The 57,274-nt window shown below is 71.7% G+C and carries 49 protein-coding genes and 2 pseudogenes (2 of these 51 only partly in view); 23 read left to right on the top strand and 28 right to left on the bottom strand.

Translation table 11 applies throughout. The annotated features are described in order from the left end of the window. The 4 genes in view from AB0D32_RS11035 to AB0D32_RS11020 are tightly spaced (at most 4 nt apart) and all read right to left on the bottom strand, a layout consistent with a single transcriptional unit that may run on beyond the window. Positions 1-351 carry the 5' portion of an ABC transporter permease subunit gene (locus AB0D32_RS11035; protein ID WP_357087711.1) on the bottom strand. Its footprint begins 360 nt before the window's first position, so 351 of the gene's 711 nt are visible here — the first part of the coding sequence; its start codon is at positions 349-351; the stop codon falls past the left edge of the window. A gap of 4 nt (positions 352-355) precedes the next feature. Continuing rightward, a complete protein-coding gene (locus tag AB0D32_RS11030) occupies positions 356-1,315 on the bottom strand; it encodes an ABC transporter ATP-binding protein (RefSeq protein ID WP_357087709.1) in 960 nt (319 codons plus the stop codon). Beyond that, the gene (locus tag AB0D32_RS11025) at positions 1,312-2,193 is read right to left on the bottom strand and encodes an ABC transporter permease (protein ID WP_357087706.1); all 882 of its coding nucleotides are present in this window, start codon (positions 2,191-2,193) and stop codon (positions 1,312-1,314) included. Before AB0D32_RS11025 ends, AB0D32_RS11030 begins: the two co-directional genes overlap by 4 nt. Then, complete coding sequence (locus AB0D32_RS11020; RefSeq protein ID WP_357087703.1) at positions 2,186-3,100, bottom strand: ABC transporter ATP-binding protein; 915 nt, start codon at positions 3,098-3,100, stop codon at positions 2,186-2,188. The genes AB0D32_RS11025 and AB0D32_RS11020 overlap by 8 nt, the downstream gene beginning before the upstream one ends. A gap of 195 nt (positions 3,101-3,295) precedes the next feature. On the opposite strand from AB0D32_RS11020, the gene cysC reads away from it, so the two are divergent. From cysC to galT, 3 genes are read left to right on the top strand one after another with little or no spacing between them, the layout of a single operon-like run. Then, complete coding sequence (gene cysC / locus AB0D32_RS11015; RefSeq protein ID WP_357087699.1) at positions 3,296-4,825, top strand: adenylyl-sulfate kinase; 1,530 nt, start codon at positions 3,296-3,298, stop codon at positions 4,823-4,825. Further along, complete coding sequence (locus tag AB0D32_RS11010) at positions 4,795-4,959, top strand: hypothetical protein (RefSeq protein ID WP_357087696.1); 165 nt, start codon at positions 4,795-4,797, stop codon at positions 4,957-4,959. The genes cysC and AB0D32_RS11010 overlap by 31 nt, the downstream gene beginning before the upstream one ends. Continuing rightward, the gene (galT, locus tag AB0D32_RS11005; RefSeq protein WP_357087694.1) at positions 4,956-6,032 is read left to right on the top strand and encodes a galactose-1-phosphate uridylyltransferase; all 1,077 of its coding nucleotides are present in this window, start codon (positions 4,956-4,958) and stop codon (positions 6,030-6,032) included. The genes AB0D32_RS11010 and galT overlap by 4 nt, the downstream gene beginning before the upstream one ends. A gap of 716 nt (positions 6,033-6,748) precedes the next feature. On the opposite strand, the gene AB0D32_RS11000 is transcribed toward galT, so the two are convergent. Beyond that, positions 6,749-7,966, bottom strand: coding sequence for an NADP-dependent isocitrate dehydrogenase (locus AB0D32_RS11000; RefSeq protein WP_357087691.1), 1,218 nt, complete (start codon positions 7,964-7,966; stop codon positions 6,749-6,751). A 140-nt stretch (positions 7,967-8,106) separates the two neighbouring features. Between AB0D32_RS11000 and AB0D32_RS10995 the strand changes: the two genes are divergently transcribed. After that, positions 8,107-8,913, top strand: a complete 807-nt coding sequence (locus AB0D32_RS10995) for an MBL fold metallo-hydrolase (protein ID WP_357087689.1) — start codon at positions 8,107-8,109, stop codon at positions 8,911-8,913. A 60-nt stretch (positions 8,914-8,973) separates the two neighbouring features. Here AB0D32_RS10995 and AB0D32_RS10990 read toward each other — a convergent pair whose 3' ends face one another. Together AB0D32_RS10990 and AB0D32_RS10985 are read right to left on the bottom strand one after the other, a co-directional pair. After that, positions 8,974-9,924: a malate dehydrogenase gene (locus AB0D32_RS10990; protein WP_357087686.1), complete on the bottom strand. Its 951-nt coding sequence runs from the start codon at positions 9,922-9,924 to the stop codon at positions 8,974-8,976. Positions 9,925-10,045: 121 nt separating this feature from the next. Next, entirely contained in the window at positions 10,046-10,906 is an 861-nt protein-coding gene (locus AB0D32_RS10985) for a bifunctional methylenetetrahydrofolate dehydrogenase/methenyltetrahydrofolate cyclohydrolase (RefSeq protein WP_357087684.1), read from the bottom strand. Between the two features lie 429 nt (positions 10,907-11,335). Here AB0D32_RS10985 and AB0D32_RS10980 point away from each other — a divergent pair, with 429 nt between their 5' ends. From AB0D32_RS10980 to AB0D32_RS10960, 5 genes are all read left to right on the top strand, one after another. Further along, on the top strand, positions 11,336-12,940 hold the full coding sequence (locus AB0D32_RS10980; RefSeq protein ID WP_357087681.1) for an ABC transporter substrate-binding protein: 1,605 nt from the start codon (positions 11,336-11,338) through the stop codon (positions 12,938-12,940). An 85-nt stretch (positions 12,941-13,025) separates the two neighbouring features. Next, entirely contained in the window at positions 13,026-13,964 is a 939-nt protein-coding gene (locus tag AB0D32_RS10975; RefSeq protein WP_357087679.1) for an ABC transporter permease, read from the top strand. A 63-nt stretch (positions 13,965-14,027) separates the two neighbouring features. Then, a complete protein-coding gene (locus AB0D32_RS10970) occupies positions 14,028-14,984 on the top strand; it encodes an ABC transporter permease (protein WP_357087676.1) in 957 nt (318 codons plus the stop codon). Between the two features lie 113 nt (positions 14,985-15,097). Continuing rightward, the gene (locus AB0D32_RS10965) at positions 15,098-16,135 is read left to right on the top strand and encodes an ABC transporter ATP-binding protein (RefSeq protein WP_357087674.1); all 1,038 of its coding nucleotides are present in this window, start codon (positions 15,098-15,100) and stop codon (positions 16,133-16,135) included. After that, positions 16,119-17,147: a dipeptide ABC transporter ATP-binding protein gene (locus tag AB0D32_RS10960; RefSeq protein WP_357087672.1), complete on the top strand. Its 1,029-nt coding sequence runs from the start codon at positions 16,119-16,121 to the stop codon at positions 17,145-17,147. The genes AB0D32_RS10965 and AB0D32_RS10960 overlap by 17 nt, the downstream gene beginning before the upstream one ends. Positions 17,148-17,326: 179 nt before the next feature. Here AB0D32_RS10960 and purH read toward each other — a convergent pair whose 3' ends face one another. After that, positions 17,327-18,898 (bottom strand): bifunctional phosphoribosylaminoimidazolecarboxamide formyltransferase/IMP cyclohydrolase, encoded by a 1,572-nt coding sequence (purH, locus tag AB0D32_RS10955; protein ID WP_357087671.1) that lies wholly within the window; start codon positions 18,896-18,898, stop codon positions 17,327-17,329. Beyond that, a complete protein-coding gene (gene purN, locus AB0D32_RS10950; protein ID WP_357087668.1) occupies positions 18,895-19,515 on the bottom strand; it encodes a phosphoribosylglycinamide formyltransferase in 621 nt (206 codons plus the stop codon). The genes purH and purN overlap by 4 nt, the downstream gene beginning before the upstream one ends. A gap of 132 nt (positions 19,516-19,647) precedes the next feature. On the opposite strand from purN, the gene AB0D32_RS10945 reads away from it, so the two are divergent. Together AB0D32_RS10945 and AB0D32_RS10940 are read left to right on the top strand one after the other, a co-directional pair. Next, positions 19,648-19,995 carry a CD225/dispanin family protein gene (locus tag AB0D32_RS10945; RefSeq protein WP_357087666.1) on the top strand — a complete coding sequence of 116 codons (348 nt, stop codon included), beginning with the start codon at positions 19,648-19,650 and terminating at the stop codon, positions 19,993-19,995. Between the two features lie 20 nt (positions 19,996-20,015). After that, positions 20,016-20,624: a DUF4190 domain-containing protein gene (locus AB0D32_RS10940; RefSeq protein ID WP_357087663.1), complete on the top strand. Its 609-nt coding sequence runs from the start codon at positions 20,016-20,018 to the stop codon at positions 20,622-20,624. A 60-nt stretch (positions 20,625-20,684) separates the two neighbouring features. Here the strand turns inward: AB0D32_RS10940 and AB0D32_RS10935 are convergent, their stop codons facing one another. Beyond that, positions 20,685-21,959 (bottom strand): DUF6350 family protein, encoded by a 1,275-nt coding sequence (locus AB0D32_RS10935; protein ID WP_357087660.1) that lies wholly within the window; start codon positions 21,957-21,959, stop codon positions 20,685-20,687. A 158-nt stretch (positions 21,960-22,117) separates the two neighbouring features. Between AB0D32_RS10935 and AB0D32_RS10930 the strand changes: the two genes are divergently transcribed. Next, positions 22,118-22,384: a hypothetical protein gene (locus AB0D32_RS10930; protein WP_357087657.1), complete on the top strand. Its 267-nt coding sequence runs from the start codon at positions 22,118-22,120 to the stop codon at positions 22,382-22,384. A gap of 68 nt (positions 22,385-22,452) precedes the next feature. On the opposite strand, the gene sucD is transcribed toward AB0D32_RS10930, so the two are convergent. The 3 genes from sucD to AB0D32_RS10915 form a co-directional block, all read right to left on the bottom strand. Next, positions 22,453-23,340 (bottom strand): succinate--CoA ligase subunit alpha, encoded by an 888-nt coding sequence (gene sucD / locus AB0D32_RS10925; protein WP_357087653.1) that lies wholly within the window; start codon positions 23,338-23,340, stop codon positions 22,453-22,455. A gap of 2 nt (positions 23,341-23,342) precedes the next feature. Further along, entirely contained in the window at positions 23,343-24,521 is a 1,179-nt protein-coding gene (sucC, locus tag AB0D32_RS10920; RefSeq protein ID WP_357087650.1) for an ADP-forming succinate--CoA ligase subunit beta, read from the bottom strand. A gap of 474 nt (positions 24,522-24,995) precedes the next feature. Next, entirely contained in the window at positions 24,996-25,400 is a 405-nt protein-coding gene (locus AB0D32_RS10915) for a cobalamin B12-binding domain-containing protein (protein WP_357087647.1), read from the bottom strand. Between the two features lie 430 nt (positions 25,401-25,830). Between AB0D32_RS10915 and AB0D32_RS10910 the strand changes: the two genes are divergently transcribed. Then, on the top strand, positions 25,831-26,547 hold the full coding sequence (locus AB0D32_RS10910; protein ID WP_357087644.1) for a M23 family metallopeptidase: 717 nt from the start codon (positions 25,831-25,833) through the stop codon (positions 26,545-26,547). 285 nt (positions 26,548-26,832) lie between these two features. Beyond that, on the top strand, positions 26,833-27,579 hold the full coding sequence (locus AB0D32_RS10905; RefSeq protein ID WP_357088076.1) for a M23 family metallopeptidase: 747 nt from the start codon (positions 26,833-26,835) through the stop codon (positions 27,577-27,579). Positions 27,580-27,637: 58 nt separating this feature from the next. Here AB0D32_RS10905 and pcrA read toward each other — a convergent pair whose 3' ends face one another. Continuing rightward, the gene (pcrA, locus tag AB0D32_RS10900; RefSeq protein WP_357087640.1) at positions 27,638-30,043 is read right to left on the bottom strand and encodes a DNA helicase PcrA; all 2,406 of its coding nucleotides are present in this window, start codon (positions 30,041-30,043) and stop codon (positions 27,638-27,640) included. Between the two features lie 275 nt (positions 30,044-30,318). Here pcrA and AB0D32_RS10895 point away from each other — a divergent pair, with 275 nt between their 5' ends. Together AB0D32_RS10895 and AB0D32_RS10890 are read left to right on the top strand one after the other, a co-directional pair. Further along, positions 30,319-32,169 carry a bifunctional metallophosphatase/5'-nucleotidase gene (locus tag AB0D32_RS10895; protein ID WP_357087636.1) on the top strand — a complete coding sequence of 617 codons (1,851 nt, stop codon included), beginning with the start codon at positions 30,319-30,321 and terminating at the stop codon, positions 32,167-32,169. Positions 32,170-32,458: 289 nt separating this feature from the next. Continuing rightward, on the top strand, positions 32,459-32,833 hold the full coding sequence (locus AB0D32_RS10890; RefSeq protein ID WP_357087633.1) for a chorismate mutase: 375 nt from the start codon (positions 32,459-32,461) through the stop codon (positions 32,831-32,833). A 131-nt stretch (positions 32,834-32,964) separates the two neighbouring features. Here the strand turns inward: AB0D32_RS10890 and AB0D32_RS10885 are convergent, their stop codons facing one another. The 5 genes from AB0D32_RS10885 to AB0D32_RS10865 all read right to left on the bottom strand — a co-directional run bounded on the left by AB0D32_RS10885 (position 32,965) and on the right by AB0D32_RS10865 (position 38,789). After that, positions 32,965-33,978 carry a dipeptide ABC transporter ATP-binding protein gene (locus AB0D32_RS10885; RefSeq protein ID WP_357087631.1) on the bottom strand — a complete coding sequence of 338 codons (1,014 nt, stop codon included), beginning with the start codon at positions 33,976-33,978 and terminating at the stop codon, positions 32,965-32,967. Continuing rightward, on the bottom strand, positions 33,971-34,993 hold the full coding sequence (locus AB0D32_RS10880) for an ABC transporter ATP-binding protein (RefSeq protein WP_357088073.1): 1,023 nt from the start codon (positions 34,991-34,993) through the stop codon (positions 33,971-33,973). Before AB0D32_RS10880 ends, AB0D32_RS10885 begins: the two co-directional genes overlap by 8 nt. Positions 34,994-35,019: 26 nt before the next feature. Beyond that, on the bottom strand, positions 35,020-35,997 hold the full coding sequence (locus AB0D32_RS10875) for an ABC transporter permease (protein WP_357087628.1): 978 nt from the start codon (positions 35,995-35,997) through the stop codon (positions 35,020-35,022). A 72-nt stretch (positions 35,998-36,069) separates the two neighbouring features. Next, positions 36,070-36,996 carry an ABC transporter permease gene (locus tag AB0D32_RS10870; protein WP_357087626.1) on the bottom strand — a complete coding sequence of 309 codons (927 nt, stop codon included), beginning with the start codon at positions 36,994-36,996 and terminating at the stop codon, positions 36,070-36,072. Positions 36,997-37,145: 149 nt separating this feature from the next. Continuing rightward, the gene (locus tag AB0D32_RS10865; RefSeq protein ID WP_357087624.1) at positions 37,146-38,789 is read right to left on the bottom strand and encodes an ABC transporter substrate-binding protein; all 1,644 of its coding nucleotides are present in this window, start codon (positions 38,787-38,789) and stop codon (positions 37,146-37,148) included. Positions 38,790-39,204: 415 nt separating this feature from the next. Here AB0D32_RS10865 and AB0D32_RS10860 point away from each other — a divergent pair. Then, positions 39,205-39,453: pseudogene (locus AB0D32_RS10860) on the top strand (PIG-L family deacetylase); the annotation flags it as partial. A gap of 144 nt (positions 39,454-39,597) precedes the next feature. Here the strand turns inward: AB0D32_RS10860 and AB0D32_RS10855 are convergent. From AB0D32_RS10855 to AB0D32_RS10845, 3 genes are all read right to left on the bottom strand, one after another. Continuing rightward, the gene (locus tag AB0D32_RS10855) at positions 39,598-40,755 is read right to left on the bottom strand and encodes a Cys-Gln thioester bond-forming surface protein (RefSeq protein ID WP_357087622.1); all 1,158 of its coding nucleotides are present in this window, start codon (positions 40,753-40,755) and stop codon (positions 39,598-39,600) included. Between the two features lie 190 nt (positions 40,756-40,945). After that, positions 40,946-41,632: a response regulator transcription factor gene (locus AB0D32_RS10850; protein ID WP_357087620.1), complete on the bottom strand. Its 687-nt coding sequence runs from the start codon at positions 41,630-41,632 to the stop codon at positions 40,946-40,948. Next, on the bottom strand, positions 41,632-42,870 hold the full coding sequence (locus AB0D32_RS10845) for a PspC domain-containing protein (RefSeq protein WP_357087617.1): 1,239 nt from the start codon (positions 42,868-42,870) through the stop codon (positions 41,632-41,634). The genes AB0D32_RS10850 and AB0D32_RS10845 overlap by 1 nt, the downstream gene beginning before the upstream one ends. A gap of 194 nt (positions 42,871-43,064) precedes the next feature. Here AB0D32_RS10845 and AB0D32_RS10840 point away from each other — a divergent pair, with 194 nt between their 5' ends. The 3 genes and pseudogenes from AB0D32_RS10840 to AB0D32_RS10830 all read left to right on the top strand — a co-directional run bounded on the left by AB0D32_RS10840 (position 43,065) and on the right by AB0D32_RS10830 (position 46,592). Next, on the top strand, positions 43,065-44,723 hold the full coding sequence (locus AB0D32_RS10840; RefSeq protein WP_357087614.1) for a PspC domain-containing protein: 1,659 nt from the start codon (positions 43,065-43,067) through the stop codon (positions 44,721-44,723). Then, positions 44,720-44,911, top strand: a pseudogene (locus AB0D32_RS10835) (hypothetical protein); the annotation flags it as partial. The gene AB0D32_RS10840 and the pseudogene AB0D32_RS10835, both read left to right, overlap by 4 nt. Positions 44,912-45,338: 427 nt before the next feature. Continuing rightward, positions 45,339-46,592: a phosphatidylserine decarboxylase gene (locus AB0D32_RS10830; protein ID WP_357087611.1), complete on the top strand. Its 1,254-nt coding sequence runs from the start codon at positions 45,339-45,341 to the stop codon at positions 46,590-46,592. Positions 46,593-46,657: 65 nt separating this feature from the next. Here the strand turns inward: AB0D32_RS10830 and AB0D32_RS10825 are convergent, their stop codons facing one another. From AB0D32_RS10825 to AB0D32_RS10815, 3 genes are all read right to left on the bottom strand, one after another. Continuing rightward, positions 46,658-47,578 carry a CDP-alcohol phosphatidyltransferase family protein gene (locus AB0D32_RS10825; RefSeq protein WP_357087608.1) on the bottom strand — a complete coding sequence of 307 codons (921 nt, stop codon included), beginning with the start codon at positions 47,576-47,578 and terminating at the stop codon, positions 46,658-46,660. Between the two features lie 363 nt (positions 47,579-47,941). Next, complete coding sequence (locus AB0D32_RS10820) at positions 47,942-48,868, bottom strand: NUDIX domain-containing protein (protein ID WP_357087606.1); 927 nt, start codon at positions 48,866-48,868, stop codon at positions 47,942-47,944. A 127-nt stretch (positions 48,869-48,995) separates the two neighbouring features. Further along, a complete protein-coding gene (locus AB0D32_RS10815; protein ID WP_357087603.1) occupies positions 48,996-49,943 on the bottom strand; it encodes an NUDIX hydrolase in 948 nt (315 codons plus the stop codon). Positions 49,944-50,087: 144 nt separating this feature from the next. On the opposite strand from AB0D32_RS10815, the gene AB0D32_RS10810 reads away from it, so the two are divergent. Then, positions 50,088-50,405, top strand: a complete 318-nt coding sequence (locus AB0D32_RS10810) for a PspC domain-containing protein (RefSeq protein ID WP_357087601.1) — start codon at positions 50,088-50,090, stop codon at positions 50,403-50,405. Between the two features lie 7 nt (positions 50,406-50,412). Here AB0D32_RS10810 and guaA read toward each other — a convergent pair whose 3' ends face one another. After that, positions 50,413-51,966 carry a glutamine-hydrolyzing GMP synthase gene (guaA, locus tag AB0D32_RS10805; protein ID WP_357087598.1) on the bottom strand — a complete coding sequence of 518 codons (1,554 nt, stop codon included), beginning with the start codon at positions 51,964-51,966 and terminating at the stop codon, positions 50,413-50,415. A 143-nt stretch (positions 51,967-52,109) separates the two neighbouring features. Continuing rightward, complete coding sequence (locus AB0D32_RS10800) at positions 52,110-53,807, bottom strand: GMC family oxidoreductase (RefSeq protein ID WP_357087595.1); 1,698 nt, start codon at positions 53,805-53,807, stop codon at positions 52,110-52,112. Between the two features lie 367 nt (positions 53,808-54,174). Here AB0D32_RS10800 and tnpB point away from each other — a divergent pair, with 367 nt between their 5' ends. Beyond that, positions 54,175-55,554, top strand: coding sequence for an IS607 family element RNA-guided endonuclease TnpB (gene tnpB, locus AB0D32_RS10795; RefSeq protein ID WP_357087591.1), 1,380 nt, complete (start codon positions 54,175-54,177; stop codon positions 55,552-55,554). Between the two features lie 16 nt (positions 55,555-55,570). Beyond that, positions 55,571-56,686, top strand: a complete 1,116-nt coding sequence (locus AB0D32_RS10790) for an LCP family protein (protein WP_357087588.1) — start codon at positions 55,571-55,573, stop codon at positions 56,684-56,686. A 6-nt stretch (positions 56,687-56,692) separates the two neighbouring features. On the opposite strand, the gene AB0D32_RS10785 is transcribed toward AB0D32_RS10790, so the two are convergent. Continuing rightward, on the bottom strand, positions 56,693-57,274 hold the end of the coding sequence (locus AB0D32_RS10785; protein WP_357087585.1) for a M1 family metallopeptidase. 882 nt of this gene lie beyond the right edge of the window; 582 of the gene's 1,464 nt are visible here — the last part of the coding sequence; its start codon lies beyond the right edge, outside the window; its stop codon occupies positions 56,693-56,695.

Genomic DNA, 57,274 nt, shown 5'->3' with positions numbered 1-57,274 from the left:
GCCCGCGACGTAGATCGGCACGGCGACGGTGACCGCGGTGACTCCGGCAGCCACAGCCAGCTTGGGCAGCACGATCTGCCAGCGCGGCAGCGGCTTGGTCAGGATGTGCACGATCGTGCCGTCGTCGATCTCGGCCCCCAGCACGCCGGTGCCGACGATCAGGGCGACCACCGGGAGCACCACGGCCAGGCCGAGGCCGATCAGCACCGGCGGACCCCACTCGCCCGGGTCGACCCCGAGCGCGCGGGAGAGCACGGCGAGCAGCACCAGCACCACGGGCAGCGGCAGCAGCAGGAGGAAGCGGCGACGCCCGAACAGCCCCCGCACGGTGATCCAGGAAACGGTAGACATGGGTTCAGGCCTCCACCAGGTAGGAGAAGACGCTCTCCAGGGACTCGTCCTCGGGCACCAACTGGCGCACCCGGATGCCCTCCGCGAGGGCGATCTTCGGCAGGACGCGGGTGAACGCGCCGTAGTCGCCGGCCCGCACGGTCAACCCGGCGCGGCCCAACTCGACCCCGGTCACCGACTCCTCCGCCATCAGCGCCACGGCGAGCGCCCGGTCGTCGGTGGAGTGCACGGCGAAGACGTGCGGCCGGTTGGTCATCAGCCGGCGGATGGTGCGGAAGTCGCCGGAGGCGGCCAGCCGGCCGGCGACCATCACCTGGACGGTGCCGGAGACCTGCTCGACCTCCTCCAGGATGTGCGAGCTGAACAGGATGGTGCGGCCGGCGTCACCGAGGCGGTGCAGCAGCTCCATCATGTGCAGACGCTGGCGCGGGTCCATCCCGTTGAACGGCTCGTCGAGCAGCAGCACCTGCGGCTCGTGCACCAGCGCGGCGGCCACCCGGGCGCGCTGCCGCATGCCCTTGGAGTACGTGCCGATCCGGCGGTTCTGCGCGCCCTCCATCTCCACCAGGGCGATGGCCTCGCGGGCCGCCGCCGCCGGGTCCGGCAGCCGGTGCAGCTTCGCGCTGGCCAGCACGAACTCGTACGCGGTGAGGAAGGTGTGCACCGCCTCCCGCTCGCTGACCAGGCCGAGCCGGCGGTAGACCTCGGGGTTGCGCCAGGTGGGCCGGCCGTCCAGGCTCACCGCCCCGCGCGACGGGGCCAGGAATCCCGCCATCATGTGCAGCAGGGTGGTCTTGCCCGCGCCGTTCGGGCCGAGCAGCCCGGTGACCCCGGGGCCGAGGCTCATGCTGACGTCGTTGACCGCCACCACGTTGCCGTACCAGCGGGAGACGCCCGCGAGGTCGAGCGTGCTGACGGCGGCGGTCGGCGTCCCCACCGCCTGGTTGGTGCTGATCGTGGTCATCGGGCGGCCACCTTCCGGTATCGCAGCAGCAGCAGGGCGACGCAGCCGGCCACGAGCAGCACGGCGGCGACCCCGTAGACGGGGCCGAAGTCGCCGATCGGCACTCCGCTGCGGCCCTCGGGCACCAGCAGGTCACCGAGCGCCCAGGTGCCCACGCCGCCCACCAGCGTCGACGGCGAGGCGAGGAAGGCCAACTCGTTGACCGCCTGGGACGGCATGATCGACAGGGTGCCGACGATCGGCGTGGTCATCAGGAACACGGCCACGATCCCGCCGGCGGCGAACGCCCGCTTGCCGGTGAGGGAGGCGACCAACAGCCCGACGGAGGCGAAGACCACCGCCCAGAGCCCGGCGTAGAGCAGGCCCGGCAGCAGGTCGAGCAGCTCGTTCCAGACGCCGCGCATGCCGTCGCCGGTGGTGAAGGCGGCGCCCAGGAACATCACCAGTTGCGGCCCGCCGAGCAGCAGCCAGAGCGCGGTCGCCAGCGCCAGCAGCTTGGCCAGCGGGTAGTCCGACCGGGGCAGCGGCCGGGAGAAGTAGAGCGGCAGCACCCCGCTGCGCAGGTCGCGGGAGACCAGCTCGGGGGCGACCACCGCGACGAAGAAGATGACCAGCCAGCTCATGTTGTCGGCGAACTGGGCGTACGTCAGCACCACCTCGCCGATCTGGCTGCGTACCGCGGTGACGCCGGCGGCCACCACGGTGACGATGCTGACCACCAGCCAGGGGAAGATCTTGGCCTTCGCGCTGCGGCCCAGCCCGAACGCCGTCCGCAGGCCGTGCAGGTAGAGCGCCCCGAAGACGTGCCGGCGGCCCAGCCGGGGGCCGGTGTAGCGCTGGTAGCCGATGTCGTGGATGACGCCGGTCGGCTCAGGCATGGCTGGGCTCCCTCGTGGCGAAGAGTTCGGCCACCCGGTGCCGGCGCTGGTCCAGCCGGTGCAGGGGCAGGTCCAGTTCGGCTACCGCGCCGAGGATCAGGTCGTAGGTGGCGTCGTCGGCCAGCTCGACGAGCAGCAGCCGGCCGTCCCGACGGACCGGCAGGTCGAGCGCGGCCAGCCGCGCCGCCAGCTCCTCCGTGCCCTCGCTGACCTCGACGGCGAGCACGTCGGTGGCCGAGGTCATGGCGGAGATGTTGTCGGCACGCAGCAGCCGCCCGCCGTCGATGGCGACGAGGGTGTCGCAGATCCGCTCCACCTCGCCGAGCAGGTGCGAGCAGACCAGCACGGAGATGCCGAACTCGGTGCCGATGCGGTGCACCAGCGCCAGCATGGCGTCCCGGCCGGCCGGGTCCAGGCCGTTGGTCGGCTCGTCGAGCAGCAGCAGGTCGGGGTCGTGCACCAGGGCCTGGGCGAGCTTGACCCGCTGCTTCATGCCCGTCGAGTAGCCGCCGACCGGGCGGTAGCGCTCCTCGTAGAGCCCGACGTGCCGCAGCGCCTCGGAGGCCCGCTCCCGGGCGACCGTACGCGGCAGGCCGCTGACCTGGGCGAGGTGGGTGACCAGCTCGGCTGCGGAGAGATCCGGCGGCAGGGCGTCGTGCTCGGGCATGTAGCCGACCCGGGCGCGGACCCGGGCGGAGTCGGTGGTCGGGTCGAGGCCGAGCACCCGGACCCGGCCGCTGGTCGGGGGGAGGAGGCCGAGCAGGATCTTGATCAGAGTCGACTTGCCGGCGCCGTTCGCGCCCACCAACCCGATGATCCCCGGCTCGACCGCGACGGTCAGGTCGGCCAGCGCGGTGACCCCACCCCCGTACGTCTTGGTCAGCGACTCGGTCGCGATCAGTGTCACGTCGTACAGCGTAGGGAGCCGACGCCCCCTCTGGGCAGCGGCTCGCCCCCGGTGCTCCCCTGATCCTGGCGGCCCGCGTCCCCTAGGGTCCGGGGCCTCGCGGGCCCCCGGAGCGCGGCCGGGTGGAGTGGCGCTCTCGACCGATCGCCGACCGGCTGAGAAACTGTGTGCCGGTCAGCGTGGTTTGGGGGATGGATGAGCAACAGCTGGGTGCTGCCCGACGAGGTGCTCCGGGACGCGCCGGCGTACACGCCGCGCCCCGGCGAGCTGGCCGACCTGGAGTTGCTGCTGACCGGGGCGTACGCCCCGCTGGCCGGCTTCATGACCCGCGCCGACCTGGTCTCGGTGAGCCGCCGGAGTCGGCTCGCCGACGGTTCGCCGTGGCCGGTGCCGGTGACCCTCCAGGTGCCCACCGCGCTCGCCCAAGGCCTCGACCCGCGAGACGGGGCACGCCGCACCCTGGTGCTCACCGACGGGGAGGGCGCGCCGGTCGCGGCGCTGGAGATCGCCGACGCGTGGCAGGTCCGCGACGGGGTGGCCGGCGTCGGCGGCACCGTCCGCCGGCTCGGTGACGGCGGCCACGGGCCCTTCCAGCGGCTGCGCCGCACCCCCGAGGAGATACGCCCGCTGCTGCCGTCCGGTCGGGTGCTCGGGGTGGTCGCCGACCGTCCGCTGCACCGGCCGCAGCTCGCCCAGATCGCCCACGCGGTCCGCACGCTCGGCGCCCACCTGCTGGTGATGATCCCGGTCGGCGAGGACGGCCTCGGCGGGCTACCCCCGGAGGCGCTCGTACGCAGCGTCTTCGCGGCCCGCGACCGGATGCCGCCGGCCACGCTCGTCGCCGTGCCGCTGTCCCGCCGGCGCGACGAGATCAGCGACGCGCTGCTGCGGGCCCGGGTGTCGGCGGCGTACGGCGTCACGCACCTGCTCTCCACCGGCGAGATGCTCTCCGGCGCCGGCCTGCGGGTGCTGGTGCCGCGCGAACTGGCCTACGACAACCGCGACGGGCAGTGGCGCTGGCGGGAGGACATCCCCCCGCGCAACCGGCGCCTGGCGCTGACCCAGCCGGAGATCGACGACCTGCTGGACCGGGGCTTCCCGCTGCCCGAGTGGCACACCCCGCCGGCGGTGGCGAAGGAGCTGGCCCGGGCCCGGCCGCCGCGGCGGCACCGGGGCCTGGTGATCTTCCTTACCGGGCTCTCCGGCTCCGGCAAGTCGACGATCGCCCGGGGTCTGGCCGACGTGCTGCGCGAGCAGGGCGACCGGACGATCACGCTGCTCGACGGGGACGTGGTGCGCCGCGAACTCTCCGCCGGCCTGGGCTTCAGCAAGGCCGACCGGGACCTCAACGTCCGGCGGATCGGCTGGGTGGCGGCCGAGATCGCCCGGCACCACGGTGTCGGCATCTGCTGCCCGATCGCCCCGTACGCCCAGGCCCGCGCGACCGCCCGGGACATGGCGCTGGCCGCCGGCGCGGGCTTCCTCCTGGTGCACGTGGCGACCCCGCTGGAGGTCTGCGAGCAGCGCGACCGCAAGGGCCTCTACGCGCGGGCCCGCGCCGGCCTGCTCACCGGGATGACCGGCATCGACGACCCCTACGAGGTGCCCACCGACGCCGACCTGGTCGTCGACACCAGCGCCCTGACGATCGACGAGGCGGTCGAGTCCGTCCTGCACCATCTGACCGAGACGGGATGGGTCGAACCCAAGCTCCAGTCCATCTGATCGCACCCGTCGCCGCCGCCCTGGTGTTCACCGACCAGTCGGTGGTGCTTGCCGACCAGTTGGGCGAGCTGGTGGTCGTGCCGGTGACGGGTGCGGGACGGCCGGCCACGACAGGTGAGGGGACGGCGAGGTGAAGCGCACCGCGACGAAACTGGCCGACGGCCGGGAACTGATCTACTTCGACGAGCGGGACGACGCCGTCCGGGACCAGCCGGACCGGCGTGAACTGCCCCCGCCGCCGCCCGCGTCGCAGCTGCGCCTCGATCCGCTGACCGACGAGTGGGTGGCCGTCGCCGTGCACCGGCAGACCCGCACCTTCCTTCCGCCGGCCGACCGCTGCCCCCTCTGCCCCAGCACGGACGGTCGGCAGAGCGAGATCCCGGCGCCCGGCTACGACGTCGCCGTCTTCGAGAACCGGTTCCCCTCACTGAGCGGCCGGGTGGCCGACGAGCCGGCCGAGATCACCCCGTTCACCCCGGCCCGGCCCGGTCTGGGCCGCTGCGAGGTGGTCTGCTTCACCGACGACCACCACGCCTCCTTCGCCTCCCTCCCGCCGCGCCGGGTACGCACCGTCCTCGACGCGCTCGCCGACCGCACGACGGTGCTCGGCGGACTGCCCGGGGTGGAGCAGGTGTTCTGCTTCGAGAACCGGGGCGTGGAGATCGGCGTGACCCTGCACCACCCGCACGGTCAGATCTACGCGTACCCCTTCGTGACCCCGCGGACCCGGGCGCTGCTGGCCGCCGCGCGCCGGCACGCGGAACGCACCGGTGGGCGCAACCTCTACGCCGACGTGCTCGCCGCCGAGCGGGCCACCGGCGACCGGGTGGTCGCCACCAACGAACACTGGACGGCGTACGTCCCGGCGGCGGCCCGCTGGCCGTTCGAGGTGCACGTGGCCCCGCACCGGCCGGTGCCGGACATCCCCGCGCTCGACGATGCCGAACGGGATGCCTTCGGGCCGCTCTACCTGGACCTGCTGCACCGCTTCGACGGGCTGTTCGACGTGCCGATGCCCTACATCGCCGCCTGGCACCAGGCACCGGTACGCGTCGACCGCGAACTGGGCCACCTGCACCTGCAGCTGTTCAGCATCCGGCGCGCGGAGGACAAACTGAAGTACCTGGCGGGCTCGGAGTCCGCGATGGGTGTCTTCATCAACGACATCGCCCCCGAACGCGCCGCCGAACTCCTCCGCACCGCGTGAAAGGAAGGGCCCCTTCCTGACGCCTGCGGTAGAGCAAGGGCCCCTTCCTGACGCCCGGCGAGCGGTGGCGGATGGCCGGCGGGCGGTGGCGGATGGCCGGCGGGCGGTGGCGGATGGCCGGCGGGCGGTGGCGGTGCGGTGGCGGGCCCGCGTTCGGCGGCGCCAATCGTAGTGGAGACAGGGCGCGGGGGGCCCGGGACAGGGCCCCCCGCAGGGAAGGGACGGCTGGCTGTGCGCGACAGCCGGGAAGGCTGGCTGATCGGCACGCATGCCGCGAGGCGACCGCGGTCAACCTTCCTGGACGCGACTGGCATCTCGTCCACCCAGGTCAACGAGGCGCGCCGAGGTAGGTGACGCAGTCGGCGTGTCATCCCACGACACGCCGCCCACCCACGCCCGGCACATCCCCCGCACCGGCCCGTCCACGCCCACCGCCTTCGCCAACCGGCTTCGCCCACCGCCTTCGCCAACCGGCTTCCCAACATCGTGCGCACACCCGCCACCCGTTGCTGCCCACTGCTGCCCACCGCCAACGGCCAGACGAGTAGATCTTGGTAGGAATCCGCCCCCAGAAGGGCCGTTCTCTACCAAGATCTACAACCGCCCGCTGGCGGCGAGAACGGCGAGAACGCGCAGGAGCCCGCCGGCGGTGCCGGCGGGCTCCTGTGTGAACGGCGGCAGCACGAATCAGGTGCCGCCAGTAGGCGCGTGGAGGATCAGGCGGAGAGCCTGCGCGCCAGGTTCTCGTCCAGCGCGTTCATGAACTCGTCGGTGGTCAGCCACGGGGCGTCCCGCGAGATGAGCAGCGAGAGGTCCTTGGTCATCTGGCCGCCCTCGACGGTGTCGACGATGACCTGCTCCAGGGTGTTGGCGAACTCGGTGACCGCCGGGGTGCCGTCCAGCTTGCCCCGGTGGGCGAGGCCCCGGGTCCAGGCGTAGATCGACGCGATCGGGTTGGTCGAGGTCTTCTCGCCCTTCTGCCACTGCCGGTAGTGCCGGGTGACCGTGCCGTGCGCGGCCTCGGCCTCGACGGTACGGCCGTCCGGGGAGAGCAGCACCGAGGTCATCAGGCCGAGCGAGCCGAAGCCCTGCGCGACGGTGTCGGACTGCACGTCACCGTCGTAGTTCTTGCAGGCCCAGACGTAGCCGCCCTCCCACTTGAGCGCGGCGGCGACCATGTCGTCGATCAGCCGGTGCTCGTAGGTGATGCCGGCGGCGTCGAACTCGGCCTTGAACTCGTTCTCGAACACCTCGGCGAAGATGTCCTTGAACCGGCCGTCGTACGCCTTGAGGATGGTGTTCTTGGTGGACAGGTAGACCGGGTAGTTGCGGTCCAGGCCGTACCGGAACGAGGCGCGGGCGAAGTCCCGGATCGACTCGTCGTAGTTGTACATGCCCATGGCGATGCCGCTACCGGGGAAGTTGGCGACCTCCATCTCCATCGGGGCGCCGCCGTCGGCCGGGGTGTAGGTGACGGTCACCTTGCCCGGGCCGGGCACCACGAAGTCGGTGGCCTTGTACTGGTCACCGTGGGCGTGCCGGCCGATGATGATCGGTTTGGTCCAGCCGGGGACCAGCCGCGGCACGTTGGACATGATGATCGGCTCACGGAAGACGACGCCGCCGAGGATGTTGCGGATGGTGCCGTTCGGCGACCGCCACATCTTCTTCAGGCCGAACTCCTCCACCCGGGCCTCGTCCGGGGTGATGGTCGCGCACTTGACGCCGACGCCGTGCTCCTTGATGGCGTTGGCGGCGTCGACGGTGACCTGGTCGTCGGTCTCGTCGCGGTGCTGGATCGAAAGGTCGTAGTAGTGCAGGTCGACGTCGAGGTAGGGCAGGATCAGCTGCTCCCGGATCTGCTTCCAGATGATCCGGGTCATCTCGTCGCCGTCGAGCTCAACGACCGGGTTGTTTACCTTGATCTTCGCCATCGGCCGGCGCTCCTCTCGGGGGACACGTGCTCAAGCAGTACGAGCGTACTGGAAACTGGTCGGCAGCCCCCAGCCGGCCTCGGTCGGGCCGGAACGAAACGAAAGTGCACGGCGCAGAAGGGCACTGGCATGATCGCCGGATGCCGCTGAGCCGCATCCTCGGGTCTATCACGGTCACCGCGATCACCGACGGCGAGGGGCCGTTCTTCCAACCCCGCGCGGAGGCGTTCCCCGACGCCACGCCGGAGCACTGGCACGCCGCCGACCTGCGCGACCCGGCCACGGTGACCGCCGACGGACGATGGTGGCTGCCGTTCCGCAGCTTCGCCATCCGCACCGGGGACGGGCCGGTGACCCTGGTCGACGCCGGGATCGGCCCGGCCGGCTCCCCCGCCTCCGGCTGGGCGCCGGTGCCCGGCCGGCTGCCGGCCGAACTCGCCGCCGCCGGCATCGACCCGGCCGACGTGCGCACGGTCGTGCTCACCCACCTGCACACCGACCACGTGGGCTGGGCGGTCACCGGCACACCGGGCACGCCGTACTTCCCCAACGCCGACTACCTGCTCCAGCGGGCCGAACTGGCCGCCGTGGGGCACCTCAACCCGGGGCTGGCGGCCGGCCTCATCGCGCCGTTGCGCACCGCCGGCCAGCTCCGGGTGGTAGACGGCCCGGAAAGGCTCGATCCGAGCGTACGGCTGCTGCCGACGCCGGGACACACGCCCGGACACCAGTCGGTGCTGCTGGAGGTCGGAGACGAGCGGCTACTGGTCACCGGCGACCTGCTGGTGCACACCGTGCAACTGGTCGACCCCGAGCTGGCGTACGCCCACGAGGAGGACGCCGCCGCGGCGCGTGCCTCGCGGGTGGCGCTGCTGCGCGACCTGGCCGCGCGGGGCACCGCGGTGCTGGCCACCCCGCACCTGGGCGAGGCGTTCGTGACGCTGTAGGGGGGCACGCAACGTCGAGGGGGCACGCCGGAGGACCGGCGTGCCCCCTCGACGGACGGATCACATGGAGGCGACGTCGCCCTGCTTGGCGCGGACGGCCTCGGCGGCCTCCTTGAGGCTGGCCAGCTCGTCGGCGTCCAGGCTGGTCTCGACGACCCGCTTGACGCCCTCGGCGCCGATCGCGGCCTCGACACCCAGGTAGACGCCGGAGATGCCGTACTCGCCGTCGACCCAGGCGCAGACCGGCATGACCTCGCCGGAGTCCTCCGCGACGGCCTTCGCCATCCGGGCGGCGGCGGCGGACGGCGCGTAGTACGCCGAACCGGTCTTCAGCAGCGCGACCACCTCGGCGCCACCGTTGCGGGTCTTGACGACCAACTCCTCGATCTGCTCGGCCGGCATCGCCTCACGCAGCGGCTTGCCGTCGACGGTGCTCTGCGACGGCACCGGCACCATCGTGTCGCCGTGCGAGCCGAGGGTCAGGGTCTTCACCGACTTCACCGGGACGCTCAGCGCCTCGGCCACGAAGTTGGTGAACCGGGCCGTGTCCAGCATGCCGGCCTGGCCGAGCACCCGGTTCTTCGGGAACTGCGTGGCGAGCTGGGCCAGCGCGGTCATCTCGTCCAGCGGGTTGGACACGACGATGACGACGGCGTTCGGGGCGTACTTGGCGACGTTCTCGGAGACCTGACGGACGATCTTGGCGTTCGTCGCCAGCAGGTCCATCCGGCTCATGCCCGGCTTGCGCGGCAGGCCGGCGGTGATCACCACGACGTCCGAGCCCTCGATCGCCTCGTAGCCCTCGCCGTTCGGGCCGGTGGTCACGCCGACCACCTTGGTCTCGAAGCCCTCGATGGCACGCGACTGGTTGAGGTCCAGAGCGAGACCCGCGGGCTTGCCCTCCACGATGTCGGTGATCACAACGGTGTCGAAGACGTCGTACTCGGCCAGGCGCTGTGCGGTGGTGGAGCCGTAGAAGCCGGCCCCGACGACAGTGACCTTCTTACCCATGGTCGTCCCACTCCCTGCTACCAGTCGGTTTTCCGGACCGTATCAGTCATCCTGGCACCGATCCGGGCAGGGGCGGACAGTTATGACCTCGCTCGGCTGCGCAACCGACCCCCACCACGGCTCAGCCGCGTTCGGCCCGCTCCACGACGTTGGTCAGCAGCATCGCGCGGGTCATCGGGCCGACGCCGCCCGGCATGGGCACCAGCTTGCCGGCCACCTCGGCCGCGTCCGGGGCGACGTCTCCGGTGTAGCGGCCCTTGCCGTCCGGGCCGATCACGCGGGTGATGCCGACGTCGACCACCACCGCCCCCGGGGTGACCATGTCGGCGGTGAGCAGGCCCGGCACGCCGGCCGCCACGATGACGATGTCGGCGGCCCGGGTGTGCGCGGCCAGGTCGAGGGTGCCGGTGTGGCAGAGGGTCACGGTGGCGTTCTCGCTGCGTCGGGTGAGCAGCAGGCCGAGCGGACGGCCGACGGTGTTGCCGCGGCCGACCACGGCGACCTTGGCCCCGCGCAGCGCCACCTCGTGCCGCCGGAGCAGCTCGACGATGCCGCGCGGGGTGCAGGGCAACGGACCGTCGTAGCCGAGGACCAGCCGGCCGAGGTTGACCGGGTGCAGGCCGTCGGCGTCCTTGTCGGGGTCGATCAGCTCCAGCACCCGCTGGGTGTCGAGGTGCCCCGGCAGCGGCAGCTGGACGATGTAGCCGTGGCACGCGGGGTCGGCGTTCAGCTCGGCGAGCACGCCGTCGACCTGCGCCTGGGTCGCGTCGGCCGGCAGCTCCCGACGGATCGAGGCGATCCCCACCTCGGCGCAGTCGCGGTGCTTGCCGTTGACGTACGCCTGGGAGCCGGGGTCCACGCCGACCAGGACGGTGCCCAGCCCGGGGGTGATGCCGCGTTCCGCCAGTGCCTTGACCCGTGTCCGCAGCTCGTCCTTGATCTCGGCCGCGGTCGCCTTGCCGTCCAGAAGCGTCGCCGTCACGCCCAGATCGTCTCACGGTGGACGCCCGGCGATCCGACGACCTGCGGCAGCCCACCCTGCGATCACGAAGAGTTACGTGCGGTTAATCACTGTGAGTTACCTGCCGGCGGTACCAACCCCTGCCGGATCCGGACACGGGGGCAGGTCCGGCGACGAGCAGCCCCGGACGGCACGAGACGGCGCAGAGGGTACGTCACGCGCGGGGACCATCGGCAAAGCCGAGAGTTCCCGCAGTTAGGCATGGTTCCCACGCTCCAGGGGCCATAGCAGAGCCGGCCCGAAACGACAAGGTCGCCAGGCCCGCTCCGTTACCAGTTCGCAACCCGCACGTTGTCGATCCCCGACCCGCGACCTACCGTTGCCCATCGTTGCGCAGCGTAAACCCAGCGCCGGGCCTGACTGCGCATCGTGAGGAGATGAGGAGGCTACATGCGTGTTCGTAGGCTCGCTGCCTGGACCGCCCTCCCGCTCGCGGTGACCCTGGGCCTGGTGGCCTGCGGCTCGGGCGGCGATGGTGGATCCGGCGAGAGCAACCCCGACGCGGCCGTGCGGATCGAGATCGCCGAGCCGCAGCACCTGGTGCCGACCAACACCAACGAGACGAGCGGGTCACAGGTGCTCTCCGCCCTGTTCAGCCCGCTGGTCGACTACGACGAGGCCAACAAGCCGTACGAGGTGGCGGCCGAGTCCGTGACGTCCGAGGACAACAAGACCTGGACGGTCAAGCTGAAGGACGGCTACACGTTCCACAACGGCGAGAAGGTCGTCGCCGACAACTACATCGACGCCTGGAACTACGGTTCCTACGCCCCGAACGGCCAGAACTCCAGCTACTTCTTCGAGAAGATCGCCGGCTACGAGGACCTCCAGGGCGAGGCCCCGAAGGCCAAGACGCTGACCGGGCTCAAGAAGGTCGACGACCTGACCTTCACCGTCACGCTGTCCCAGCCGTACAGCGAGTTCAGGACCATGCTCGGCTACACCGCCTTCTACCCGATGCCGAAGGCCGCGTTCTCCGCGCCCGGCGTGCTGACCGAGTCCTACGAGCAGGCGCCGGTCGGTCAGGGCCCGTTCAAGATGAAGGGCACCTGGCAGCACGACGCCAAGGTCGAGGTCGAGAAGTACGACGCCTTCCCCGGCGAGAAGCCGAAGGTGGCCGGCGTCGAGTTCCGGATCTACCAGCAGCCGACCGCCGCGTACGCGGACGTGCTCTCGGACAACCTGGACGTCATCAAGACCATCCCGACCGAGAACCTGTCGACGGCCGGCACCGACCTCGGCGACCGGTTCAAGCAGAGCCCTGCCTCGTCGTTCCAGTTCCTGGCCTTCCCGACCTTCGAGAAGGAGTTCAGCAACCCGGACGTGCGCAAGGCGATCTCGATGGCGATCGACCGGGACGAGATCACCAGGTCGATCTTCAAGGACTCGCAGCAGCCGGCCCGCTCGTTCGTCTCGCCGGTCGTCGCGGGCTACCGCGACAACACCATCGGCGAGGCCGGCGAGTTCGACGCGGCCAAGGCCAAGGCCCTGTACCAGGCCGCAGGCGGCCCGGCGAAGATCGAACTGTCCTACAACGGCGACGGTGGCCACAAGGACTGGATCGACGCGACCTGCAACCAGCTCAAGGCCAACCTGGGCGTGGACTGCGTGGGCACCGCCGAGCCGAAGTTCGCGGACCTGCTGACCAAGGTCAAGGACAAGCAGCCGGTCGGCATGTTCCGGCTGGGCTGGGTCATGGACTACCCGTCCATGGAGAACTACCTGGGCCCGCTGTACAGCACCAACGGCTCGACGAACTACTACGGCTACAGCAACCCGGAGTTCGACAAGCTGCTCGCCGAGGGCACCAGCGCCGCGACCGAGGAAGAGGCGATCAAGAAGTACCAGGCGGCGGAGGACCTGCTGGCGCAGGACCTGCCGGTGATCCCGCTGCGGTACGGCCAGAACAACTTCGGCCACTCGACCAAGGTCAAGAACGTGGAGATGGATCTCTTCGACCGGATCGACCTGCTGAAGATCGAGGCCGTCAAGTAACACCACGGCATGACGGGTCGGGCCATCGGCGGACGGTGGCCCGACCCGCCATCTTCTTTGCCCTTTTTCAGAGAGACTGCCAAGTATGTTCCGCTTCATCCTGCGGCGCCTGCTCCAGATGGTCCTCGCGTTCTTCGGGACCACGCTGATCGTCTACGCGCTGATGTTCGCCGGCCAGGGCGACCCGATCCAGGCGCTCGCCGGCGAACGCCCGGTCACGGCGGCGCAGCGGGCATACCTGACGGAGAAGTTCCACCTCGACCGGACCGGCGTCGACGGCTTCTTCTACCGCTACTTCGACTACCTCAAGAACCTGCTCCAGGGTGATCTCGGGCAGTCCCTCACCGGACGTTCGATCGGGGACATCCTGGCCGCCGCCTGGCCGGTCACGGTCAAGCTGGCACTGATCGCCATGGCGGTCACCATCGTCTTCGGGGTCACCGCGGGCGTGATCGCCGGCATCCGGCGGGCCAGCATCTTCGACAACTCGACGCTGCTACTGACCCTGCTGGTGCTCGGCATCCCGACGATCGTGCTCGCGCCGCTGGCCCAGTACCTCCTCGGCGTCAAGTGGCAGCTCTTCCCAGCCACCGCCGGCGCCGACCCCGACCTGTACGCGCTCCTGCTGCCGGGCATCGTGCTCGGCTCGCTCTCGCTGGCCACCGCGCTGCGGCTGACCCGGACGTCCGTGGCCGAGAACCTGCGCGCCGACTACGTGCGCACCGCCCGGTCGAAGGGGCTGGTGAAGCGGCGGATCGTCAGCGTCCACGTGCTGCGCAACTCGCTCATCCCGGTGGTCACCTTCCTCGGCGTCGAGCTGGGCAACCTGATGAGCGGCGCGATCATCACCGAGGGTGTGTTCAACATCCCCGGTGTCGGCTTCAACCTCTACCGCGGCATCCGCACCGAGGACGGCCCACTGGTGGTGGGCATCGTCAGCGTGCTCGTCGTGGTCTACCTCGTCTCCAACCTGGTGGTGGACGTCCTGTACGCCGTACTCGACCCGAGGATCCGCTATGAGTGAGCGCAGCGAACGAATCATCGATGCAGTGCTTCGTGCCGGCGCCGAGCGCAGCGAGGTGCGGGCATGAGTGACTTCGAGACGGTCGCCGCCAGCGAGAACCAGGCCGCGCGGCGGGGGCCGTCGGGTGAGCCCGGCGCACCGGGCCAGGTGGGCGTACCGCAGAAGCCCCGCAGTCTGGCCGGCGACGCCTGGCGCGACCTGCGCCGCAAACCGATCTTCTGGATCAGCCTCACCCTGGTCGTGCTGGTCGCCGCCATGGCCGCCGTTCCCGGGCTGTTCACCGCGAACGACCCGCGCGACTGCGTGCTGTCCCGGCAGCACGCCGGCCCGTCCGGCGGGGCGATCTTCGGGTACGACTTCCAGGGCTGCGACACGTACTCCCGGGCGGTGTACGGCGCCCGCGCGTCGCTGCTGGTCGGCGCGCTCTCCGCGCTGCTCACGGGCCTGATCGCGCTCACCGTGGGGATGCTGGCCGGCTACTTCGGCCGCTGGGTCGACGCGGTGCTCTCCCGGGTGATCGACGTCGTCCTCGGCATCCCACTCCTGCTCGCCGCGATCGTGCTGCTCAAGCGGGTCAACAGCGACAGCTCGGCGATCCGGATCAGTGCGGTGATCTTCGTACTGGCGATTCTCGGCTGGACCACCGCCGCCCGCGTCGTCCGCTCCTCGGTGATCACCGCGAAGGAGCAGGACTACGTCGCGGCGGCCCGGATGCTCGGCGCCGGCGACGGCCGGATCATGCTGCGGCACATCCTGCCCAACGCGCTGGCCCCGGCGATCGTGGTGCTGACCATCGCCCTCGGCTCGTTCATCGCCGCCGAGGCGACGCTGAGCTTCCTCGGCATCGGGCTCAAGGCACCGACCATCTCCTGGGGCATCGACATCGACTCGGGCCGGGTGCACATGCGGGAGTCGGCCACCCCGCTGCTGGTTCCCTCGGTCTTCCTCGCGCTGACCGTGCTGGCGTTCATCATGCTCGGCGATGCGATCCGCGACGCCTTCGACCCGAAGCTGCGGTGACGGATGCGAACGAGCGCAGCGAGCCCCGCAGTCGCGAGCGAAAGGTTGGCACCCCGCGAAGCGCGAGGAGTGAGCGCAGCGAGCCCCACAGTCGCGAGCGAAAGGTTGGCACCGTGAGTCAGTCCGCCGTTCAACCCACGCCGGCCTCCCCGACGCCCGGGGGCGGGCACCTGCTGGACGTACGGGACCTGCACATCGAGTTCCGCACCGGCGAGGGCGTGGCCAAGGTGATCAACGGGGTCTCGTACCACCTGGACCCCGGCGAGACGCTCGCCGTGCTCGGCGAGTCCGGCTCCGGCAAGTCGGTCACCGCTCAGGCGATCATGGGCATCCTCGACACTCCCCCGGCCGTGATCCGCTCCGGCGAGGTCCTCTACCAGGGGCGGGACCTGCTGAAGCTGCCGGAGGAGCAGCGCCGGCAGGTACGCGGCAAGGAGATCGCGATGATCTTCCAGGACGCCCTGTCCGCGCTGAACCCGGTCTTCCCGGTGGGCTGGCAGATCGGCGAGACGCTGCGCCAGCGCGAGGGCATGTCGAAGGCGGACGCCCGCGCTCGGGTCGTCGAGCTGATGGACCTGGTGAGGATCCCGGGGGCCGCCAACCGGCTCGGCGACTATCCGCACCAGTTCTCCGGCGGCATGCGGCAGCGCGTCATGATCGCGATGGCGCTGGCCATGAACCCGAAGGTGCTGATCGCCGACGAGCCGACCACGGCCCTGGACGTCACCGTGCAGGCCCAGATCATGGACCTGCTGGCCGACCTCCGCCGCGACCTCGACATGGCGATGATCCTGATCACCCACGACCTCGGCGTGGTCGCCGGCGTCGCCGACCGGATCGCGGTCATGTACGCGGGCCGGATCGTCGAGCACGCCGACGTCCGCTCGCTGTACCGGGCGCCGGCCCACCCGTACACGAAGGGGCTGCTGGAGTCGATCCCGCGCCTGGACGTGCGGGGTCAGGAGCTCTCCACGATCAGGGGGCTGCCGCCCAACCTGATGCGGATCCCGTCCGGCTGCCCCTTCCACCCCCGGTGCCCGTACGTGCAGCAGGTCTGTGTCGACGTGGTGCCGCACGACCTGGTCCTGGGCGACGGCCGGACCAGCGCGTGCCACTTCGCCCAGGAGGTCCGTGATGACAGCGCCCGCTAGCCCCACGAAGGTGCGTGGCGAGACGATCCTCGCCGTCGACAACCTGGTCAAGCACTTCCCGATCCGGCAGGGCGTGCTGTTCCAGAAGCAGATCGGCGCCGTCAAGGCCGTCGACGGGGTCAGCTTCGAGCTGCGCCGGGGCGAGACCCTCGGGGTGGTCGGCGAGTCCGGCTGCGGCAAGTCGACGCTGGCCCGGCTGCTGATGCGGCTGGAGACGCCGACCGCGGGCCGGGCCACCCTGGAGGGCAGGGACCTGTTCAAGGCCTCCGGCGGCGAACTGCGCCGGCTGCGGCGCAACATGCAGATGGTGATGCAGGACCCGTACACCTCGCTGAACCCGCGGATGACGGTCGGCGACATCATCGGCGAGCCGTTCGAGATCCACCCCGACGCGGCGCCGAAGGGCAGCCGGCAGCAGCGGGTACGGGAACTGCTCGACGTGGTCGGCCTGAACCCCGAGCACATCAACCGGTACCCGCACCAGTTCTCCGGCGGTCAGCGGCAGCGCATCGGCATCGCCCGCGCGCTCGCCCTGCGACCCGAGATCATCGTCTGCGACGAGCCGGTCAGTGCCCTGGACGTGTCGATCCAGGCGCAGGTCATCAACCTGCTGGAGAAGCTCCAGGACGAGTTCGGCCTGTCGTACATCTTCATCGCGCACGACCTGTCGGTGGTCCGGCACATCTCGGACCGGGTCGCGGTCATGTACCTCGGCAAGATCGTGGAGATCGGCACCGAGGACGAGATCTACGAGCGGGCCACCCACCCGTACACCCAGGCGCTGCTCTCGGCCGTGCCGGTGCCGGACCCGGAGGCCCGCGACCAGCGCACCATGATCCGGCTCACCGGCGACGTGCCGAGCCCGGCCGACCCGCCGAGCGGCTGCCACTTCCGCACCCGCTGCTGGAAGGCCCAGGAGGTCTGCGCCATCCAGGAGCCCCACACGGTCCTCCGCGCGGCGGACCCACACCCCTCGGCCTGCCACTTCGCCGAACTCCGCCCCACCCCCTGACCGCCCGCCGCCCGCCGCCCGCCGCCCGCCGCCCGCGATCTTGCACTTTGCGCCCGCGAAATGCGCACTTTGATCCGATTTCTAGGGGCACAAAGTGCAAGATCGACGAAAGTCAGGGGGCGGGCGGAGGAGGGGAGGGGGAGGGGGAGGGGGCGGGAGGGAGGGGGAGGGAGAGGGGGTTAGTGGAAGAAGTGGCGGGTGGAAGTCAGGTACATCGTCACGCCCGCCTCCTTGGCGGCGGCGATGACCTCCTCGTCCCGGATCGAGCCGCCCGGCTGCACGATGGCGCGGACCCCGGCGTCGATGAGGATCTTCGGGCCGTCGGCGAACGGGAAGAACGCGTCCGAGGCGCAGACCGCGCCCCGGGCCCGGTCCGCACCGGCCCGGCTGACCGCGAGCTGCGCCGAGTCGACCCGGTTGACCTGGCCCATCCCCACACCGACGGTCGCGCCGTCCCTGGCCAGCAGGATCGCGTTGCTCTTCACCGCGCGCACCGCCCGCCAGGCGAAGGCCAGGTCGCGCAGGGTCGCCTCGTCGGCGGGCTCACCGGTGGCCAGCCGCCAGTTGGCCGGGTCGTCGCCCTCGGCGTCGATCCGGTCGGCCATCTGCACCAGTACGCCGCCGGTGACCTGCCGCCACTCCGCCGGCAGCGGGTCGAAGGCCGGCGCGTGCAGCAGCCGGATGTTCTTCTTGGCCTGGAGGATCTCCACGGCGCCCTCGTCGAATCCCGGTGCCACCAGTACCTCGGTGAAGATCTCCGAGACCTGCCGGGCCAGCTCGACCGAGACCGGCCGGTTGACCGCGATCACCCCGCCGTACGCGGATACCGGGTCGCAGGCGTGCGCCTTGCGGTGCGCCTCGGCCACGTCGGCGCCGACCGCGATGCCGCACGGGTTGGCGTGCTTGATGATCGCCACCGCCGGCTGCTCGGCGAAGTCGTTGGCCGCCCGCCACGCGGCGTCGGCGTCGACGTAGTTGTTGTAGGACATCTCCTTGCCGTGCAGCTGCTCGGCCTGGGCGAGGCCGGCCGGGCTGGACGGGTCGACGTAGAGCGCCGCCGGCTGGTGCGGGTTCTCGCCGTATCGCAGCACCGCCGAGCGGCGCAGCGACAGCCCGGCGAAGCCCGGCCAGCCGTCCTCCTCGGGCGCCAGCGTCGCGGCGCACCACTCGGCCACCGCCACGTCGTACTCAGCGATGACGGCGAAGGCGCGGGCGGCCAGCACCCGCCGCTGGGCCAGCGTGAAGCCGCCCCCGTCGAGCGCGGCGAGCAGCGCCGGGTACGCGGCCGGGTCGGTGACCACGGCGACCGAGGCGTGATTCTTGGCGGCTGCCCGGACCATGGCCGGACCGCCGATGTCGATCTGCTCCACGCACTCCTCGACGCCGGCGCCGGAGGCGACCGTGGCCTGGAACGGGTACAGGTTGGACACCAGCAGGTCGATTCCCGTGATGCCGTGCTCGTCGAGCTGGGCGACGTGGGAGTCCTTGCGCAGGTCGGCGAGGAGCCCGCCGTGCACCTTCGGGTGCAGCGTCTTGACCCGGCCGTCGAGGATCTCCGGGAAGCCGGTGACCGTCTCCACCGGGGTCACCGGCACCCCCGCGCCGGCGATGGTCGAGGCCGTGCTGCCGGTCGAGACGATCTCCACCCCGGCCGTGTGCAGCGCCCGGGCCAGCTCGACCAGGCCGGTCTTGTCGTAGACGCTGACCAGCGCCCGCCTGATCGGGCGGCGTTCGTCCTGAGTGGAACTCACGGGACCGTGACCTTTCTTCCGGTGATCGTCCAACCTTCGCGGACCAGGCGGCCCACCTGCTCGACGAGCTGGTGCCGCTCGGCTTCCTTGATGCGCTCGGTGAGCGTCTCGACGTCGTCGTCGTCGTGCACCGGCACGGCGACCTGCGCGACGATCGGGCCGGTGTCCATGCCGGCGTCGACGAAGAAAAGCGTGGCCCCGGTGACCTTCACGCCGTAGGCGAGGGCGTCGCGCGGGCCGTGGATGCCGGGGAACGCCGGCAGCAGCGTGTTGTGCGTGTTCAGGTAGCGGTCACCGAAGGCGGCCAGGAAGCGCGGGCCGACCAGCTTGAGGAAGCCGGCGGAGATGACCAGGTCGGGCCGGTGCTCGGCGACGCGGGCGGTCAGCACGGCGTCCCAGTCCTCGCGGGTGGGGTGGTCGGCGACCCGCTCGACGAAGGTCGGCACCCCGGCCGCGGCGGCCCGGTCCAGACCCGCAATGCCGTCCCGGTCGGCGCCGACGGCCACCACCCTGGCCCCGTACGCCGGATCGGCGCTCGCGTCGAGCAGGGACTGGAGGTTGCTCCCGGAGCCGGAGACGAGGACGACGATGCGGGCGACGGACGCGGGCTCGGTCACCGGGCCAGCCTATCGGGCGGGCCGGGGGGCCCATCCGCTGGGCAATACGACATTCACCGACGACGTGATTGGCCCGGACCAGGTACGCTGCCGGCGCTCGGGCCCGGCGCAGCGTCCGGCCCGCACCCATCAGTGATCCGACGCCCGCGGGGTGTCGAGTGGAACGAGGAGTACGCCGAGATGCAGCCCGGATACCAGCCGCAGCAGCCGCCCGTCGACAACAACATGACGATGTCGATCGTCGCCATCTTCCTCTTCTGGCCGCTGGCCATCCCGGCGATCATCAACGCCTCCAAGGTGAATCCCCTGCTCCAGCAGGGCGACTACGCCGGGGCCCAGGCCGCCGCCGCCGAGTCGAAGAAGTGGTCCAAGTGGGCGCTCATCGTCGGCATCAGCTGGTATGTGATCGTGCTGGTGTGCTGCCTGCTCGGTGGCCTCGCCGGTGTGGTGGGCGGCAGCACCTCCACCAGCAGCTACTGACAGATCGGACGAGGAGTCGCATGCAGCCCGGTTACCCCGGACAGGATCCGTACGGCCAGCAGCCGCACCAGGATCCGGCCGTGCCGCCGCACCACGACCCGTACGCTCCGCCGCCGGCGGCGCCGTACGGTCAGCAGCCCACCTCCGGGCAGCCGAACGACCCGTACGCGGCGCCGCAGTACCCCTACGGCCAGCCTGACCCGTACGGCCAGCCGCCCACCTCGGGCCAGCCCTACGGTCAGCCGGCGCCGGGTCAGCCCTACGGGCAGCAGCCGTACGGGCAGCAGCCGTACCAGGACCCGTACGGTCAGCAGGCGTACCCGCCGCCCATGTACCCGAACGCGGGGTTCACCGGGAAGGGGCCGGGGCAGCAGCAGAACACCCTCGGCCTGGTGTCGATGATCCTCGGTATCGCCTCGATCCCGCTGGTCTGCTGCTATCTCGGCATCCCGCTGGGCATCGCCGCGTTGGTGACCGGCTGGCTGGGCAAGCAGAAGGCCGACCAGGGGCAGGCCGGCAACAGCCAGGCCCTCGCCGGCCTGATCTGCGGCGCCATCGGCGTCGTGCTGGGCCTGCTCCAGATCGCCTACGTGGTCTTCGGCTTGTTCAACCTGCCCGACCAGCCCTGACCGGCATGCGACAGGGGCGCACCGGCTCGGCCGGGGCGCCCCTTCGGCGTTGTCGGGCCCTCAGCGGGACGCGCGGGACAGCGCCCGGGTGGCGGCGGCGCCGACCAGCGCCCCGACCGTGACGACCGCGGTCGCCACCGCCGCCACCTGCCAGGCGACGGGCCCCACCTGGGCGAGCCGGCCGCCGCCGAGCGATCCGGCGGAGGCTGCCGCCGCGGCGCCCACCAGCAGGCCGGCCACCGGACCGGCGAGCGCCGCCGGCCCGAGCAGCGGCCCCCAGCGCAGCGGTGCCCGGTCGTCGGCGGCGAGCCGCAGCAGCCGGCGGGCGAGCAGCCAACCTGCGGCCATCCCGGCGAGGACCGGCACCGCGAGCAGCCCGGCCCCGAGCCCGTCGACCGGCCCGCGCGGCAGCCCGGCGAGCAGTGGTATGGCCGGCAGCGCCCCCACGGAGACCTCGCTGGTGCGCACCGCGGTGTCGGTGCCGACGGCGAAGCCCGGACCGAGCAGGTAGCTGACCGACCAGACCGTGGCGTTGGGCGCGTAGGCGAGGCTGACCAGCGTGATCCCGGCCTGGCCGGCGACCCCGGTGCGGTAGGCCCCGATCAGGTCGGCGGCGTCCCCGCCCCCGGTGGCCACGGCGAGCCCCGCCGCTCCGGCTCCGGCGCCGAACAGCAGCAGCCCGGCGACCAGCCCGGTGCGGATGCCGTCGCGCAGCGGCTTCGGGCATCGCGCGGCGAGCAGACCGGCCACGTGCGTGGTCCGGGCCGCGCCGACCAGGGCGGCGAGCGTGCCGAGCACCACGAACGTCAGCCCGGCGCGCACCGGTGACGCGCCGACGAGCAGCGCGCCGAGCACCCCGAGCAGCGCGTACGCCAGGCCGACCGCACCGGCGGCGAGGAGCGCCTGCCGGGGCGAGCGCCCGCCCCGCGCGCCGATGGCCCGGCTGGCATGCACGCCGGAGCGGGTCAGCCGCCAGACCACCAGCGCGGTCAGCGCCAGCGGGGCCAGCCCGAGCGGGCCAGCGGCGGTGTCCAGCGGGACGCCGTGCCCGAGCAGCCAACCGGCCAGCCCGGCACGGAGCGCGCCCGGCACGGAGGCGGCACCCTCGCTGAGTTGGAAAAGCCAGAGCACGACGACGACCGGCAGCCAGGAGGTGAGCGCCGCCCAGCCGGCCGCGACCCCGGCGGCGACGGCGAGCGGGGCGCGGCTGCGGCGCGGCTCGCCGTCGCGCGGCGCGGGCACCCGCCGGCCCCGCGCGGCGGGCGCGGCCGGCCGGGCGCCGGGGCCGACCCTCGCGCCGGGACGGCTGGGCTGATCAGGGGTGACGGAGGACATCGCGTCTACTCTGGCACGTCGGGCCGGCGGCGGCAGTCCGATACCGCCCCACGGCGGCGACGAGTTCCGTGATCCACCATCTCCCGCCCCCGATCCGGTCTAGCCTCGGGCGCAGGGACGCGACTGTGGGTCGCGGCACCGACGCCCGGAGGAGAGCCGTGAACACTCCGTATCCGCCGCCCCCGCCACCACCGGCCGCGACCGGCCAGGACCGCACGACCCTGTGGGGCGTCCTCGGCATCATCCTCGGCCTGCTCTGCTGCGGCATCCTGGGGATCGTCTTCGGCTACCTGTCGATCCGGGACGCCAAGCGCTTCGGCCAGTCGCCCGTGCTCGGCTACCTGGCGATCGCGTTCGGCGTGCTCAACATCATCGGCAGCGGCATCCTCTGGGCCGGGGGCAACTACCCGCTCTACAACGACTGAAGTCGCGCACCCACGACGGCGGAGGGCCGACCGCGAACGGTCGGCCCTCCGTCGTACGTCAGTCGGGCTCAGCCCGCGGACATGATCTCCCGCATGAGCTTGGCGGTCTCGGTCGGGGTCTTGCCGACCTTGACGCCGACGGCCTCCAGCGCGCTCTTCTTGGCGTCGGCCGTGCCCGCCGAGCCGGAGATGATCGCACCGGCGTGGCCCATGGTCTTGCCGGGCGGCGCGGTGAAGCCGGCGATGTAGCCGACCACCGGCTTGGTCACGTTCGCCTTGATGAACTCGGCGGCCCGCTCCTCGGCGTCGCCGCCGATCTCACCGATCATGACGATCGCGTCGGTGTCCGGGTCGGCCTCGAACGCGGCGAGCGCGTCGATGTGGGTGGTGCCGATGATCGGGTCGCCGCCGATGCCGACGCAGGTGGAGAAGCCGATGTCGCGCAGCTCGTACATCATCTGGTAGGTCAGCGTGCCGCTCTTGCTGACCAGGCCGATGCGGCCGGTGCCGGTGATGTCGGCCGGGATGATGCCGGCGTTGGAGGCGCCCGGCGAGGCGATGCCCGGGCAGTTCGGGCCGACGATCCGGGTCCGCTCCCCCTTGGCGACGTTGTACGCCCAGAACGCGGCGGTGTCGTGCACCGGCACGCCCTCGGTGATCACCACGGCCAGGTCGATCCCGGCGTCGATCGCCTCGACGACCGCGCCCTTGGTGAACTGCGGCGGTACGAAGATCACGGTCACGTCCGCACCGGTCTGCGCCATCGCGTCCGCGACGCTGGCGAAGACCGGCAGCTCGGTGCCGTCGAAGTCGACCGACTGGCCCGCCTTGCGCGGGTTGACGCCGCCGACGACGTTGGTGCCCGCGGCGAGCATCCGCCGGGTGTGCTTGGAACCCTCGGAACCGGTCATCCCCTGGACGATGACCTTCGAGTCCTTGGTCAGCCAGATAGCCATTGTCAGACCCCCGCAGCCGCCAGCTCGGCGGCCCGCTCGGCCGCGCCATCCATCGTGTCGACCCGCTGGACCAGCGGGTTGTTCGCGCCGTCGAGGATCGCCCGGCCGGCCTCGGCGTTGTTGCCGTCGAGGCGGACGACCAGCGGCTTGGTGACCTGCTCGCCGCGCTGCTCGAGCAGGGCCAGCGCCTGCACGATGCCGTTGGCGACCTCGTCGCAGGCGGTGATGCCACCGAAGACGTTGACGAAGACGCTCTTCACCGACGGGTCGGAGAGGACGATCTCCAGCCCGTTCGCCATCACCGCGGCGCTCGCGCCACCACCGATGTCGAGGAAGTTGGCCGGCTTGACACCGCCGTGCCGCTCACCGGCGTACGCGACCACGTCGAGGGTCGACATGACCAGGCCGGCGCCGTTGCCGATGATGCCGACCTCGCCGTCGAGCTTGACGTAGTTGAGGTCCTTCTCCTTGGCGGCCTGCTCCAGCGGGTCCACCGCGGCCTGGTCGACCAGCGCCTCGTGGTCCGGGTGCCGGAACGCGGCGTTCTCGTCCAGGGTGATCTTGGCGTCGAGCAGTAGCAGCTTGCCCTCGCCGGTCTTCGCCAGCGGGTTCACCTCGACCAGCGTGGCGTCCTCGGCGACGAAGGCCTTCCACAGGCCCACGGCGACCGCGACGACCTGGTCGGCGACCTCGGCCGGGAAATTGGCGGCGGTGACGATCTCGCGCGCCTTTGCCTCGTCGACTCCGGTGTTGGCGTCGATCGGGGCCTTGACGACCTTCTCCGGGGTGTCGGCGGCGACCTGCTCGATGTCCATGCCGCCCGCGACGCTGGCGATGCAGAGGAAGGTGCGGTTCGCCCGGTCGAGCAGGTAGGAGAAGTAGTACTCCTCGGCCACGTCCGCGGTCACGGTGATCATGACCTTGTGGACGGTGTGGCCCTTGATGTCCATGCCGAGGATGTCGGTGGCGCGGGCCACCGTCTCCTCGGCGCCCTCGGCCAGCTTCACGCCGCCGGCCTTGCCACGGCCACCGACCTTCACCTGCGCCTTGACGACCACCCGACCGCCGAGGCGTTCGGCGATCGCGCGGGCCTCCTCCGGGGTCGTGGCGACGCCGCCGGCGAGCACGGGCAAGCCGTGCCGCTCGAACAGGTCCCGCCCCTGGTACTCGTACAGGTCCACGTTTGCGCGTCCCGTCCCGTCTCCGCGGCGCGCCGTCGCGCCGCCACCAGCGTATGGAAAACAGTTTGACGCCTGTCATCAGATGAAACAGGCCATTGGGCGCAGCCTAGCGAGGTGGACACCGCCGGCAACCGAGCGGGTGCGCGTTGTGTGGTAATGCACAATCGGCGGCGGCGCGCGGCCTTTCCGCGACTTCGGTCCGATGTCAGCCGTCCGGACGATGTTGCCCGGCGTGCGTAACCCCACCGGAAAGGCGTCGTTGAGTCAGGTGTCGGAGCGCTGATTCAGCGCGGCGACGGGAGACGGCCGATGCCCTGTCGGTCGAGGGGTGGCGGCGGGGCATCGTGCATAGAGGGGCCGGACGTGTGAGGGGTGCGTCCGGCCCCTCCCCCTGTCCGGGGTCAGCCGGTCACCGGTCCGGAATCCCGCGACAGCCCTCCTGCGGCCGGCCCGCTCCCCAGCCCAGGACCGCCGTCAGGCGACCGGCTGGGCGACGTTCTCCCGGACCCACTCGACGATCGACTGGGTGGTCGCACCCGGCGTGAAGACCTTGGCGACCCCGAGCCGCTTCAGCTCCGGGATGTCGGCCTCGGGGATGATGCCGCCGCCGAACACCACGATGTCGCGGGCGTCGCGCTCACCGAGCAGCTCCACCACCCGCCGGAACAGCGTCATGTGCGCTCCCGACAGCACGGAGAGCCCGACCGCGTCGGCGTCCTCCTGGATCGCGGTCTCCACGATCTGTTCCGGGGTCTGGTGCAGGCCGGTGTAGATGACCTCCATACCGGCGTCCCGAAGGGCACGCGCGACGACCTTTGCACCACGGTCGTGGCCGTCCAGGCCCGGCTTGGCGACGACGACCCGAACACGAGAGCTCATCAGCGCATCCCTTCACCGGCTCCGCGGCTTCACTGAACGAACGGTAACCCGCCCCGCCCGGCCCTGGAAATCCGGGCGGCGAACCGCACGGCGCGCGGCCCCGACCGGAACCCTGCCCGGACAGCGCGCCCTTACCGCCGCGACCCTCGGCGTCAAGCCGGACGACTCCGCCGTTCGGTCACGCTGCGCGACGAACGGGCAGTTAAGGGGGCGCCGTTCGACGGGTACGAGCCATGACAATCACGGACGCAAAGGGACAGAACGCGGAGGCAATTCGGCGCTTCGGCTTGTGACGGGACTGCTCCTTGGCTAACGTGTCCACGGTTGTCATCAGGTCCACGGACGGGTGACGACGCGGCCAACCGACGTTCACCAGTGCTTCACGGGCGTCGAGGAAGCCGCATCGGATCCCCGACAACGGAGGGTGTGCGTGCGCCAGCGCCTGTCGTCTGAGCCCGATCGATATCGCGGCCGCCGCCGCGTACCCACCCCCCCGCGTAGCCGCTACGCAGCCGTCGTCACCACCGCGTTCGTCGGTGCCGGCATCGTCGCGATCGGCGCGGGAGCCCTGCCGGACGCCAAGAGCGTCAGCCCGTCGGTCCTCGACGAGCTCAAGGCCGCCTCGACCATCAACCAGGACGCCGCGGCCCGCGCCGACGCCGACAACCGCGCCTCCCGCGACAGCGACCGGGCCGGAGCCGACAAGTCCGCCGAGCCCGAGGTCTGGCTGCTCCCCCTCCAGGGCTACGAGTTCAACTCGCCCTACGGCATGCGCTGGGGCAAGCTGCACACCGGCGTCGACCTGGTCGCCCCCGAGGGCACGCCCTACGTCGCCATCCACGGCGGCACCGTCACCAAGGCCGGCTGGTTCGGCGGCTACGGCTACACGGTGATCGTCCAGCACGCCGACGGCACCGAGGCGATCTACGGCCACTCCTCCGCGCTGAACGTCAAGGAGGGACAGCAGGTGAAGGCGGGCGACCAGCTCGGCCTCGTCGGCAACACCGGCCACTCCTACGGCCCCCACCTGCACCTTGAGGTGCATGTCAAGGGTGAGCCGCTCGACCCGGTGCCGTGGCTCAAGGAGCGCGGAGTGGACATCCAGCTACAAGTCGAGCTGTACTACAGCGAGGTAGCCGCACCCTGACGCTGCGTATCGCCCGCCGACCGCCCGGATCTGTCGATCCGGGCGGTTTTTGTTTGCCCGCCAGGTGCCAAAGTGAGGCGGGTCACGTGCACGACTGTGACCGACGTCATGGTCATGCATGATCACTTTTACGAGCGAAAGCCCTGCAAGGGGATGGAACGGACAGCCATGGCAGCCAACGGCTCGCCGAGGCCCCCTCCCCCTACCCGTCATGCCACGCGCCGACACCAGTATTTCGAGGTCAAGTGCCCCCTCGATCAGTGAAGGTCCGCCGTGCAGGAAGACATTCGGAACGAGAACACCCCCGACGCCCCCGTTCGGAAGCCGAGGCGGATCGGCGGCCGCACCCGCGTGATCGTCGCCGCGGCGGCCCTGGCCGGGCTCGGCCTCGGCGGAGCAGCCTTCGCGGCCACCGGGAACGACGAGCCTTCCGTCCCGGCCGCCGCCGTCGACACGCAGGCCCGCGCCGAGGCCGCCGACCGCGCCGACCGCTCCACCCGCGAGACCGCCGTCCCGGCCACCCCCTCGGCGAGCTCGACCCCCAGCCCGACGAAGGCCAGCCCGTCGGCGAAGCCCAGCCCGAAGGCGACCACCGCCAAGCCGAAGCCGAAGCAGACCAGCAAGCCGAAGCCCGCCTGGGTCATCCCGATGAAGGGCGCGGCGATCACCTCCTGCTACGGCCCGCGCTGGGGCACCCAGCACGCCGGCATCGACTTCGCGCTGCCCGCCGGTACCCCCGTCCGCGCGGCCTTCGGCGGCACCGTCACCAAGGCCGGCGACGTCGGCGACGGGTACGGCATCTCCGTCTTCGTCGACCACGGCAACGGCTACCTGACCCACTACGCCCACCTGAGCACCGCAAAGGTGAGCGTGGGCGCGAAGGTCGGCGCCGGGCAGACCATCGGCCTGGAGGGATCCACCGGCGACTCCACCGGCCCGCACCTGCACTTCGAGGTGCACCAGGGCCAGATGTGGAACCAGATCGACCCCGCGCCGTTCCTGCGCGCCCGGGGCATCGACGTGGCCTGCTGACCCGTACCACCGGAAACGGCCCGGTCCGGCGCGCTGCCGGACCGGGCCGTGCCGGTTCTCAGAGCTTGTCGATCGGGGCGTGCCGGAGCACCAGCCACATCGTCTGGTCGCCGAAGTCGATCTGCGCCCGGGCGCCCGGGCCGTGCCCCTCCACGGCCAGCACCCGACCCAGCCCGTAGCGCTGGTGGTTGACCCGGTCGCCGGCGGACACCTTCGGCCCCTGCGGCAGCTCGCTCGCCGTGGTCAGCCGGCTGGCGTCGACCCCCAGCCGCTTCGCCAGCTGCGCCGCCTTGGGCGTACCGCCGTTGAAGCCCCCACGCCCGCCGGACACGCGGTCCGCGCGGCCACCCACGCCGCCGCCCCCGCCGGCCCACGAGGTGTACGACCCCTCGGTGCGCTCCCAGCGGACCAGTTCCGGCGGCAGCTCCTCCAGGAACCGCGACGGCGGGTTGTAGGCCGGCTGCCCCCACGCCGAGCGGGTGACCGCCCGGGAGAGGTGGAGACGCTGGCGTGCCCGGGTGATGCCGACGTACGCCAGCCGGCGCTCCTCCTCCAACTCCCGGGTGTCGCCCAGCGAGCGCAGGTGCGGGAAGACGCCGTCCTCCAGGCCGGTCAGGAAGACCACCGGGAACTCCAGGCCCTTCGCGGTGTGCAACGTCATCAGGGTGACGACGCCCTGATGGTCCGGATCGTCGGTCGGCACCTGGTCTGCGTCGGCGACCAGCGCGACCTGCTCCAGGAAGCCGGCCAGGGTCGCCCGCTCCCCCTCCTCGCCGACCGCCTCGATCCGCTCCGTGTACTCCCGGGCGACGCTGACCAGTTCCTGGAGGTTGTCGACCCGCCCCGCGTCCTGCGGGTCGAGGCTCTCCTCCAGCTCGGTGAGGTAACCCGAGCGGGTCAGCAGCGCCTCCAGCACCTCCTCCGGGGTGCCCGTCTCGGCCAGCTCACGGGCGCCGTCGAGCAGGGCGACGAAGTCGGCGATGCCGTTGGCCGCCCGGGTGGAGATGCCCGGGGCGTCCTTCGCCCGCCGCAGCGCCGCCCCGAAGGAGACCCGGTCCCGGCTGGAGAGCGCCTCCACGCACGCCTCGGCCCGGTCGCCGATGCCCCGGCGCGGGGTGTTGAGGATCCGGCGCAGGCTGACCGTGTCGTCGTCGTTGACCACCGCGCGCAGGTAGGCCAGCGCGTCGCGGACCTCCTTGCGCTCGTAGAAGCGCACCCCGCCGACCACCTTGTAGGGAAGGCCGACCCGGATGAACACCTCCTCGAAGACCCGGGACTGGGCGTTGGTGCGGTAGAAGACGGCCACGTCGCCGGGGCGGGCCTCGTCGGCGTCCACCAGCCGGTCGATCTCGCGGGCCACCCAGTCGGCCTCGGCGTGCTCGGTGTCGGCCACGTAGCCGACGATCGGCTCGCCGGCACCCGCCTCGCTCCACAGCCGCTTCGGCTTGCGCGAGGTGTTCCGGTCGATCACCGCGTTGGCCGCGTTGAGGATGGTCTGGGTCGAGCGGTAGTTCTGCTCCAGCAGGATCGTCCGGGCGTCGCTGAAGTCGCGCTCGAACTCCAGAATGTTGCGGATCGTGGCGCCCCGGAACGCGTAGATCGACTGGTCGGCGTCACCGACCACGCAGAGCTCCGCCGGCTCGATCCCCTCCGTGCCGGAGACCAACTCCTTGATCAGCGTGTACTGGGCGTGGTTGGTGTCCTGGTATTCGTCCACCAGCACGTGCCGGAACCGCCGGCGGTAGCTCTCCGCGACGTGCGGGTGGGACTGGAGCAGGTGCACCGTCGTCATGATCAGGTCGTCGAAGTCCAGCGCGTGCGCCTCGCGCAGCCGCCGCTGGTAGAGCGTGTAGGCCTCGGCCAGCGCCCGCTCGTTGGGGCCCTTGGCGCGACCCGCGAACTCCTCCGGGTCGACCAGCTCGTTCTTCAGGTTGGAGACCTGGGCGGCCAGCCCACGCGCCGGGTAGCGCTTCGGGTCGAGGTCGAGCTCCCTGGCGACCATCTGCATCAGCCGGCGGGAGTCGTCCGCGTCGTAGATCGAGAAGGTCGACTTCAGCCCGGCGTGCTCGTGCTCGGCACGCAGGATGCGCACGCACGCGGAGTGGAACGTCGACACCCACATCAGCCGGGCCCGGGGACCGACCAGGTGGGCGACCCGCTCCTTCATCTCGCCGGCGGCCTTGTTGGTGAAGGTGATCGCGATGATCTCGCCGGGGTGCACGTCCCGGGCGGCCAGCAGGTAGGCGATCCGGTGGGTGAGCACCCGGGTCTTGCCCGAACCCGCGCCGGCCACGATCAGCAGCGGCGAGCCGGCATGGGTGACGGCGTCGCGCTGCGGCCCGTTCAGCCCCTCGACCAGGGCCTGCGGGTCGAGGCGGACGGGAGCCGACCTCGGCCGGTGCGGCGAGGTCGGGGCGGGATCCGGCGCGGGCGGGGACACGGGGATGTCGAAGAGAGGATGCATCGCACGGCGAGTCTATGCCGCCGGGCGGACACTTCCCCGCCCGCGCACCCCTGGCACGATCGAGCCGCCGTCCGGGCCGGCCGATCCGACCGTCCGGTACGCCCGGACCGCCCCCGCGTCGCCCCCCGCATGCCCGACCGGAGGTAGGAAGGAATCCCTTCCTGACCGGTCGAGACGAGAATGTCACCCTGTCGCGTCTGGTGCCGGCGTCCCCCATGCAGAACGATGACGGTGAAAATCCGGCTCCTCCCCCGTACACGACTGGGAGAACGACCATGACTCAGCCGCGTTCGCGCGGTCGGGCAGCGCTGCGTCACCTCGCCGCGCCCACCCTCGCGTTGGCCGTCGTCGCCACGCTGACCACCACTTCCCGGCCCGCACCGACCCCCGCCGACGACCAGTGGCCCGCCCTGGCCCCCGTCTCGGTCTCCTACGCCGCCCCCACCGGCGGGGAGGTCAAGGGCAACTTCCTGAGCTACAACGACTTCCACGGCGCCATCGACCCGCCCGGCGGCAGCGGCGCGACGGTCAACGGCACGCCCGCCGGCGGCGTGGAGTACCTCGCCACCTGGCTGAAGAAACTGCGCGCCGAGGCCAGGGCCGAGGGGCGCGTCACGACCACCGTCGGGGCCGGTGACCTGATCGGCGCCACCCCGCTCGTCAGCGCCGCCTTCCACGACGAGCCGACCATCGAGCTGATGGACGAGATCGGCCTGGACATCAGCTCCGTCGGCAACCACGAGTTCGACGAGGGCGTCGACGAGCTGATCCGGATCAACAAGGGCGGCTGCCACCCGGTCGACGGCTGCCAGGACGGGGACGGCTTCGCCGGCGCGAAGTTCACGTACCTGGCCGCCAACACCGTCAGCAGGAAGACCGGCCTGCCGATCCTGCCCCCGGTCGACGTGCGGTTCGTCGGCGGCGTGCCGGTCGGCTTCGTCGGCGTGACCCTGGAGGGCACCCCGAGCATCGTCAACCCGGCCGGCATCGCCTCCGTGAAGTTCACCGACGAGGTGGCGACCGCCAACAAGTGGGGCGGCCTGCTCAAGCTCTTCGGTGTCAAGGCGATGGTGCTGCTGGTGCACGAGGGCGGCGCACAGTCCCCGCCGCCGGCCACCCCGGGCGTCTCGGACTGCGCCAACTTCTCCGGCCCGGTCGTGGACATCGTCCGCGGCCTGCGGCCGGAGTTCGGGCTGGTCGTCTCCGGCCACACCCACCGCTTCTACTCCTGCTCCCTGCCGAACTCCTCGGGGGCCCGCAGCGTGGTCACCAGCGCCGGCAACAACGGCCAACTGGTCACGGACGTGGACTACTCGCTGGACCGGCGCACGGGCCGGTTCACCGGGATCACCGCCCGCAACGTGGTAGTCGAGAACGGCGTCCGCAACCCGGACGGCACCTGGCAGCAGAGCGCGCCGGGCTCGTACGTGCGCAACCCGGACCTGGTGGACCCGGGCGCCAAGGCTCTGGCCGACAAGTACCGGGCGGCCGTGGCGCCCATCGCCAACCGGGTCGTGGGCCGGATCTCGTCCGACATCGTCCGCGACGTCCGCCCCAACGGGGAGAGCCCGCTGGGTGACGTGATCGCCGACGCGCAGCTCGCGTACACCCGATCGAACGGGGCGCAGATCGCGCTGATGAACCCGGGTGGCATCCGGGCGTCCCTGCCGTACGCGGCCTCGGCCGGGGGCGAGGCGCCGGGCGAGGTCACCTACGGCGAGGCGTTCACCGTCCAGCCGTTCAACAACCTGGTGGTCACCCAGACCCTCACCGGCGCCCAGCTGCGCAACGTGCTGGAACAGCAGTTCGTCGGCTTCAACGGGCAGACCACCCAGCGCATCCTCCAGGTCTCCGCCGGGCTGACCTACTCCTACGACAGCACCGCCCCGGCTGGCTCCCGGGTGAGCGCCCTGGCGTTCGACGGCGCGCCGGTCGACCCGGCCGCCAGCTACCGGGTCACCACGAACGACTTCCTGGCAAACGGCGGGGACGGCTTCACCGAGTTGCAGGCCGGCACCGACCGGAGCACCGCCCCCGGCTTCGACGTCGACGCGCTCGTGGCGTACCTGGGCGCCGGCGCCCCGGTCGCTCCCGGGCCCGCCGACCGCATCACCCGCCTCGGCTGAGGCAGGGGCGGTCCCGGTCGGGAGGCGGGTGGTCCCGGCGTCGGCGACGGCGCCGGGACCACCCGAACGGGCAGGGGTTCCGCCGAGTCCTTGCGCGGGCAGGCCGGAGGTCGGCATACTCGACGGCGTGTTCGGTCAGCGCTTCTACTTTTACTACGGCACCGGGAGTCCGGCAGCCGTAGGTCGCGCCTGATCAACCAGACCTACGAAAAGCCCCGGGCTCCTGGAGCCCGGGGCTTTCTCCGTCCCGGGATCCCGGCACCGGGCACCTGAAGGCGAGGGGTACCCGATGATGACAGACGTGGTGGAGTCCAACGGCGGCGTGCGGCGACCCGAGGCGGGCCGGCCCGACTCCGTCGACGCGCCGGGCGGTGCCGGCGACACGAAGCCGGAGGTGCGCACCGGCACCCCGGAGCCGACCGCGGCGGCCCGGATCGTCGAGATCCGGGAGCGGATCGACGAGATCGACCAGGCGCTGATCGAGCTGTGGCAGGAGCGGGCCGGGCTCTCCAAGGAGGTCGGGGTGACCCGGATGGCCTCCGGCGGCACCCGGCTGGTGCTGTCCCGGGAACGGGAGATCCTGGAGCGCTTCCGGCTCGCCCTCGGCGCCGACGGCACGCAGCTCGCGCTGCTGCTGCTCCGCGCCGGTCGCGGCCCCCTGTGAGGCGTACGGCGGCAGCGGCCGGCAGCCCGCCGCGGTCCCCGCTGCCGGGGCGGTACGGCGGGGACGTGGCCCCGAAACGGCGGAACCGCCTGCCGGCGTCGCGATGACGCCGGCAGGCGGTTCCGTGGGTGTCACGCCTCGTGCGTTGCCACGATCTCGCGCTTCTCCGCGAAGTGGCAGGCGCTCGGGTGGTCCGAGCCGGAACGGATCTCCAGCAGCGGGACCTGCTCGGCGCAGATGTCCTGCGCCTTCCAGCAGCGGGTCCGGAACCGGCAGCCCGAGGGCGGGCTGATCGGCGACGGCACGTCACCGGTGAGGCGGATGATCGCCTTGCTGTCCCGGACGGTCGGGTCCGGCACCGGCACGGCCGAGAGCAGCGCCTGGGTGTACGGGTGGGTCGGCCGCTCGTAGATCTCGTCCTCGGTGCCGATCTCGGCGATCTTGCCGAGGTACATGACCGCGACCCGGTCCGACAGGTGGCGGACCACCGACAGGTCGTGCGCGATGAACACGTACGACAGGCCGAACTCGCCCTGGAGCTTCTCCAACAGGTTCATCACCTGCGCCTGGATCGACACGTCCAGGGCGGAGACCGGCTCGTCGCAGACGATGATCTCGGGTCGCAGGGCGAGCGCGCGGGCGATGCCGATGCGCTGCCGCTGACCGCCGGAGAACTGGTGCGGGTACCGGTTGATGTGCTCCGGGTTGAGGCCCACCAGGTCGAGCAGTTCCTTGACCTTGTCCCGGCGGCTGTTCTTCGGCGCCACCTCCGGGTGGATCTCGAACGGCTCGCCGATCAGGTCACCGACCGTCATCCGCGGGTTCAGCGAGGTGTACGGATCCTGCATCACCAGCTGGATCTGCCGGCGCAGCCGACGCAGCGCCGGGCCGGAGAGCTTGGAGATGTCCTGGCCCTTGTAGTGGACGCTGCCGGCGGTCGGCTTCTCCAGGTTCATCAGGACCCGGGCCAGCGTCGACTTGCCGCAGCCCGACTCGCCGACCACACCCAGCGTCTCGCCGGCCTTGAGCTCGAAGGAGACCCCGTCGACCGCCTTGACGTGACCGATGGTCTTCTTGAACACCACACCCCGGGTCACGGGGTAGTGCTTGACCAGGTCACGGACCTCGAGGATGTTCTCAGTCACGGTTCACCAGCTCCTCGGCGAAGTGGCAGGCGCTGGCCCGGCCGGAGCCGACCTCCAGCAGCGGCGGGACCTTCTCCCGGCAGACCGACTGCACCATCGGGCAGCGCGGGTTGAACGGGCAGCCCGACGGGATGTTCATCAGGTTCGGCGGGAGGCCCTTGATGGTCCGGAGCTGCTGCCCCTTCTCGTCGAGTCGCGGGATCGAGTTGATGAGGCCGATCGTGTACGGGTGCGCCGGCTTGGCGTACAGGTCGTAGACGTTGGCTTCCTCCACGATCCGGCCCGCGTACATGACCGCGATCCGGTCCGCGACGTCGGCGACCACGCCGAGGTCGTGGGTGATCAGGATCAGGCCCATCTGCCGCTCGCGCTGGAGCTCGGCGAGCAGGTCCATGATCTGCGCCTGCACCGTCACGTCGAGCGCGGTGGTCGGCTCGTCCGCGATCAGCACCTCCGGGTCCAGGGCGAGCGACATCGCGATCATCGCGCGCTGCCGCATACCGCCCGAGAACTGGTGCGGGTAGCTGCTGAACCGGCCCTTGGCGTTGGGGATCTTGACCTGGTCGAGCATCTCGATCGCGCGCTTCTTGGCGTCGGATCGGCTCATGCCGCGCCGCACCCGGAACTGCTCGGCGATCTGGAACCCGACGGTGAAGACCGGGTTCAGCGCCGAGAGCGCGTCCTGGAAGATCATCGCGATGCCCTCGCCGCGGATGCGGCGCCGCTCCTCGAAGGACATGCCGAGCATGTCCTTGCCGTGGAAGCGGACCTGACCCCCGGTGACGAAGCCGGGCGGCGTGTCGAGGATGCCCATGACGGTCTGCGCGGTGACGCTCTTGCCGGAGCCGGACTCGCCGAGCACGGCGAGGGTCTCCCCCGCGTCGACGTGGTACGTGACCCCGTTGATGACCTTGGCGACGCCGTCCCGGGTGCGGAACTCCACCCGGAGGTCGTCGACCTCGAGCAACCTGCCCGAGGGGCGGCCGGACGCACCGGCCGCGGACTGCTCGGACACCAGAATGTCGGACAACTGAATCTCCCCTAGCGGAGTTTCGGATCGAGGGCCTCGCGGACCGCCTCACCGAGCATCACGAAGCTCAGCACGGCGGTGACGAGGAACGCGGCGGGGAAGAAGAGCAGGTACGGCGAAACGCGGAGGAGGCTCTGTGCCTCGTTGATCATGATGCCCCAGGACACCACCGGGCTCTTCAGGCCGACGCCCAGGAAGGACAGCGTCGCCTCGGCGCCGATGTAGGAGCCGACCAGGATCGTCCCGTAGACCAGCAGCGGTGCCAGGCAGTTCGGCAGCAGGTGCTTGAGGATGATCCGACCGGTGCCGGCGCCGAGCGCGCGGGCGGCGACGATGTAGTCCGCCTCCTTGGTGGCCAGCACCGAGGAGCGCATCAGCCGCATCACGACCGGCCAGCCCAGCACGATCAGCGACATGCTCACCAGAGCCATGATCTCCGCCTTGCTGTTGCTGGTGCCCGACCCGTTGAAGGTGGTCAGGATGACGATGGCACCCAGCACGAACGGCAGGCCGAAGAAGATGTCGGCGATGCGGGAGAGCAGCGCGTCCACCCAGCCGCCCCGGTAGCCCGCGATGATGCCCATCGTGCCGCCGAGGAGCAGCACACCGGCCACGGAGAGCAGGGAGACCACGATGGACGCACGGGCACCGTAGATCACCCGGGCGAAGACGTCACGGCCCTGGAGGTCGTAGCCGAACCAGGCGTCCGACGACGGGCCGACGAGGCTGTTCTGCAGGTTGCCGTTCTCCGCGTCGCCGGAGCTGAACAGCGAGGGGAAGGCGGTCATCAGCAGGAAGATGACGATCAACGTCGCGGAGATCCAGAACAGCGGCTTGCGACGCAGGTCGCGCCAGGCGTCGCCGAGCAGGCCGCGCGGCTTCTCCTTGCGGGCGTTCTCCGGCAGCCCCGCGTTGGTCGGCGCGCCGAGCTCGGTCGGCCCCGTGGCGGGCGGCGTGCTGACGATCGAGGCGGCACTCGGGTCACTCATGCCCGTACCCCGTTCCGCTCGGCACGGACACGAGCGCCCGCGCACGCTGCAATGATGGTTCGTTCGCTGCGCTCACTCATAGCGGATCCTCGGGTCCAGGGCGGCGTAGAGCAGGTCTACCAGCAGGTTCATCAGCAGGTAGACGAGCACCAGGACCACCACGATGGAGACAACGGTAGCGCTCTCCTTGGTGACGATCGCTTGGTAGACCCGTTGGCCGATCCCGTTGATCCGGAAGATGCCCTCGGTGACGATCGCGCCGCCCATCAGGGCACCGAGGTCGGTGCCGAGCAGGGTCACCACCGGGATGAGGGAGTTGCGCAGCAGGTGGACCCCGACCACCCGGCGCATCGGCAGGCCCTTGGCGATGGCCGTGCGCACGTAGTCGGCGCGGCGGTTCTCCGCGATGCTCGTCCGGGCCAACCGGGCGATGTACGCCATCGAGGCGCTGCCCAGCACGAAGCCGGGGACGATCAGCTCGGAGAGCCGCATCTCGCTGGAGACCGTCGGCTTGACGATGCCCCACTGCACGCCCAGCAGCCACTGGGCCATGAAGCCGATGACGAAGATCGGCAGCGCGATCAGGAAGAGGCTGGAGACCAGGACCAGGTTGTCCAGGAAGCCGTTGCGGCGCAGACCGGTCAGCACGCCCGCGGTGAGGCCGATGATCGCCTCGATGGCCAGCGCCACCAGGGCCAGCTTCAGGGTGTTCGGGTAGGCGGTGGCGATGATGTCGCTGATCTCCCGGCCACTCCATGTCTGCCCGAAGTCGCCCTGGAAGAGGTTGCGCATGTAGTTGGCGTACTGCACCGGAAGCGGCTCGTCGAGCTTGAACTTGTCCTTCATCATGTTGACGAAGCTGTCGGGGCAGGGACGCTCACCGCACTTGCCGGCGAACGGGTCGCCTGGCACCTTCCACACGAGCCAGTAGAGCAGGAAGGTGGTCCCGATGAAGACCGGGACGAGTTGGAGTAGCCGTCTCAACAGATAACGGCCCATGGGGTGGTCCTCCAGACGGGGGGCGCGCGTCGGACGGCCGACACGGGGGTGACAGACGTGGCGAGGGAGTGGGGTGACCGCCCCCTCACGGAACGGCCCGGGTCGGGCCCACCGGTAGGTGAGCCCGACCCGGGGTCAGACCGTTCGGATCAGAGCTCGACCGAGGTGAGGTCCAGCTCACCGACGTTGGAGAGCTCCATCTTCTTGATCTTCTGCGAGTGGCCGGACTGCTGACCACCGAAGTAGACCGGGATCGACGGGACGTCCTGGTCGATGAGGGCGACGGCCTCGGCGTACTTGGCGTGCGCGGCCTCCAGGGTCGGCGCGGCCATGGCCTCCTTGGCCAGGGCGTCCACCTGCGGGTTGCTGTACTTGCCGTCGTTCGAGGAACCGCCGGTCACGTAGAGCGGGTTGACCCAGTTCTCCACGTCCGGGTAGTCCTGCTGCCAGCCGGCGCGGTACATGCCGGTCATCTTGCCGGCGTTGATGCCCTGGCGGAACACCGCGAAGGTCGGCACGCCCTCGGCGCGGGCGTTGATGCCGAGGTTCGTCTTGACCTGCTGCGCGACGGCCTCCATCCACTCCTTGTGGCTGGCGTCGGCGTTGTAGAACATGACCAGCTCGCCGGTGAAGCCGCCGGACTCGGCGTAGAGCTTCTTGGCCTCTTCGACGTTGAACTGGCAGGAGGTGCAGTTACCGGCCTTGGCGCCCGGGGTCAGCGGGTTGGCCCAGCTGTCGGCCGGCTTGCGGTTGCCGAAGAAGATCTTGTCGCTGATCTCCTGGCGGTTGATCGACAGCGAGATCGCCTTGCGCAGCTTGGCGTTCTGGAAGCGCTTGTCGTAGATCGGGAAGGCGATGATGCCGGTCGACGGGGTGGTCGACGAGATGGCCCGCTCGGCCAGGTCGGTCTTCCACTTGTCGCCCGCGAGCGCGGAGACCGGAACCTGCTGCTGGAAGTCCAGGTTGCCGGCGAGCAGGTCGTTGTAGGCCGCCGTGTCGTCCTGGTAGAGCTTGACGTTGACGTCCTTGATCTTCATCTTGTCGTTCAGGGTGTAGTCGTCGAAGCGCGTCAGCTTGATCTCGACGTCGTCTTCCCACGACACGAACTTGATCGGGCCGTTGCCGATCGGCTTCTTGCCGAAGGCCTCGGCGCCCTGGGTGAAGAACGCGTCCGGCAGCGGCATGAAGGTGCTGTAGCCGAGCTTGGTCGGGAACACGGCGGTCGGCGCGGCGAGGGTGACCTCGAAGGTGTACTCGTCGACGACCTTCAGGCCGGACATCTCCTTGGCCTTGGGCTCCGGGGCCTTCTGCGGGCCGTCGGCGCCGTCCGGGTCCTCGGTGTGGACGTCCTCGAAGCCCTGGATGTCAGCGAAGAAGCTGCCGTTCTGCGCACCGTTCGGCGAGTACGCGCCCCAGTTCCAGGCGTCCACGAAGTTCTTGGCCTTGACGACGGTGCCGTCGTGGAACTTCGTGTCCTTCTTGATCTTGATCGTGTAGACCTTGGAGTCGGTCGTCTCGATCGACTCGGCGACCGCGTTCCGCGGTGCGCTGCCGTCGTTCGGGTACTCGACCAGACCGGTCCAGATCCAGTCGATGACCGCCCCGCCACCGGTCTCGGTGGTGTTCGCCGGAACCAGGCCGACCTCCGGCTGGCTGCCGTCGATGGTGATCGCGCCGTCGGCGCTCGCGCCGGCGTCGCCGCCATCGTTGTCACTGCTCGAGCAACCGGACGCGACGAGCGCGAACGCCGCGCCCAGCGCGACCGCGCTGCCTGCCCGCTTCGAGACTCTCATTCCGAGGGGCCTCCTCTTTCTGAACCTGGATCCGTCGTGGGTTTCACGCACGTAAGTGGGGTGACACGTCCGGCGCCCGCAGGACGGGAACCGGTTTCACCGCAGTGAATTCGGGACAAGAATGATGTACCGATCCGCCGGGCCACCTCGCCGCCGCGCTCGGCACCGCGCACACGCGACCACCACGGAGCGCCGTCGACAGGCAGGGTCCATGGTTGTCAGGCCGTACGGGGTGCCTCACACCGGGGGTGAGGTGCTGCCACTGTGACACCAACCGGCCTGTTTCGTGAAGGTGCCGTTATCAAGCCGTTAGTTGGTCGCCACGTTGCCGATACTTGAAAAAAGATCATGATCTAGGCTGGTCGTACCGCTCTGAGCAGGAAAGACATGGTTCGGCAGGGGTCCTGGTCCCGGCGTGGGCTCGGCGGCTGTGAGCTTCCCCGCTTCCGCTCCGGCGCTCGCCGATGTCGTCCGGGCGTTGGCCGTTTCTGCCCATCCGGACGATGTCGACTTCGGCTGTGCGGGCACCATCGCCACCTGGGTGGACGAGGGTGTCGACGTGTCGTACCTGCTTGTCACCCGGGGTGACTCCGGAGGGTACGACGACACCCCACGCGCCGAGGTGGGCCGGCTACGGGAGGAGGAGCAGCGGGCGGCGGCCGGCGCGGAAGGGCTGGCGCCGTGGGTGGTCCGGGAGATCTGGTACGCCGGCGGTCCCGCGCCGGACCACGCTGTCGACGGCGAACGGCTCCGGCCCCGACACCGCGCGAAGGCGGTGCCGGGGCCGGAGCCGCGGAACAGGCGTCGATCAGGCCGTGAAGCGCAGCTTGCGACGGCGGAACATCAGCACGGCGACCGCGCCGGCGGCCAGCAGGGCCACGCCGCCCGCGATCGCGGCGGCGATCGGGGAGCCGGTCAGCGGCAGGTCCCCACCGCTGCTCGCGGGGGAGGTCGACGGGGCCGGGCTGTCGACCGGGGCGGTCGGCGACGGCGACTCCGCGGGCGCGCTCGGCGACGGCGACTCCGCCGGGGCGCTCGGCGACGGCGACTCGGTCGGGGCGGCGGCGAACGCGGCCTCGGCCTTGGCGGTCACGGTCTCGCCCGCGCTACCGCCGAGGATCAGCTTCTGCGCGGCGCGCTCGCCCGTGAAGAGGAAGACCCGGCCGAAGGAGACCGAACCCTCGGCGGAGACGGTCACCTTCACCTCGCCGGCACCGTCCGCGGTCAGCCAGAACTGCCCGCCGTTGGTGGTCGTGGTGACCGGCTTGCCCTCGGCGTCGACCGCCGAGCCGCCGCTGGCCGCGACGGTGATCTCGCCCGCCGGGCCCTTGACGGTGAACGGGCCGGCCTTCTCGCCGACGGTGGCCTTGGCCTTGGCCGGGTCGACGCTCAGGTCGGCCTTCGGCTCGGGCTGGTCCGTGGCGTTGGCGACCAGGTAGTCGCGGACCTTCTTGACCACCTCGTACTTCTCCTCGGCGAGCAGGTCCTTGCCGTCGACCCAGTTGCCGAGCTCGATGCCGTCGCTGAAGTGCCAGACGGCGGTCTGGGTGCCGAAGTAGAGCAGCTTGTTGGTGTCGGCCGGCTCCGTCACGGTGGCGCCGGCGGCGGCCAGCAGCTTGGCGGAGTCGGCGTTCGGGTAGCCGTGGGTGAGCACCCACTGCACCTTGCCCAGGTTCTTCACCTGGGACTCGTCCCAGGTGCCCTCCTTGTACTTGCCGTCGATCGCCACGTTGGTGTGGTAGTCGATGCAGAAGGCCGGGACGAGCTTGCCGTCGATCTCGAGCGCGAGTTCGCTCTGCTTGGCCGCCTTGCCGTTGAGCATCAGCTTGGCGCTGGCGCCCGTCGACTTGGCCACGCCGGTGGCCGGAGCGGCGGCGGCGGGCGCGGCGGAGCCGAGTGCCAGCGCGCCACCCGCGACGGTCGCCAGGGCGATCTGCGCCCAGCGCCGTCCTCGTTGTCCGAACATCAAGATTCGTGTACCTCTCCCCAGGGGTGACCCGCGCACGGCGGGTTGCGTGAAGCCGCCGTTCCCGCGGGATGTGCACCACCCGCACGCGAGAACGCGACGGGGAATTATGAGACGAAAGTTGATCGCTTGTCAGCCCCTGTGAGCCACATTCATCACTTCTGCCCGAAATGACGAGAAAAGAAATGGATCACACGAGCCGACGGTCGGCCGCCCAGCGGGACAACTCGTACCTGTTGGACATCTGGAGCTTGCGAAGCACGTTCGACACGTGCGTCTCCACCGTCTTGATGGAGATGTAGAGCTCCTTGGCGATCTCCTTGTAGGCGTACCCGCGGGCGAGCAGCCGCAGCACCTCGCGCTCACGGTTGGTGAGCTGGTCCAGCTCCGGGTCGGCCACCGGGGCGTCGGGACGGGCCGCGAACGCGTCCAGCACGAACCCCGCCAACCGGGGACTGAACACCGCGTCGCCGTCGGCCACCCGGCGGACCGCCGCGGCCAACTCCTCCGGAGAGATCGTCTTCGTGACGTAGCCCCGCGCGCCGGCCCTGATCAGCCCGATCACGTCCTCCGCCGCGTCCGAGACGCTCAGGGCCAGGAACTTGACCTGCGGGTGGGTACGCCGCATCGCCTCCAGCACCGCCCGGCCACCGCCGTCGGGCATGTGCACGTCGAGCAGCACCACGTCGGGCAGCGTGACGGCGATCCGGGTGACCGCCTCGCCGACGGTGCTCGCCTCGCCCACCACCTCGACATGCGCGCCCAGCTCGGCACGGACCCCCGCGCGGAACATGGCGTGGTCGTCGACGAGGAAGACCCGCAGCCGCTCGGCGCGGGCAGCCGCCCCCTCGACCGGTTCCATCGACTGCTCAGTCATCACTTGTCCCTCTCCGCCGTTGCCGGGTCCCGGGTGATCGGCAGGATCAACCGGACCTCGGTCCCTTCCCCCGGCTCGGAGCGGATCTCCGCCCGGCCGCCGTGCCGCTTCATCCGCCCGATGATCGAGCCCCGGACCCCGTGCCGGTGATCCTCCACCGTATCCGGGTCGAAGCCCTTCCCCCGGTCCCGGACGAAGACGCTGAGCTGGTCGGGCTCGACCTCGGCGTAGAGCGAGACGGTCTGCACCCCGGCGTGCCGCGCGGCGTTCACCAGCGCCTCGCGGGCTGCCGCCACCAGCGCGCCGACCCGCTCGTCGGTCTCCTGGTCGCCGACCACCACGGCCTCCACCGTGATCGCGAACGTGTCCTCGACCTCGGCGGCGGCCTGTTCCAGGGCGGCGGCGAACCGCTCGGTGGGCGAGCCGGTGGGCTTGTAGAGCCAGTTGCGCAGCGAACGTTCCTGCCCCCGGGCGAGCCGCTGGACGGTCTTCACGTCGGTCGCGTTGCGCTGGATCAGGGCCAGGGTGTGCAGCACCTGGTCGTGCACCATGGCGGCCAGCTCGGCCCGCTCCTGCTCGCGGATGCGCCCCTCGCGCTCCGACCGGAGCTGGTTGTACGTCCGCCACAGCACCGGCGCGGCCACCACGCCGACCCCGGCGAGCCCGACCAGGGCGAAGATCACGCCGTTGAGCACGGCGTCGAAGTTCTGCGCCGGTGAGTAGACCGCGACGACGCCGATGATGCCCACCGCGACCAGCACCCCGCCGCCGATGAACCGGAGCACGAAGGCCCGCCGGTCGCTCTCCTCCACCACCGCGCCCAGCCAGGGCACCGGCATGGAGTCGCCCCACTGCTGCCGCCGCTCCGGAGCCGACTGGTGCCATATCACGCCGGCACCCACCGCGATGATCGCGACCAGCCAACCGGCGGTGCCGGCCGCGCCGACCGAGTCGAAGACCATCACCTGCACCAGCAGCACGCCGAGGCCGATCGCCACGAACGGCAGCAACTGGGCGACGTCCCGGCGGGGCGGTACGGCGGTGTCGCCCGGACGCAGCGGCACGACCGCCCAGAAGGCCGCGTAGAGGAGCAGGCCGAGCCCGCTCAACCCGAGCAGCACCATGAAGGCCACCCGTACCCGCAGCACGGAGATGCCGAGGTGGTCGGCGATGCCGGCGGCGACCCCCGCGGCCATCCGGTGCTCGGGGGCGCGGTAGAGGCGGGGTGGCTGGATCACGGCGCTGATCGGAGACTCCCTGGTCTCGGCGGGCACTTGAGCAGGCGACGCTCCGTCGCCGGAATCGATCGTCACACGCCGCGCCGCCGCCCGGCCACGGGGACGCCCCCGACATTCGGGCCGCCGGGATCTCAGGGTGGGGTCAGGGTCGGGTCCTGAGGCCGCCCGGCGGGTCGGGGCAGCAGGATCGAGGCATGACCGAGGAAGCTGCCCAGTCCGCCAACCCCGGGGCGGCCCAGCCGGGTGGGCCGCCGCCCACCGCGACGCCACCGGGCGGGCCCACGCCCGCCGGCTCATGGGGGCCGCCGCCTACCGCCGGAGCCGCCGGTGGGACACCGCCGCCCGGCGCCGGGCCGCACCCGTTGTTCGGCGGCGCCGGCTTCACCTCGCGGTACGGGCTGGTGCGCCCCCGCGACGGCCGCTACCTGGCCGGCGTCTGCGCGGCGATCGGCCGGGCCACCAACACCGACCCGGTCCTCTGGCGGGTGCTGCTGGCGGTGCTCGGCTTCTTCGGCGGCATCGGCATCCTGGTCTACGTCACCGCCTGGCTGATCATCCCCGGCGAGGGGGACAGCGCCTCCCCCGTCGAGTCGATGCTGGGCCGGGGCCGGTCCAGCATGTCCCCGGTCACCGTGATCGTGCTGAGCATCCTGGTCGCGATCAGTTTCGCCTACATCGTCACGGACGCGTTCCGGGCGGTGCTGCTCGGCGCCACGATCCTGATCGGCGGCGCGCTGCTGCTGAACCGTGACAACAGGGGCACCCAGGGCGCGCCGGTCGGTCCCGTCCCGCCGCCCGCTGCGCCCAGCGCCCCGCCCGGTCCCGTGCCGCCGGTCGGCTATCCCGCCCCGAGCGCGTACGTGGCCCCGCCGACCGTGGCCGTGCCCGCCGGGGCGGGTCCGGTCCCGGCCCCGCCGGTGGCCGCCGTCCAGCCCACCTGGAGCGCCCCGGTCCCCGGCCGGCAGGCCGAGCCGACCGCCGAGCTGCCCGCCTGGCCGCCGGCCGCTCCGACTCCACCCGACCACCCCTCGACGGGTGCGCCGACCCCAGGCTGGCCGCAGGCCGCGCCCACCTCGGGCTGGCCCGCCGCGACCTCGGGGGCACCGGGACCGGGTCACCCGATGCCGCCGCCCCTGCCCCCGAGCTACCGGCCCCCGTTCGCCCCGCACGGCCCGTACGCCGGGCAGACCGTCGTGCCGCCCGCGCCGCCGAGGCCACCGGTCAAGCCGCCGAAGCGACCGCGCGAGCGCTCCCCGCTCGGCCCGGTGACGTTCTCGCTGATCTTTCTCGCCCTGGGCGTGGTCGCCGTCGTCGACCTGCTGGACGTCTTCGACGTCGGGGCGTCGGCGTACTTCGCGGCCACGCTGGCCACCATCGGGCTCGGCCTGGTGGTCGGCACCTGGTTCGGGCGGGCCCGATGGCTGATCGCGCTCGGGCTGGTGGCCGCCGCCGCGCTCGGGGTGGCCACCGTGGCCGAGTCGTACGACCGGATCCGGGGCGTCGACGGCAACGTCACCTGGGCGCCCGCCAACCACCGCGACCTCGCCCTGCGGTACGAGAACAGCTTCGGCGACGCGGTCCTGGACCTGCGGGCGGTCGACTTCGACAAGAAGAACACCGAGATCACCGTCTCCGTCAACTTCGGCGAGTGCACGGTGGTCGTACCGCCGAACGTCGACGTCACCACGGTGACCGACGTCAACGCCGGCGACGCGGTCGTCTTCGGCAAGCGCACCGGCGGGCTCGCCGGTGAGCTGCGGGAGGCGGCAGACCTGGGCCCGGACGGCCCCGGCGGCGGCACGCTGCGCCTCTACATCCACGTCAACGCCGGCAACCTGGAGGTGACCCGGTGAAGGCCCACCGCACCGACATCGTGTCCTTCGCCTTCGGGCTGATCTTCCTCGGCCTCTCCGCCTGGTGGTTGCTCGCCCAACTGCTCGGGCTCTCCCTCCCGCCGGTCGGCTGGTTCCTGGCCGGTGCGCTGATCCTGATCGGCCTGCTGGGCCTGCTGGGCGCGCTGCGCTCCGGGCGGTCCGCCGACACCGCCACCACCGGCGTCGCCCCCGACGCGGTCGAGTCCGTGTCCACCCCGCCGGCCCCAACGGAACGGGCGTCGGATCGACCGGGCACCGAGGTCGACGCGACGCGGTGGGACCTCGACCGGCTCGCGCCGGCCGACGAGTGGCCGACGCGGGCCGTCACCGACGATCGGCCCGAGGCGGTCGAGGACCGCGCAGCCGACGAGGACGCCCTGCCCCGGCGAGCCGACGGGCCGCCGCCCGGCGAGGAGCGCCCGCGCGGCTGACCACAGCGGTGCGGCCGGCCTCGGCGGCGGCCTATGCTGGCCGATGGAGAGCTCGCCTCCGCCGGCCGACCCACGCCGACCTGGCCGCCGCGCCGGCCGGACCGCGCCGCCGTGGCGGTCCCGCCGCGATTCCCGTCTCTACCCCGTCAGGAGTCCGTCCGACATGACGCAGTCCCCCGCCGTGCGCACCTCCGGCCGGTCCGGTCCGGTCCGCATCGGCGAGCGAGCCGCCCGTACCCTCGTCTCCGAGCTTGCCCGGATCAACGACCCGAAGGCCGCGCTGCTGGTCGGCGCGATGCCCGAGTCCGCGGTGCTGGCCGCGGCGATCGAGGCGCTGCTACCCGGCGACACCCTCACCCTGGTGCCCGCCGGGTCGACCTCCTCGGCGGCCCTGCGGGAGCACGTCACCGCCCAGGGCCGCTGGGTGGCCGACCGGGTCCGTGTGGTCGACACCCTCGCCGAGGCCGAGCCCGCCGCCGTGGTCGTCGCCGGGGAGCCGTTCACCGGCACGGCCGACGAGACCCGCGCCGCCGTCGAGGGCCTGACGAAGTACCTCGCCGAGGGCGCGGTGCTGAGCGTGGCCACGACCGCCACGCCGGGGCGTACCGAGGGTGCGGCCGCCGAACTGGACCGTCAGGGCGCACTGTACGGCGTCGGCGTCGACCTGGTGCTGCGCAACACGCCGCCGCTGCGGGTGTACCGGCTCCGCTACACCCCGGCCGACGCCGCCTCGGCTGCCCGGCTCGCCCCGGCGTACCGCCCGTCCAGCGTCCCGCTGACCCGCGGCATGCACATCGACTCCAACGGGGTGGCCGCGGCCGGCATCGCGCTGGGCCTGGCCGCGGTGGCCCGGGCCAGCCGGCCGAAGTCGAAGCTCTGGCTGCTCCCGGCCCTGGCCGCGGCCCCGGTGGCCGCCTTCTTCCGGGACCCGGAGCGCGACGTGCCGGAGGACCCGTCGGCGGTTGTCGCCTCGGCCGACGGGCGGGTGCTCTCCGTGCAGCGGCTGCACGACGAGCGCTTCGGTGCGGGCGAGTGGCTGCGGGTCGCGGTCTTCCTGTCGGTGCTGGACGTGCACGTCAACCGCGCTCCGGTGGCCGGCAAGGTGGTCGACTACTTCGTCGCCGACGGTGGCTTCGCCAACGCCATGAAGCCGGCGGCGGAGCACAACGTGGCCGCGTACACGGTGCTGGACACCGCGCACGGGACGGTGGTCGTGGCGCAGCGCACCGGCCTGATCGCCCGCCGGATCGTGCAGCGGGCGCCGATCGGCGCGCTGCTGGCCCGGGGTGAGCGCTTCGGCCTGATCCGGTTCGGCTCACGCACCGACGTCTACCTGCCGGCCGACGCGGCGGAGCCGCTGGTCGGCCCCGGGGACAAGGTCGTCGGGGGCTCGACCGTCATCGCCCGCTGGCGCTGACGGACCGGAGGCACGACACGAAGAAGGGGCGCCGCGATCGCGGCGCCCCTTCTCGCGTACGTGGGTCAGGCGGTGCGGCGCTGACGCAGCCAGAGCACGGGGCCGCTGACCAGGTAGCCGACCACGATCAGGGCGAAGGTGAGCCGGATGTCGATCAACGCGCCGATCACCGGGGCCAGCCACAGCCACGGCGGCAGCTTCACCAGCCGGGCGAGCTTCGCGTAGGGGAAGCTGGAGACCATGGCGAAGGCGAGCAGCGCCACGCCGGCGACCTGGACGATGCCCGGCACGGGCAGCCCGATGGCGACGGTCAGGGCGAGCACGGCAGCCGCCATCGTGGTGGGCACGCCGCAGAAGAACCTGCCGTCCTTCGGCGAGACGTTGAACCGGGCGAGCCGGATCGCCGCGCACGCCGCGACGAGGGCACAGGCCACCGCGGCGGCCGGTGTGGAGACCGAGCCGGCCAGCGAGGCGTAGACCACCACGGGGGCGGCGAGCCCGAACGAGCACATGTCGGCCAGCGAGTCCATCTGCGCGCCGAACGGGCTGGCCACGCCGAACCTGCGGGCGAGCGCGCCGTCGAGGCCGTCGAAGACCACGCAGGCGATCAGGAAGAGCGCGGCGATCCGCACCTCGCCCTGCATGGCCAGGAAGATCGCCAGCATGCCGAGCATCACGCTGCTGAGCGTGCAGGCGTTGACCACCGCGAACTTCATCTGGCGGGCGACGGTCCGCTCGCCGGGAAGCAGCGGGATCGACATCGCCGCCTCGTCGTCGACCGGTGTCGTGGGGCCGAGGGCGGGGCTGACCGGGACGACCGGGGCGACCTCTGTGCGCTCGACCCGGGTCAGGCCGTAGCGGCGGCGCGGCCGGTCGGCGAAGCGGTGCTCAGGCAGTGCGAGGTCGCCGGATTCGTGCAGGTCACCGTCGCGGCGACCCACCCGGACCAGCAGCACCTGCCGGGCGAGTGTGCTGCTGCGACGCAACGGGCCTGCCCAGCGACGCCCTGCGGGACGCGGACTGTCAGTGGTACGACGCCGGCGCCATGGGGCTCTCGGCACGTTTCCTCCATCACCGGATCGGCTGACCGCCGCGAGGGCGGGCGTCCGGCTGTCTCGTGCCGGACCTTTCTGGTCCGGCAGCCGTTTTGCGGAGTACACCATCGCATAAGGGAACGGGGGTTGGCGATAGCTGCCGGCGGTACTTATATCTGGCCTAACCGCGCAAACCGCTCTCTTATTCCTATCCCGGGCTCCATCGCCCGTTTCCTCCACCAACCCCACATCGAATGTACCGGAACCCGTCTCGGCCGGCTCGGCGAGCGTGGGCCGGGGCACGCCGGTGTCCGGTTACGGACGGCCGCCTGTACGGCCGGCGGCCAGCGCGAATGCGGCGAAGTCGGTGAGCGGAAGCCCGACGAGCTGCCCGGGCGTGAACCAGCCCGCCCTGGCGGTCGAGCCACCGGCCAGCTCTGTCACCCGCGCCTCGGTCGGTACGTCGACCGCCACCTGGTAGACCACCTGGATGCCGTGCCAGTCGATCGGGTGCCCCTCCGGGCCCAGCGCAGCCGGGTTGTGCAGGTTCTCGACGCCGATCAGCTCGACCATCCGGCCGAGCTGGCCGGACTCCTCGACCAGCTCGCGCAGCAACGCGGCGACCGGCTGCTCCCCGTGGTCGATCCCGCCGCCGGGCAGGTGCCACCGGCCGGCGCCCGGGTAACCGTCCGCCATCAGGGTGAGCAGCACCCGGCCCGCGGGGTCGGTGACCAGCCCGTACACCCCGAAGCGCTGCCGCCGGCCGGCCGGTGGCGCGGTGGCCGGCCCCTCCGCCGGGGACCGGGGCAGCTCGGGCGGCAGGGGCAACGCGGGCAGGCCGAGCAGCTCGGCGGTGAACGGCATCAGCGGCACCGCCGCCGCCTCGGCGGTCGTGAACCAGTCCAGCCTGTCGCTGCCGCCGGCCGGCTCCGGTCGCGGCACCCCGTCCCGCATGGTGATGTCGAACACCAGGCGGTCGGTGTGGACCGCCACGCCGGCGTCACGGAAGGTCGCCACGTCGGCGAGTACGGCCCGCAGCCCGGCCACCTCCACGGTGAGGCCGGTCTCCTCGGCGAACTCGCGGACCACCGCGTGCGCCGGATGCTCGGCGTGCTCCAGCCCACCTCCCGGCAGCTGCCACACCCCCGGGTACGGGCACGAATCCGACCCCCGGGCCAACAGGACCCGCCCGTCCGAGCCCCGGCACACCCCGTACGCCCCGACCCGCCGCTGTTTCCTCACCGCCCACACTCCCCGCCTGCGCCGACCCCGTTCCGTCGATCATGAGGCTAGCCGCAGCGGATCCGGCGTGCCGCCCGGCCAACCTCATGATCAACGAATCGGGCCAGGTGAGGCGGGGTGACGGTGGTCAGGCGAGGCGGGCGGCCTGGACGGCTTCCGCCGTCACCTCGGTCAGGCGGTCGGTGGGGAGGGCGCCCAACTCCTCGCGGGCGAACCAGCGGGCCTCGCAGGTGGAACCGCCGACGTCGGCGACGGTGGGCGGGGCCGGTTTGTCGACCACGACCCGGTAGAAGGCGCGTACGCCGTGCCAGTCGATCGGATAGCCCTCCGGGCCGAGGGAGGCGGCGTCGCGGTGGCTGGCCACGCCGAGCAGCTCGACGAGGCGGCCGGCCTGCCCGGTTTCCTCGACCAACTCCCGGATCAGGGCGGCGCCGGGCTGCTCGCCGTAGTCCGTGCCGCCGCCGGGCAGGTGCCAGCAGCCCGCACCCGGGTAGCCGTCGGAGACCCGGGTCAGCAGGACCCGGTCGTCCGGGTCGGTCACCACCGCGTACGCGGCGAAGCGCTGGGCCCGGTGCAGCCCGTCGGGGCCGGGCACGGCGTAGAACGAGGGGAATTCCGGCGCCTCGTCCGGAACGATGTCGGCGGACGACGCGGGCAGGCCCAGGGCCCGCGCGGTGAACGACCGCAGTGGCAGCTCACGGGCCTCCGCCGGGGTGAACCAGCGTGCCAGGTCGGTCGGCCGGTCGACCCGGTCGGCGAGCGTCCCGCCCCGGACGGAGACCTGGTAGATCAGGCGGTCGGTGTGGATGGTGATGCCCCGCTCCGGCAACGCCCGCATGTCGGCGAGCACGTCGTGCAGGCCGGCGACGGTGACGGAGAGACCGGTCTCGGCGGCGGTTTCCCGTACGACGGTGTGGTGCGGGTCCTCACCGTGGTCGACCGCCCCGCCGGGCAGCGACCACGTGTCGGGTGTACCGGAGCGCTCCGATGCGCGGACCAGCAACACCCGACCGACTGAATCAGCACAAACTGCGTATGCCGCGATCCTGCGGAGCGGCTCCAGCATGGTGGTCACGGGGCCAAATTCTCCCCGGCCCAGGTTGACTCCATCGAAAAGAGTCAGATTCCTGACTGAATACTCGCGCCTCAGGGGCAGGTCAGGGTAGGGATCCGGGCAGTCACCGAGGCCGGCCGAGTCGCCGGCACGGACCGTGGAGGCATGACCTACACCGCCCCTCCCCGGCCCCCGTACAAGCAGCTTCGTCGTCCCGTCACGGACCGGATGGTCGCCGGCGTGGCCAGCGGCCTCGGCCGCTACTTCGCCGTCGACCCCACCCTGGTCCGGGTGGTCTTCGCGGTCGCCGGCCTGCTCACCGGCGGGCTCGCGCTGCTCGCGTACCCGATCATGTGGTTCCTGATGCCCGAGGAGCCGGCCGACGCGCCCGCCTGGCCGCATCCCGCGCAGGCCGCGTCGCCCACCGTGCCGCCGGCGGCCGGCGCGCAGCCGGCACCGCCGACCTACCCGCCCGCGGAGTGAGTCGGGATCACTCCCACTCGATCGTGCCCGGCGGCTTGCTCGTCACGTCCAGCACCACGCGGTTCACCTCGGCGACCTCGTTGGTGATCCGGGTGGAGATCCGGGCGACCACCTCGTAGGGCAGCCGGGACCAGTCGGCGGTCATCGCGTCCTCGCTGGAGACGGGCCGCAGCACCACGGGATGCCCGTAGCTGCGGCCGTCACCCTGCACCCCGACGCTGCGCACGTCGGCCAGGAGCACCACCGGGAACTGCCAGACGCCCCGGTCCAGGCCGGCGGCGGACAGCTCCTCGCGGGCGATCAGGTCGGCCTTGCGCAGCAGGTCGAGCCGCTCCCGGTCGACCGCGCCGATGATCCGGATAGCCAGGCCGGGGCCCGGGAACGGGTGCCGCCAGACCATCGCCTCGGGCAGGCCCAACTGGAGGCCGAGCGCCCGGACCTCGTCCTTGAACAGCGTGCGCAGCGGCTCGACCAGCGCGAACTTCAGATCCTCCGGCAGGCCGCCGACGTTGTGGTGGCTCTTGATGTTGGCGGTGCCGGTGCCGCCGCCGGACTCCACCACGTCCGGGTAGAGGGTGCCCTGGACGAGGAACTCGACGTCGCCGTGGGCGGCGATCTCCCGCGCGGCAGCCTCGAAGACCCGGATGAACTCGCGGCCGATGATCTTGCGCTTCTGCTCCGGGTCGGTCACCCCGGCCAGGGCGCCGAGGAACCGCTCCTGCGCGTCGACCACCTTGAGCTTGATGCCGGTGGCGGCGACGTAGTCCTTCTCCACCTGCTCGGCCTCACCGGCGCGCAGCAGGCCGTGGTCGACGAAGACGCAGGTCAGCTGGTCGCCGACGGCCTCGTGCACCAGCGCGGCGGCGACGGCCGAGTCGACCCCGCCGCTCAGGCCGCAGATGACCTCCTTGTCGCCGACCTGCTCGCGGATCCGGGCGACCTGCTCGTCGATGATGTTCTCGGGCGTCCAGGTCGGCTCGATGCCGGCGATGTCGTGCAGGAAGCGGCGCAGCATCTCCTGGCCGTGCGCGGTGTGCCCGACCTCCGGGTGGAACTGCACGCCGGCCCGGCGGCCGGCCACGTCCTCGAACGCGGCGACCGGCGCGCCCGCCGACTCGGCGGTCACCGTGAAGCCCGTTGGGGCCTCGGTCACGCAGTCACCGTGACTCATCCAGACCGGCAGGTCGTCCGGCAGGTCGCGGAGCAGCACCCCGGCCTCCGGCCGGGCGCGCAGCGGGGTGCCGCCGTACTCGCGGTTGCCGGTGTGGGCCACCGTGCCGCCGAGCGCCTGGGCCATCGCCTGGAAGCCGTAGCAGATGCCGAAGACCGGCACCCCGGCGGAAAACATGCCGGCGTCGATCTGCGGGGCGCCAGGCGCGTAGACGCTGGACGGGCCGCCGGAGAGGATGATCGCGGCCGGGTCCTTCGCCAGCATCTCGGCGACCGGCATCGAGTGCGGCACGATCTCCGAGTAGACGTTGGCCTCACGCACCCGACGCGCGATGAGCTGGGCGTACTGGGCTCCGAAGTCCACCACGAGGACGGGGCGAGGCGTGCTCATGTGCATAAACCCTACCGACCCTGCTGCCCCGCCCCACCCCGCCCCGCCACACTTCACCCCGCCGCTCGCGATCTTGCACCTGCCGCCCCGACAAACAGCGCGAAAGCCGTATGTCGGGGGCCGAAAGTGCAAGATCGCGGGGGTCAGGGGCGGAGGGCGCCCGGGGCGTGCCCAGGGACGGCGGGGTGGTGGGGCGGGACGGGGGTCAGGCGGCGGTACAGGGTGCCAAGGGGCGGGCGGGGGTCCTGCTCGCCCCTGTTGGGCCAGAAGGACATCGCGCGTTCCGCCTGGGCGGCGATGGTCAGCGACGGGTTCACCCCGAGGTTCGCCGAGACCGCCGCGCCGTCGACCACGTGCAGCCCCGGATGGCCGTGGACCCGGTGCCACGGGTCGACCACGCCGTCGGCCGGGGTGGCCCCGATCACCGCCCCGCCGAGGATGTGCGCGGTCACCGGGATGTCGAACGGCTCCGTCAGCGCGCCGCCAGGCGTACCGCCGATCTCCTCGGCCAGCAACCGGACCGCCTGGTTGCCGGCCGGGATCCAGGTCGGGTTGGGCGCGCCGTGCCCCGGCCCGGAGACCAGGTGCCGGCCGAACGGACCGCGCCGCAGCCGGGTGGTCAGCGAGTTGTCCGCCGACTGCATGACCAGGGCGATCACCGTCCGCTCCGACCAGCCGCGGACCGACAGCAGCCGGGCTGCCGCACCGGGCTGCCGCAGCAGGGCCGCCAGCCAGCGGCGGACCCGGCGCGGCCCGCCGTCGACCAGCAGCGACTGGAGCAGCCCCATCGCGTTCGAGCCCCGGCCGTAGCGGACCGGCTCGACGTGGGTCTGCGGGTCGGGGTGGAACGAGCTGGTGATCGCCACCCCCTCGGTGAAGTCGAGCCCGTCGGCGCGGGCCCGGCGACGGGGCACCGAGGCGCCGAGGATCGCCTCCGAGTTGGTCCGGGTCAGCTCGCCCAGGCGGGGCGAGAGGTCGGGCAGCGCCCCCTCGGCCTTCATCGCGTGCAGCAGCCGCTGGGTGCCGAGCGCGCCGGCCGCGAAGACCACCTGGTCGGCGTGGATCACCTGCCGCCGCGCACGCAGCCACGCCCCGGTACGCACGGTGTGCACCGCGTACCCGCCGCCGTCGGCCGGGCGCACGGCGGTGACCGTGGTCAGCGGGTGCACCCGCGCACCGAGCCGCTCGGCCAACCAGAGGTAGTTCTTGACCAGCGTGTTCTTCGCCCCGTGCCGGCAGCCCGTCATGCACCCGCCGCAGTGCGTGCAGCCGGTGCGTTCCGGCCCCGCTCCGCCAAAGTACGGGTCGGCGGCGCGCTGGCCCGGCCGGCCGATGAACACACCGACCGGGGTGGCCTGGTGGGTGTGCCCCACCCCCATCCGGTCGGCCACCGCCCGCATCGCCCGGTCCGCGTGGGTGACGACCGGGTACGTGGTGACGCCGAGCATCCGCTTCGCCTGGTCGTAGTGCGGGGCCAGCTCGTCGCGCCAGTCGGTGACGTCCCGCCACTGCGGGTCGGTGTAGAAGGCGTCCAGCGGCTCGTAGAGGGTGTTGGCGTAGACCAGGGACCCACCGCCGACCCCGGCGCCGGAGAGCACCAGCACGCCACCGCCGGCCTTCCGGTCGGCCGCGCGCAGCAGGGTGAGCCGCTGGAGGCCGTAGCAGCCGAGGCGGGGCGCCCACAGGAACCGCCGCAGCCGCCAGGAGGTCTGGGGGAACTCGTCGTCGGCGAAACGCCGCCCGGCCTCCAGCACCCCCACCGAATAGCCCTTCTCGGCCAGCCGGAGCGCGGTGACGCTGCCGCCGAAGCCGGACCCGATGACGAGCACGTCGTACCGCATCACCGCATCATTACCGCTCGGTAGCCATCGCGCCAGCGCCCGTTTCCGCGCGATCATGCTCGCGGTCCACGATCCGGTGGCGCCCGCCCGCAACTCGGGGCCCCCGTCGGGGCGTTGTCATCACGGGGTGTCCCTATGGGTTTCGTCAAGCGGCGAGTGCGGGGACCGGTCCTGGTGGGGGTGTGGTTGCGGGCATGGCGTGTAGGACGTCGACGCGGCGTCGGGCCAGGCAGATGATCGGGGCGTTGTGCTTCTTGCCTTCGGCGACCGAGATCCTGACGTCGCTGTCCGTCCGCCTGTGCGGCCGCCGCGCGGCCGCGGACCGTGCCCGCCGCGCGGTCGAGGCAGCGACCGAGGGTGGCCCGGGGTGAAGACGATCCAGGCGTACCGCTTCGCGCTGGACCTGAACCCGGGTCAGGAGCGTGCCGTGCTCGCGCACGCCGGGGCGGCGCGGGTCGCGCACAACTGGGCGCTGGCCCGCGTGAAAGCGGTGATGGACCAGCGCGCGGCCGAACGTACCTACGGTGTGCCGGACGCTCTGCTCACCGAGTCGATCTCCTGGACGCTGGCCGGGCTGCGGAAGGCGTGGAACGCCATCAAGCCCGATGTCGCGCCGTGGTGGGCCGAGGTGTCGAAGGAAGCGTTCAACACCGGCCTGGATGCGCTCGCGCGCGGCCTGAAGAATTGGGCCGATTCCCGCACCGGTAAGCGTAAGGGCCGTCCGGTCGGCTTCCCGCGATTCAAGTCCCGCCGTCGCACCACCCCGTCGGTACGGTTCACCACCGGCACGATCCGAGTCGAGCCGGACCGCAAGCACGTCGTGCTGCCCCGGCTGGGCCGGTTGAAGCTGCACGAGTCCGCCCGCAAGTTGGCCCGCCGCCTCGACAACGACACCGCCCGGATCATGTCCGCGACCGTCCGCCGCGACGGCGGCCGGTGGCATGTGTCCTTCACGGTCGAGGTCGAACGAGCCGAGCGCACCCCGGCCCGGCCTGATTCCGTGGTAGGCGTCGACGTCGGCATCAAACACCTCGCGGTCCTGTCCACGGGCGAACTGGTCGACAACCCGCGCCACCTGGTCGCCGCGCAGGCCCGGCTGCGGGCGCTGGGTCGGGCGCTGTCACGTAGGACCGGCCCGGACCGACGGACCGACCGCCGCGCGTCGAAGCGCTGGGGACGCGCGGCGGCCCGACTCGGCCGCGCGCACGCCCGGGTGACGAACCTACGCCGCGACGGCCTGCACAAGCTCACCACCCGGCTGGCCCGCGAGCACGGCACGATCGTGGTCGAAGACCTCAACGTGACCGGCATGCTCGCCAACCGCAGGCTGGCCCGGCACATCGCCGACGCCGGATTCGCGGAGATCCGCCGCCAACTCGACTACAAGGCCACCTGGAACGGCAGCCGACTGATCGTGGCCGACCGCTGGTATCCATCCTCGAAAACCTGCTCGGGCTGTGGTGCGACGAAAGCCAAGCTCGCCCTTTCCGAGCGCGAATACCACTGCGAGGCGTGCGGCCTGATCATGGACCGTGACCGCAACGCCGCCGCGAATCTGGCCGGTCTCGCGGCTGAGTTCGACACCGCCGGGAGTGGCCCGGTGGCAGCACGTGGAGCCGACCAGAAGACCCGCGTACACGGGCAGGTGGCCGTGAAGCGTGAACCCGGCACGACACCAGTCGGTCAGACCGGGACCGTCCCACCGCAAGGTAGGACTACCAACCATGCGCTCACTAGAGCGCACTGAAGGGTAACGGTGTCGCATGATTCAGCGGACAGGGGCGCCACGCCCACGATGGGTGCTGGGGCTCGCCGCTCTCGCGGTCGTGGTCCTGGTGGCCGTGGGCGCCCTGGTGGTCACCCGGCTCGCCCGCGACGACGGGCCGCAGCGCGCCGTCGGGCCCATGGGCGCGACCCGGACGCCGGAGGCCCCGAGCCCGAGCCCGACCGCACCGCCGGGCGCCGGCATCACCGGCCCGCTCAACCTCCTGCTCGTCGGGGTGGACACCCGGGTCAGCGTGCCGGGCTGGGAGCCGCACGGCGACGCCGTGCTGGTGCTGCACGTGCCGAAGGGGCTCGACCGGGCGTACCTCTTCTCCCTCCCCCGCGACCTGCTGGTCGACATCCCGGCCTTCCCGAAGGCCGACTACCGGGGCGGGAAGACCAAGCTCACCCACGCGATGAGCTACGGCAGCCGGGTGCCCGGCAAGCCCGAACAGCCGAGCACCGCCCAGGGGTACGAGCTGCTGCGCAGCACGGTCAGCGGCTACACCGGGCTGCGCTTCGACGCCGGCGCGGTGCTCACCTTCAACGGCTTCGACAAGCTGGTGGACTCCCTCGGCGGGGTGGACCTCTACATCGACCAGCGGGTGGTCTCGCTGCACCGCCGTCCCGACGGCCGGCACCGCGAGCCCGCGCCGGGCGGCGGGGGCTACGTCGGGCCGCAGATGGTGTACGAGAAGGGCGAGCGGCACCTCAACGGCTGGCAGGCGCTGGACTACGCCCGGCAGCGTTACGTCACCGGCGGCGGATACGCCCGGCAGCGCCACCAGCAGCAGCTGATCAAGGCGCTGGCCACCAAGATCCTCGACGAGGACCTGGCCCGGCAGCCGGAGCGCGTGCAGCAGGTGGTCGACGCGCTCGGCGACACCCTGGTCTACGCGGGCGGGCCGCGCGTCGTGGACGTCGCGTACGCCCTCGGCGGGCTCACGCCGGACCGGTTCGTGCTGGTCGACCTGCCCGGCGCGGGCGTCGGCAAGGGCAGCGCCTACCGGGGCGAGCAGCTCACGGAGACCGGCCGGAAGTTCCTCACCGAGCTGCGCGCCGGCCGGACGGACGCCTACCTCGCCGCCCACCCGGAGCTGCGCATCACGCGCTGAGCGCCGTCACCGGCGCTCGGGACGGTCGGGGCGCTCCGTGCCGTACAGCCACGCCTCGAAGAGGTCGTCGAGTTGCTCGCCAGAGACCCGCTCGGCCAGCGCGACGAACTCGGCCGTGGTCGCGTTGGCGTCGCGCTTCTGCGCCGCCCAGGTCTTCAGGATCTCGAAGAACGCCTTGTCGCCGACGGCGACCCGCAGCGCGTGCACGGTCATCGCGCCGCGCTGGTATACCGACTCGCTGAACAGGTTCGCCGCCCCCGGCTCGCCCGGCGGCGTCCGCCACACCTGGCCGGACGAGCCGGTGTAGCGCGCGTCGAACGCCTGCTGGGCGCTGCGCCCGCCGTCGTGCTCGGCCCAGAGCCACTCGGCGTACGTGGCCAGGCCCTCGTTGAGCCAGATGTCCTGCCACCTCGCCAGCGACACGCTGTTGCCGAACCACTGGTGCGCCAGCTCGTGGGCGACCACACCGGTGTTCTCGCCGTCGAAGAAGAAGCTCGCGGAGTAGACCGGGCGGCTCTGCGTCTCCAGGGCGTACCGGATCCGGGGGTCGGAGATCACCACGCCGCCGTACGCCCCGAACGGGTACGG

The sequence above is a fragment of the Micromonospora sp. NPDC048170 genome (assembly GCF_040652795.1).
Taxonomy (GTDB): domain Bacteria; phylum Actinomycetota; class Actinomycetes; order Mycobacteriales; family Micromonosporaceae; genus Micromonospora.
This window is presented reverse-complemented; position numbering and strand designations above follow the sequence as displayed.

Bases quoted from the DNA above. Each gene is read 5' to 3' on its own strand.
- guaA (WP_357087598.1), bottom strand. From the start codon at position 51,966: ATGAGCACGCCTCGCCCCGTCCTCGTGGTGGACTTCGGAGCCCAGTAC.
- AB0D32_RS10855 (WP_357087622.1), bottom strand. From the start codon at position 40,755: ATGTTCGGACAACGAGGACGGCGCTGGGCGCAGATCGCCCTGGCGACC.
- AB0D32_RS11030 (WP_357087709.1), bottom strand. From the start codon at position 1,315: ATGACCACGATCAGCACCAACCAGGCGGTGGGGACGCCGACCGCCGCC.
- AB0D32_RS10870 (WP_357087626.1), bottom strand. From the start codon at position 36,996: ATGGGCCGTTATCTGTTGAGACGGCTACTCCAACTCGTCCCGGTCTTC.
- AB0D32_RS10935 (WP_357087660.1), bottom strand. From the start codon at position 21,959: ATGTCCTCCGTCACCCCTGATCAGCCCAGCCGTCCCGGCGCGAGGGTC.
- AB0D32_RS11000 (WP_357087691.1), bottom strand. From the start codon at position 7,966: ATGGCGAAGATCAAGGTAAACAACCCGGTCGTTGAGCTCGACGGCGAC.
- sucD (WP_357087653.1), bottom strand. From the start codon at position 23,340: ATGGCTATCTGGCTGACCAAGGACTCGAAGGTCATCGTCCAGGGGATG.
- AB0D32_RS10960 (WP_357087672.1), top strand. From the start codon at position 16,119: ATGACAGCGCCCGCTAGCCCCACGAAGGTGCGTGGCGAGACGATCCTC.
- AB0D32_RS10850 (WP_357087620.1), bottom strand. From the start codon at position 41,632: ATGACTGAGCAGTCGATGGAACCGGTCGAGGGGGCGGCTGCCCGCGCC.
- AB0D32_RS10890 (WP_357087633.1), top strand. From the start codon at position 32,459: ATGATGACAGACGTGGTGGAGTCCAACGGCGGCGTGCGGCGACCCGAG.
- cysC (WP_357087699.1), top strand. From the start codon at position 3,296: ATGAGCAACAGCTGGGTGCTGCCCGACGAGGTGCTCCGGGACGCGCCG.
- AB0D32_RS10830 (WP_357087611.1), top strand. From the start codon at position 45,339: ATGACGCAGTCCCCCGCCGTGCGCACCTCCGGCCGGTCCGGTCCGGTC.
- AB0D32_RS11025 (WP_357087706.1), bottom strand. From the start codon at position 2,193: ATGCCTGAGCCGACCGGCGTCATCCACGACATCGGCTACCAGCGCTAC.
- AB0D32_RS10970 (WP_357087676.1), top strand. From the start codon at position 14,028: ATGAGTGACTTCGAGACGGTCGCCGCCAGCGAGAACCAGGCCGCGCGG.
- AB0D32_RS10990 (WP_357087686.1), bottom strand. From the start codon at position 9,924: ATGGGTAAGAAGGTCACTGTCGTCGGGGCCGGCTTCTACGGCTCCACC.
- AB0D32_RS10875 (WP_357087628.1), bottom strand. From the start codon at position 35,997: ATGAGTGACCCGAGTGCCGCCTCGATCGTCAGCACGCCGCCCGCCACG.
- AB0D32_RS10980 (WP_357087681.1), top strand. From the start codon at position 11,336: ATGCGTGTTCGTAGGCTCGCTGCCTGGACCGCCCTCCCGCTCGCGGTG.
- AB0D32_RS10915 (WP_357087647.1), bottom strand. From the start codon at position 25,400: ATGAGCTCTCGTGTTCGGGTCGTCGTCGCCAAGCCGGGCCTGGACGGC.
- AB0D32_RS10895 (WP_357087636.1), top strand. From the start codon at position 30,319: ATGACTCAGCCGCGTTCGCGCGGTCGGGCAGCGCTGCGTCACCTCGCC.
- AB0D32_RS11010 (WP_357087696.1), top strand. From the start codon at position 4,795: ATGGGTCGAACCCAAGCTCCAGTCCATCTGATCGCACCCGTCGCCGCC.
- pcrA (WP_357087640.1), bottom strand. From the start codon at position 30,043: ATGCATCCTCTCTTCGACATCCCCGTGTCCCCGCCCGCGCCGGATCCC.
- AB0D32_RS10995 (WP_357087689.1), top strand. From the start codon at position 8,107: ATGCCGCTGAGCCGCATCCTCGGGTCTATCACGGTCACCGCGATCACC.
- AB0D32_RS10790 (WP_357087588.1), top strand. From the start codon at position 55,571: ATGATTCAGCGGACAGGGGCGCCACGCCCACGATGGGTGCTGGGGCTC.
- AB0D32_RS10865 (WP_357087624.1), bottom strand. From the start codon at position 38,789: ATGAGAGTCTCGAAGCGGGCAGGCAGCGCGGTCGCGCTGGGCGCGGCG.
- AB0D32_RS10800 (WP_357087595.1), bottom strand. From the start codon at position 53,807: ATGCGGTACGACGTGCTCGTCATCGGGTCCGGCTTCGGCGGCAGCGTC.
- AB0D32_RS10810 (WP_357087601.1), top strand. From the start codon at position 50,088: ATGACCTACACCGCCCCTCCCCGGCCCCCGTACAAGCAGCTTCGTCGT.
- AB0D32_RS10840 (WP_357087614.1), top strand. From the start codon at position 43,065: ATGACCGAGGAAGCTGCCCAGTCCGCCAACCCCGGGGCGGCCCAGCCG.
- AB0D32_RS10940 (WP_357087663.1), top strand. From the start codon at position 20,016: ATGCAGCCCGGTTACCCCGGACAGGATCCGTACGGCCAGCAGCCGCAC.
- AB0D32_RS10975 (WP_357087679.1), top strand. From the start codon at position 13,026: ATGTTCCGCTTCATCCTGCGGCGCCTGCTCCAGATGGTCCTCGCGTTC.